This window comes from Embleya sp. NPDC059237, from assembly GCF_042754105.1.
GTDB lineage: Bacteria > Actinomycetota > Actinomycetes > Streptomycetales > Streptomycetaceae > Embleya.
On the sequence record NZ_JBHZAE010000002.1, the window covers coordinates 230686 to 288356 of the forward strand.

Below are 57671 nucleotides of genomic sequence, written 5' to 3' on the forward strand. Positions count from 1 at the left end.
TCGCCCTCGCCGAGGACGTGGGAATCGACGGCGGTGCGGCCTCGGCGGAAGAGGCGGCCGTGCACACCGTCCCGGACGACCCGGACGAGGCGTAGCCCGCCCGCAAGGCGCATGCCCGTCCGTGCGGGTTTCAGGCGCGCCGACGATGGCGGAGGCTGTGGACGACGTGGGTCAGGTGGCGGCAAGCATGCCTGCGTGCAGGAGCGGCCTCCACGGCCGCGCGCCCGACGCCCCCCGAGATCCCGGGCCGGGGCGGCGGGAGGTTCCGATCCCCGCAACGGAGGATCAGCCATGCACCCCACCCTCGACATCCACACCACCATCGACACCGATCGCACCATCGTGGCCGTGGCGGGCGAACTCGGCCTCAACCTCCTCCTCAAACTGCGTGAACGCGCAGGCACCGAAGGCGAAACGCTGGAACTGCACGGCGTCAGTGAGCGGGTGCAATTCGTGCTCGACCTCACCGGCACGCGCAACCTGTTCGCCCTGCGACCGAATACCAGAGCGGCGTGATACGAGGCGTATCGCGCACTGAAACGTCGCGCGGTAGTCGGTGCTGCCGCCGATGCCGTGTGCGGTCTTCGTCGGGACGAGTTCGGGATGAGGCTGCCGACACACGAGGGCTCAGGGGCGAGCGGGGTGTGATCGTGCTGCTCGCGCGGCGGACGGGCTATCCGTGCCGGTGGAGGTCCCCGTTCGGAGCGGTTGCCCGTACGAAGGCGGCGATGTCCGGGATGGCCGGGGTGTAGCCGTTGGAGGTGTCCACCGTGAGCGTGGGAACGTCGAGCGAGATGGGTACGAAGGACTCCAGGGAGTACTCTCCGGCCGCGATCGCGTCGAGCAGGTCCCGGTCGCCGTGCGCGGCTCGGTGTGCGTTCTCCTCGACGCGCCGGACGATGCGATCGTGCGCGATCGCGGCAGGCGTGACGCAGCGGATGACGCGGATGTGGGCGACGTTGGTCAACGGCTCCAGGTTCGGGCGCCAGAGTCGGTCCTGGAAGGCGGCCTCGGCGACGGTCGTCACTCCGGCTCGGAGGAGCACCTTCAGTACGCCGAAGAACGCGTCCAGCGTCGGGCGGTTGAGCGGATCGTCGCCGCCGCTCCGGTGGCCGGGGGTGGACATGACCAGGCCCTGCTTGATCTCGTCTCGGATGATCGCGGGGCACCCGAGTTCCTGGGCGAGGGCGTGGGCCAAGGTGGTCTTGCCGGTGCCGGGGCCGCCGCTCACGACGGCCAGGCTCGGTGAGGTCATCGCGTTCTCGCAAGTCGGCATCGTGGGCCGCCCATTCGTATCGGTTGTCGATCAGCAGGCGGACAGGGGTTCTCGGTGAGCCCGAAGGTGATGAACGCAGCCGAACTCGCGTCCAAGAACATTACCGACGGAGTCGAGCTCGGTTCGGTCGGATGAGAATGAGAATGAGGATGAGGATGAGGATGACGTAAACGGCGCCGGTGAAGGCCACGGCATGGTCGACCGGTTCCAGGCGGATCTCGTTCTCGGCCTGTTGCCACGGCAGCGTGCCCGTGTCGATCCGCCCGGCGGCGACGGTCCTGGTCGTCGTGACCGCGACGACGACTCCGTCGGCGTTGGAGAGTCCCGACCCGGGCGTACCCGAAAGCGTCGGGCCGGTAGCCGGCGATCTGCCGGTGTCGGGTTCGTTCGGCGCCGTTCGTGACCGACCCGAGATCACCGCCCTCACCGCACTCCCCGTCCCGACGACCGCCCCCCGGCCGCGACGGTGACAGGCACACCAGTGGCCACGGGTCGAGATGGGGAAACCGGCCGCGTCGGCGCTTGTGCGTCTGTGGCGGCAACGACCCGGTGGCGCCTTTCGTACGCGAGAGAGACGGTGGAAACGGGGCGGAAAGACAGGAGACCCCGGTGAGCACGAGCCAAGGAACTCGTCGCGCCGGCCGGCGCGGTGAGCACGGAATGCGACGGTTTGCGTCGCGGCACACGCGGACGCGGCCGCGTTTCAGGGCGCCACGGTGCCGGAAACGGGCGACGCCTCGAAAGCCGTGGTTCGTTCGGAGCGCCGACGCGAAGCGGCGAAAGCCGCACGCCGATGGACATGGCCGACGCCGACGCCCGGGGCACACGCCTGTGTCGGCGCCCGAAAGGATGATCAGCGATGACCAATCACACAAGCACGCGACATCACAACCCACCATCCACCGCCGCAAGCGGATGGACGGTGTTCGCAGCGGTCATGATGATCGTCGGCGGGGTGTTGGCGGTATTCCAGGGGATCGCCGCCATCGCGAAAGACGACGTCATCCTCAGGACCCACAACTACACGTTCGGCTTCAGCGTCGCGGGTTGGGGCTGGATCCACCTGATCCTCGGGATCGTGGTCGCTCTCGCAGGCCTCGCGTTGTTCGCCAATGCGCTCTGGGCGCGCATGCTGGGCGTGCTGCTGGCGGGGCTGAGCATGCTCGCCAACTTCACCTGGCTGCCGCACTATCCGCTGTGGTCGACGATTCTCATCGCCATCGACATCGCCGTCATCTGGGCACTGTGCACGGGACCGGCCAGGGATCGGTATTGAGCGTTCGTGGCGACGCCGAGGCGGCAGGAGACCGCGGTCCGACACCGGTCATCTGCCGTCTCCATCACACGAATCCCGTGACGAGCGTCTTCGGCACGATCGGAAGACACCGTCACCCGGTCGGATGCGGTTCGGCCGCCGCACGCCGACTCTTCCGTGGGCATCGGTCGGGCGGAGCAAGCCGGGAGGCACATCATGGGCCGGTACGCAACGGCCGCGTCACGGCGAGCGCACGTCGATGGAGGCGGGGCCGCACGCCTTTTGGCGCGTCTGGCATTGCTCGCCGTCGTCGGCGTGGTGGTCGTCCTCGTGGTCGCACTGCGCGAGGCCGGGTTCCTGATCGTGGGCGCGGCGTTTCTCGGCCTGGTGGCCTGCGCCGTCGGTCTGTGGTGGTTCCTCGCGCACCGGGGCGCGCTCCGACTGGTCGGCGCACTGGTCGCGGTGTGCGCGCCGGTGGCCGTCCTCGTGCTCTTCGCCTTCAACAACCTGTGGTTCGACGCTCTGATCCTGGGCGCGTGTTGGGCCGCTACCCTGGCGTGCGCTCGGGCGGCCCTGCGCAAGTCGGACCCGGATCGTGTGCAACAGGCCACGGCCGCGCTCCGGCCCGCGAGGCCGTTCCTGATCATGAACCCGAAGTCCGGGGGAGGCAAGGTCGACCGCTTCGGCCTCGTCGAACGGGCCAAGGAACTCGGCGCGCGGGTCGTTCTCCTGGACCCCTCCGCTCCCGCGGACGTCGCCGAACTGGCCCGGGAAGCCGTCGTCGACGGCGCGGATTTGCTGGGCGTGGCCGGTGGTGACGGCACCCAGGCGCTGGTGGCAGCGGTCGCCGCCGAACACGACCTGCCCTTCCTCGTCGTCGCGGCCGGAACTCGCAACCACTTCGCGATGGACCTCGGGCTCGACCGCGCCGACCCGAGCCGGTGCCTGGACGCGCTCACCGATGGCGAGGAGTTGCGCGTCGACCTGGGCGACGTCGCGGGTCGTGCCTTCGTCAACACGGTGTCCTTCGGTGCGTACGCCGACGTCGTGCAGCGCCCCGAGTATCGCGACGACAAGACCGCGACGGCGCTCGGCCTCCTGCCGGACCTGTTGGTCGGTGATGGTGGCGTACGGCTCGACGCGCGCGTCGACGACACCGTCCTGACCGCGCAACAGGCCCTGCTGATCAGCAACAATCGGTACAACTCCCCCAGTGAGATGGCCGGCACCGGCCGACGCCCGCGCCTGGACGATGGCGAACTCGGCGTGCTGGGCATCCACGTCCGGGGCGCGGTCCGGGCCGCCGACCTGGTCGTACGCGGTGATCGCTCCGAGGCGTTGACCGTGACGAGCGCCCGCCGCGTCGAGGTCACCTCCGAGGCCGCCGAGATCCCCGTCGCGGTCGACGGCGAGGCACTCCGAATGTGTACACCGGTCGTGTGCACTCTGCGTCCGGCCGCGCTGCGCGTTCTCGTCCCGCGCGATCGGCCGGGCGTTCCCCGACCCAGCCGCCCCGTGGACTGGCGTCGCGTACTCGCCTTGGCCCTCGCTCGCGACACGGCCTCGGGAGGCAATCGGGCACCGCACCGCCCCCAGGCTCCGCCGCGCACGGGTCCGGTCGACGAAGGCCCCGCCCGGCGGACACGGCCCGTGAACGACGATACGTCGTTGCGGTGTCACTCTCGGCTGTGCACCCCGAGTTCCCCTATGCTCGCTTCGCCACGTATAACCCTTGATCACCGGAGGGCGGGACGGCGGAGAACAACCGCGAGCGGCTCATCAGGACGCTGACGTTTTGGTTGCGTCCGGCTTTCCTGCTGCGAGTCGTCAACCGGTTCCAAAGGATCGCGGGTTTCGATCGCTCCATGGCTCTGGCCTCCAGCGCACTGACCGCGCTGATCCCGCTCACGGTAATGAGCGGCACGTTCTTCGGCAGTGACGCCGCGGATCGCATCATCAATCGTTACGGGCTCACCGACGGCGGCGCCGATGCCGTCCGATCGCTGTTCTCCACCGAGACCACGACGACCGGCGTCGGCATCTTCGGAACAATGTTTCTGGCAATCTCGGCGCTGAGCTTCTCCCGAACCATGCAGCGGTTGTTCGAACAGACCTGGGAATTGAAGCCGCTCGGAGTTCGCAACACACGCAACGATTTGTGGTGGATCTGCATGCTCAGCTTCTACACCGCAGTCATCGGGTGGCTCTACGTGGTCCTGGGCGAGGCGCCCCTGGGACTGGCAGCCGCCGTCTGCGAGGTGCCGCTGACCACGGCGTTCCTCGTCTGGAGCGGCTGGATCATCTCCGCGAAGCGGCTCGCCCCGGCAACCCTGCTTCCGTTCGCCGTCGCCGCGGCCGTGCTGACCGCGGCCTACTCGGTGCTCGCCACCGTCTACCTGCCGCGCCTGTTCGATTCCTACGCTTCCCGCCACGGCGCGGCCGGCGCGGTCTTCGGGATGGCCACGCTCCTCTTCGGTGCCATGCTCATCCTCGTCGTCTCGGCCGCGCTCGGACGGGAGGTACGAGACGAACTCGTCCGCATTCGCCAGGGCCGGCGCCCGTCCCCGGACGATGTCCGGCACCAGTGGGACGACATTGTCGAGCAGACACGATCACGTTGGCGTGCCATCCGCGGACATCACCCCACCGAGCACTCCCCGTGACGATCGCGCGAACCGCTCACACTCGTGTCGAGGGCGAGGTTTGCCCGCACACCGCAGCAGCGGCACCGGCGGCGACCGAGTGGTGATGGGGGCGCCCCACCGCAGGCGCGACGGTCATCGATCCCCCGCCGGCGAGGCGCCCCGGTCCACGTAGTCGGTCGAGCACCCCCGCGAAGAGTCGGGCGTGGCGGCCTCGTCCTCGGCGTTGCGACGGAACAGTTCCGCAGCGGCACGGTGCCCACCGCCCGGGTGGACACGGCCGGGCCGCGGGTTGCCGCGCGGGTTGCCGCACGCCCTCGCGAGAGCGAATACCTACTGTCCAAAATACCCCCGGGGGTACTCGTGGTACGCTCGAAATATACCCCCGGGGGTAAATCTCAGCCGAAAGGAGCAACCGCGTGTTCTTCATCGACACCATCGAGACCGAGGGCCTGGGCAACCGCAGCTACCTGGCGGGCGGTGCGCGCAGTGCGGTGGTGGTGGACCCGCCACGCGACGTCGACCGGGTCCTGGCGGCGGCTGCGGCGCGGGGCGTGCGGGTCTCGCACGTGGCGGAGACCCACGTCCACAACGACTACGTGAGCGGCGGCCTGGACCTCACGCGGCTGACCGGCGCCGTCTACCTCGTGCCCACCGACGCCCGGGTCGCGTTCGCCCGCACTCCCGTCGCCGACGGCGACACCGTCGAAGTCGACGACGGCGTCACCTTGCGGGCGATGGCCACCCCCGGCCACACCCCCCACCACACGTCCTACATCCTCGAGGAGCGGGGTGCGGTGGCGGCGGTGTTCACGGGCGGGTCGCTGCTGATCGGCTCGGTGGGCCGCCCCGACCTGGTCGAGCCTCGACTGACCGAGGCGCTGGCGCGCGCCCAGCACGCTTCCGCCCACCGGCTCGCGGCCCAACTCCCCGACGAGACGCCGGTCCTGCCCACGCACGGCTTCGGCAGTTTCTGCTCCTCCTCCCAATCCGAGGGCGACGCCACCACCATCGGCAAGGAAAAGAGCGGCAACGACGCCCTGGTCAAGGACGTCGACTCCTTCGTCGCCGAATTGCTCGTCGGTCTGGAGGACGTGCCCGCCTACTACACCCACATGGGCCCGGCCAACGCCGAGGGCCCTGCGCCGGTGGACCTGACCTCGCCGCCGGTGGCCGATCCCTCCGACATCGCCGCACGTCTGGCAGCCGGGGAATGGGTGGTGGATCTGCGCAACCGGATCACGTTCGCCGAGGGCCACCTCGCGGGATCCTTCAACTTCGAGGCCGAGGGGAAGATCGCCACCTACCTCGCCTGGATGATCCCCTGGGGCAAGCCCGTCACCCTCCTCGCCGAATCCCCCGCACAGCTCGCTGCCGCCCAGCGCGAACTGGTCCGCGTCGGCATCGACCGCCCGGCCGCCGCCGCCACCGGTGGCCCCCGCGACTGGATACCCGACGGGGCGAGTCCGCGTTCCTTCCCCCGCGCCACCTTCGCCGACCTCGCCGCCCACGACACCCGCCCCGACGTCGTACTCGACGTGCGCCGCGACTCCGAACGCGCCAAGGGCTGGATCACGGGTTCCGCGCACATCCCCATCCACCAGCTCCACCGGCGCCTGAACGAGGTCCCACCCGGCACGGTGTGGGTGCACTGCGCCGGCGGGATGCGCGCGGCCATCGCGGCCTCCCTCCTGGACGCCGCCGGACGCGACGTCGTCGCCGTCGACGACACCTTCGACGCCGCCACGGAAGCCGGCCTCCCCCTCACCACCGGCACCGGTCGCTGAACCGCCCACAGCCCCACCCCCGAAACCGGAAGGACGACGGAATGTTCCTCTTCCGTCGCGGCATGGCCCGCGTCACTCCCACCAAGGCCCACGAGCGCATCACGTCCGGTGACGCCGTGCTCTTGGACGTACGCGAGCGGGCCGAATGGAACGCCGGGCACGCCCCCGGCGCCGTCCACGTCGCGCTCTCCCGCCTCCTCACCGGCCAGGACCTGCCCCCGGCCGCGAAGGGCCGCCCGTTGGTGGTGATCTGCCGCTCGGGTCACCGCTCCCGGCAGGCCGCCAGGCTCCTCGCCGGGCGCGGGGCCGACGCCGTCGACGTCAAGGGCGGCATGAACGCCTGGGCATCGGCCGCACTGCCGGTCGTGGACGAGCACGGAAGCAGCGGCCGGATAGCGTGAGTGCCCTCCTCCTCGCCCTCGCCGCCGGGGCCGTCGTCGGCCTGGCCCTCGGCGCGCTCGGAGGCGGCGGCAGCGTCCTGGCCGTCCCCGCCCTGATCTACCTCCTCGGCTTCACCCCGGCCGCGGCCACCACCGCCTCGCTGATCATCGTCACCGCCACCTCCGCGACCGCCCTCTACACCCACGCGACCTGCGGCAACGTCCGCTGGAAGACCGGCACCCTGTTCGCGGCCGCCGGCATCGGGCCCGCCATCGCCGCCGGCCTCCTGGCCGCCCGCCTGCCCGAAGCCGCCCTGACCGCGGCCTTCGCCGCGATAGCCGCCCTCGCCGCCGCGGCCATGCTCAAACCCCCCGCCACCGACCCGCCGTCGCAACCCGTCCGCCCCGCCAGGGCGGCCGGCGCCGGGGCCGGACTCGGCACGGTCACCGGCTTCCTCGGCGTCGGCGGCGGCTTCCTCGCCGTCCCCGCACTCGTCTCCGTCCTGGGACTGCGCATGCGGGCCGCCGTGGGCACCAGCCTCCTGGTCATCACCGTCAACTCCCTCGCCGCGCTCACCGCCCGCGTCGGCACCCCCACATCCCTGCACTGGGCGGTCATCGCTCCCTTCACCGGCGCCGCGATCCTCGGAGCCTGGGACGGTAAGCGCCTCGCCGGGAAAGTCTCCGGCCCCGCTCTCCAGCGCGTCTTCGCCGTCGTGCTCCTGGCCGTCGCCGCCCTCATGCTCGCCGACGCCCTCCACTGACACCCCGCCACGACCACACCGCAAGCACCCCTGGGGCATCGCGCTGCCCATATCCAGGCACCATCCGAAAAGAAGGACGGATCCCGCATCATGACCAACCCCCGCACCCTGGACACCGACCAGGCCGGCAGCCCGCCTGCACGAACTCATCGTCCTTGACGTCCGCACCCTCGGCGAATACGCCGGCGGCCACCTCCCCGGTGCCCTCAACATCCGCCTCGACCACCTGGACCGGGCCCTCCCGGACATCCGCGACGCCGCCCGGCGCGGCGACATCCTCATCGTCTGCGCCTCCGGCGCCCGCTCCGAGCACGCCTGCCACACTCTCGCCGCCCACGGCATCACCGCCGCCACCCTCGTCGGCGGCACCGGACCCTGGGCCGAAAGCGGCAACGCCCTGCACCACCCCGAAGGCACGCGCCGCACCACGTGGAGCATGGAACGACAGGTCCGCTTCACCGCCGGCGCCGTCGTCCTGACCGGCCTCGCGCTCGGCCGCCTGCGACCCACCTTCCGCCTCGCCTCCGCCGGTATCGCCGGCGGCCTGGTCTTCTCCGCCCTCACCGACACATGCGGCATGGCCGCCATCCTCGCCAAACTCCCCCACAACCGCCCCCACCAGGGCGACCTCGACCGCACCCTCACCGCCCTCGCGATCACCGGCGCTCCGAACACTGATACCCCCTGGGGTACCATGAGGGAGAGCACACAAGGCCAGGAGGCACACCGGTGAAAGTCGATGACGACGCAGTCAACGCAGTCCTCAACCGCCTGCGGCGCGCCCAGGGGCAACTCGCCGGCGTCATCGCCATGATCGAAGCCGGCCGCGACTGCAAGGACGTCGTCACCCAACTCGCCGCCGTCTCCAAGGCCCTGGACCGCGCGGGCTTCAAAATCGTCGCCGGCGGCATGCGCCAGTGCATGAACAACGCCGACGAAAACCAGGCCCCCATGACCGAGGAAGAACTCGAAAAGCTCTTCCTCGCCCTCGCCTGACAACCATCACCGCCACAAAAACGGCCCGGCCCCGCATCAGCGGACCGGGTCGTCGGCACGTCCCAGGGGGATCCGGCCGGCGCCGCCGCAGCCATCCCGGCCGTCTCCGCCTCCCCCCAAGGTGATCACCGGCCGCGTGCGTGTCGGGCGGGTATCCGCACGGCCAGGTCCGCGAGGCCGTGCGAGCCGATCGGCTCGACGACCACCGGTACGGTCTGTCGGCCTGCCTTGGCACACTGCCGCCATGGAACACGCGCTCTGGGACGCGCTGTCGCGTCCGAACCATGCCGGGATCCCGTATATCGCCCTCCTCGTAGGCGACGAAGGCGAACCCGACAACACACGCGTCCGCATCGGCGCCCCCGAAGCGGGTCCGTCCGTCACGCTCACGCGCCTCAACGACTTCGTCGTCGCCGAGATCCGCGCCGGCGACGGCGTCCCGCTCACCGCGGACCAGGAAAGGCTGCTCACCGCAGCGGAGTGGCACCACGGATGGAGCTCGGTCGTGCCGGTCCGGGAACCTGTCCGGTCGCTGTCCTGGCGGTGGTACAGCAACGCCCAGGTGCGCGGCGCGCGCGGACGTGCGGTCGTAGAAGCCCTCCGCGACGTCCTCCGCCTGCCTCCGGACGACGTGGTGATCCGCGGCGCGGACGACGACGGCCCGACCGAGCTCTACTCCGTGAAGAACTTCGGCGACCGTCCGAGCGCCGTCGGCAGCGCGCCGGTGTGCACCGAGTGGGACGACCTACAGCGCCGCCTCGACTGGGTACTGACCACGCTCGCCGTCGACTCGGCGGTCGTCATGGCCGGCCCGGACGGCGAGGTCGTGCAGTTCATGACCGCCCCGCACGGGGGTTCCCTCTACACCAGCGTCATGGACCCCGAACTCGACGCCGCCGAGCTGCCCGACGCGTCGAACCCGGGCTCCGAACGAGCCCGGCGCATGTTCGCGAGCGGCTGGCGGCCGCAAGAGTGCGCGCCCGGAATCGCGGAATGGACCCTCGGCGTACCGATCGTGCACTGGGGCGCCGGCACCGTCCCCGCCCAAGCCGTCGCCGCCGCACGCGCCCTGGGCATCCCCTCCCCGACCGCCCTGACCGTCCGCGCGTTCCGCAACGGCCCCCACACCGATCCCGCGTACGTACCCACCGAACTGGGCCTACGCGAAGACGTGTCACAACCGGGTTGAAGAACGAGTACTCGGCACCGGTCGGCTCGAAGTCGGCTGCAGCGCCTCGGCCACTCGGCGAACGCCACGGGGTCGGTGACGTCGGTGAACAGGTCGACGTCATCCGAGTGCGGCACGCAACGAGCGTGGTCAGGCGCCGGCTTCCCTGTGGGCGACGGCGAAGACGCGGCGGAATGTGAAGACCGTGCCGTATGGTCGGGCGGGGTATGCCTCGCCGAGGCGGGCGCGGTAGGAGGCGAGGAACTCGCCGGCGGCTTCGGGGTCGTCCGCCAGCGCGTTCAGCACCGGACGCATGCCCGTTCCGTTGATCCAGCCCTGGAACGGATCCTCGCCCTGCAGAACGTGGGCGTAGCTGGTCTCCCAAGCGTTGACGGTGAAACCCAGCGGGGCGAGGTGGTCCACGTACTCGGCGGGGTCGTAGACCTCGAACGTGTGCCGCACCACCGCGCCGAGGCGGTCGCGCCAGCGCCGGCTCGTGCACAGTTCGCGGAACACGGCGTGGCTGGGTGAGGCCGCGTTGTCCGGGACTTGAAAGGCGAACACGCCCCCCGGAGACAGTGTCCGTGTCCAGCCGGCGAAGTGGTCGGGTTGGTTCGGTACCCATTGGATCGCGGCGTTCGAGATGACGAGGTCGAAGCGCTCGGCCGGGGACCAGGTGTCGATGTCGGCATGGGCGAAGTCGATGTGTCCGCCACCCGCGGTCTCCCCGGCGTGTGCCGCCGCCTCGTCCAGCCCTGCGACGGAGTTGTCGAGTCCGGTGATGTGTGCGTCGGGCCAACGCTCTGCCAGCACGGCCGTCAGTTCGCCGCTCCCGCAGCCGAGATCGACGATGCGCGCGGGGCCGGTGGGCAACTCCGGGATGTGGGCGAGCAGGTCGTGGAACGGGCGGGTTCGTGGGCCGGAGCGACGCAGGTGCCGCTGCGGGTCCCAGGTGGTGGTGGCGTGCATGGTGCCTCCGGATCGGGGCCGGGCCCCGTGAACTCCGCTCGGGTCGCGGAGAGTTCGGCGACCCGCCGGTCTCTGCGGCGAGGAGTACGGGACCACGTGGTCGTGTGGCCGGGTCCAAAGCATGACGACTCGGACGAGGCAAGCAGAGCCGGGCCGAGCCAACCCGAGCCGAGCCGAGCCGGACGATCAAGCCTCGTCGGTTTGTTCTGACTTGAGGGCATTCAAGGCGGAATCATACACCGATAGTCAGCATGATGTCGCTCATACAGGATTATCACGATTCGATCCACACGTTCCGCTACTGTGTAGTTGCTCGGCGTGGCGGCACGACCGGACGCGACGCGTCCGCGCTCGGTCCCCAGCCCCTTCGGCACCTCGAGAACGAGGCGCGTCTCGGCCGTGCATCCCTCATGCCCGAATCACGAGTGCAACCCCTGCCGGCAGCACGGTCCCACGACTGCTCGGCCGTCGTACCTGAGGAGCCAAATGACCACCAGTACCGAGCCGTTCGACGGGCCGTCGGTCGGGCGGTATCGCAGCGACACCGTCGTGTTCCCCGCACACGGATACGACGAACGTGTCGATACGGACCTTCGTGTGCTGGTCGACTGGCTGCAGGACGACGTCAGCCGGCCCCACCCGGATCTCAAACGCCCCGGCCCGCTGTGCCCGTTCGTGCCGGCCGCTCTGAACGCCGGCACCCTGCGCTTCGAGTTCCGCTACCAAGTCACCGGGGATGATCCGGGCGAACTTCGCGACGTGCTCGCGGATCGGCTGCGACGCTTCCCCCCGCCTGCCGCCGGCGCGCACAAGACGTCGCTCGAATGTCTCATCATGGCCCTGCCCGATCTCGCCGAGGAGAACTGGACCGCGCTGGACGAGGCACACACCGACCTCAAGGATCTGGCCGTGGATCACGGCCTGATGATCGGCCAGTTTCACCCCGACTGCGACGAACGTTCGGTGCGCAACCACGTGTTGCGTGCGTCCCGGTCCCCCGTCCCGTTGCTCGCCGCACGGCACATGGCGCCCCACGACATCCTCTTTCTGCACGACTGCCCGCGCTGGTTCGACGCCTACCACAAGCAGTTCTCGGCGCAGTTCGTGGACGGACGAGTGAACGATCCTCTGATGCTCGGCCTCTTCGCGGCCGCCAAGCGCCGGTACCGACAGCGAGAGGCATCCTGATGCGCACCGACGATGTCGAGAGTGCGGTGGCCGTGCGGGCCCTGCTGTACGGCCACTTGGTCTCGCGAGCCCTGTGCAGTGTCACCGGGCTGGGCATTCCCGACCTGATGACGTCCGGCCCGCGGCCGGTCGCCGAACTCGCGGAGCTCACCGGTGCCCATGAGCCGAGCCTGCGGCAGGTGATGATCGCGCTGACCGCGTTCGACGTTTTCGAGGAACTCCCGGACGGCCGCTTCGCACTCGCCCGCCTCGGTGCGGCCCTGAGTACCGGCGCGCCCGGAAGCGCCCGGGCGAGCGCCTTGATGGCAGACAAGGTGACCGGCAGCGCCTGGCACGGAATCCCGCACACCGTACGCACCGGAATCCCCGCCTTCGAGAGCCGGTTCGGTGCCGAGTTCTTCGACTACCTGGAGAAGCAGCCCGGTCTGCGCGAACTGTTCGACCGTTCCCAAAGTGCCGACCTCGATCTGGAGATCGACGCCATCGAGCGCGCCCACGACTTCTCCGAGACGGGAATCCTGGTCGACGTCGGGGGCGGGAACGGCGAACTCATGGCCCGTCTGCTGAGCGTCCACCCGCAACTGCGCGGCGTGCTCGTCGACCGTCCGGCCGCCGTGGCCGACGCCCGGACGCGGCTGGACCAGGCGGGCCTGGCCGAACGCACCGACGTCCGGGCAGGCGACTTCTTCGCCGCCGTCCCCTCGGGCGGCGATGTGTACTTGCTGCGGGAAATCCTGCACGACTGGGACGACAATCGGTGCGTCACGCTGCTGCGCGCGTGTCGTCGGGCCATGTCCTCGCACAGCCGCCTCGTCCTGATCGAACTCGCCACGGACGGCGCCGCCACGGATGCGGACGCGAAGATGGCCGCGCTCATGTCGCTGTACATGTTGTCCGTACTCCCGGGAAGGGAACGCACCACGGACGAGTTCGAAGCGCTCCTCGCGGCTGCCGAACTGCGCCTCGACGCCGTCCACCACCTGACGGGCCGAAAAGTCCTCATCGAGGCGTCTCCGGAACGCTCCACCGCCGTCGGCCCGCCGGTCGACCGGAAGGTGGTGATCCGGAAGGACCTCGCGGAGCAGCCGTCATGCACTCGTTGACCCGGATGCGGTCCACGGCGGCGGACCCGACGGCGGTGCCCGGGAGCAGGCGCATCGCGGTCGTCGGCGCGGGAATCGCCGGCCTGGTGGCGGCCTACGAACTGGAGGCACTGGGACACCGCGTGACGGTCCTGGAGGGCAGCGAGCGGATCGGCGGTCGCATCTACACGCACAGGTTCGGTGCAGAGGCGGACGCTCCGCACGTCGAGCTCGGCGCAATGCGCATCCCGTCCACCCACGAACTGACCATGCGCTATGTGGACAAGCTCGGTTTGCGGCCCGCGCTGCGCCCGTTCCGCACCATGTTGAGCGACGAGCACAACTACCTGATCACCGGGCGTGGGTTCGTGCAGGTGAAGCATGCTTCGGGAGCGCTCCTGGCGGATCTGCGCCGCGACGTGCCCACGATGTCCTGCACGCCGGCCGCCATGCTGTTCGGGGCCTGGCTGGCGGCGGTCATCCGGGCGATCGGTCCGGCCAGGCTGCGCGAGAACCTGGCGTGCGAACTGACCACGCTCCTCGGGCTCGCCGACCGTCTGGACCTGTCACCCCACATCCACGGTGCGCAAGCCGACCGGATCGACCTCGGGGCCGTCTTCCGGGCTCACCCCGAGCTGCGCACGGGATGCAGCCCATGGCTGCACGGATTCCTCGACGACCTCCTGCTGGAGACCGGCCCCGGGCTGATGTACCTGGCCGGCGGCATGAGCCGACTCACCGACCGGCTCGTCGACCGCATCCGAGGGCCCGTCCTGCTCGGACGCGAAGTGGTCGGTCTGCACGCCGGCGAGGACCACGTCCGCCTCGGGTTGCGACACGGCCGGCTCGACCTGATGCAACGGTATCCGGCGGCACTGTGCACACTGCCTTTCTCCGTACTGCGCGACATACCTCTGACCGGCCTCGACCGCGACAAGCGGAACGTGATCGACAGCGTCACCTACGAATCGGCGACGAAGATCGGGCTGCACTGCCGGAAGGCGTTCTGGGAACGGAGCGGAATCCGCGGCGGAGCATCGGCCACAGGCGGGCGCACCCGGCAGACGTACTACCCACCCCAGGAGGGCGATCCGGCCAAGGGAGCGGCCCTGCTGGCCTCTTACGCGATCGCCGAGGACGGCAACCTTCTCGGCGCCTTCCCTCCCGAGGCACGGCACGCCGCCGTCATCGACGAACTTGCCCTCCTGCACCCGGAATTGAAGGAATCCGATGCCGTGCTCGGCGCAGCCGGCATCGCTTGGGGCACCCACCGGTGGAGCAGGGGGTGTACCTCGCATCACTGGGGTTGGGGCGATGACGCCGACCGCCGCGCCCGGGAGAGGCGGCGGGCCGCGCGTCCCCAGGGGCGGCTGTTCTTCGCGGGAGAGCACTGCTCGTCCACTCCGGCCTGGATCAACGGTGCCATCGAGTCCGCGCTCGGCGCGGTGACCGCCATCGACGCAGCGCTGCGGGAGTCCCCCTGAGCATCTTCGACGTACCTCGCCTGCATTTCGCCGGCACCGCGGTCACCCGCCTTCCCACCGGACCGCGCAGCGGGCTGTACGACCTCTCCCGCAACCGCGCCGTGACCTCCCAGGGGGTGCCGTTCCCGCTGGACCGTCCGCCCCGGGAGTACCACGACCATCTCGACGGACTCGGCCGGCGCTACGAACCGGACGGCCGGATCACCGCGGACGGGCGGTTCGGCACGGTCAAGGGGTGGAACTTCGGCGCCAATGGCCACTTTTGGGTGGACGCCCGGGTCAGCGGCTGGGAACACGCGCCGGGTGACGTGGACACCTCCGACCCGGTGGTGGGCCGACACGTCGACATGTGGGGCCACTACAACGACTACCTGGCGACCACGTTCAACCGCGCCCGCGTCTTCGACGTCGATCCGGCATCCGACTGGACCACGACGGTGATGGTCGGCCGGTTCGGCTTCGGCAGGCAGGGCCGCTCACACGAGGTCGGCTACATGGCCATGGGCGCGGTGACCGGCTTCCAACCCCCGCGCTGGCAGAACTCGCAGCACATCCTCGACGTCGGCGACCACCCGCTGGCCGATCGGTTCCGACGCTCGGTGATCCACCAGTTCGCCGTCGACGGCGCCCTCGGCCTGAACTGGTTTCCGGAGGCGGACGGCTCCGAGGCCGCACGGCTGCTCCGGACGCGCATCACGGACGAGGGCGCGGCGGGTCTCGTCGTACGGTTCGCGCTCACCAACATGGCCACCCCGACGGTCCACGACGCGCCGGACGTGTGGCAGGTGCGCGGCACCATCGCACCGTGGCATCGCGAGGAGGAACGGACCTGCCCGGCCGGGCGGTTCCTCAGTGCCCGCCGTCCCCGCCGGAGCGGCGCACCGCCCCTGCTCCACAACGTCGCGGTGCGAGTGGGCGCGGAATACACCACCTTCGACCTCGTCACGGCCATTCCCGTCACCGCCCGGAGTACCCGCCGGGGGCCCGGCCCCCTCCACGAACTCGGTCCGCGCCTCGATGTCGGGGACCTGCAGCTGCGCACGCGCGACTCGGGGCGACTGGTGGCCACCGTGCCGCGCGACGCCTATCTCGCGGATACCGACCGCACCGGCGGTCTCGTCACGGTTCCCACGCACCACGATCCGAGCGCCTGCCCGGCGGGAGATGCCGGCCCCGACGAGCCGCTGGTCCTCGTGGGCGCGCCGCGCGGACGCGAGCCCTCGGTGCTGCTGACCGAGGAGGAGATCGTGGTGCGGATCGACGATTCCGCCCTTTTCGTCGAACCGCCGGATGTGGATTCCCGCGACGACGGTGTCGCCGAGGTGGACGTCCGCACCTACCATCTCGGGCGCCCGGCGCCGGCGAGGGTGCACGTGACCCAGTTCTTCAACCCACGCGCGCTGCCCGGCGATCCCTGGGCCGGCAGCTGCGAACGCCGGTGCGGCGACGTGCGGATCGTGGACGTCCGTCCCGGCGGAACACGGGCCGACGACGACAAGTGGGACGAGTCCTGCACGCTGGAGACCGATGGCGAAGGACGCGGACGGCTCGCCCTGCGGTGGGCGTCGGCGGGCAGCACGCGGTTGCTTGTGCTGCCGACCGGGGACGAGCCGCCCTGCGATCCCGCCGAGCCCGGGTCCGCCGCCCGCGCGTACGACAACGACGATCGCCTGGGGTACTGGCCGGCCGTGTGTGCCGTGGACGTTCGTGTGCTTCCCGACACGCGGCACCTCGACGACATTCCTCGGGACCAGGTAACGCCCCAGGTGCTCTACCGCGAGGTGTTCGCACCCTACGAACACCTGTACTCGTTCATGGGCGACGAGGTCTTCAGCCTGTCCGACGCATGCCGAGTGGCCTCGCACGCACGGCTCATCTGGCTGATGTGCGACCCCCGCCACAGGGACAAGACGTTCTACATGCCCCCCACCCGCGACATGACCGGACCGCAGACGCGGCTCCTGCTGGCCCACCTGCGGCAGGAGGAAGCGAGCCGGCGGCCACCGCCTCGACTGGTTCCCCGCCGGGCACGCAGCGGTGCCATCACCACGCGTGCCCGACTCGGCGAGGCGCTCCGAGAGGCCGCCGCGGTCGAACTCGCCGTCATGATGCAGTACTTGTATGCCGCCTGGTCCATCCCCCTGCACGGCGCGGGTCGGGAGCTGGTACGGCGCGGGGAATGGACCGAGGAGCAACTCCGCCTCGCGTGTGGGGAGGGCTCGGAGACCCTCGACAACGGCGTGCGAGGTGGTTTGATGAACGTGGCCCGGGAGGAGATGATGCACTTCCTGGTGATCAACAACATCATCACCGCCATGGGCATGGCCTTCCACCTGCCGCGGATCGACTTCGGGACCGTCAACAGCCGGCTGCGCCTACCCCTGGACCTGTGCCTGGAAGGGTTTGGGCTGGGCAGCGTACAGCGGTTCATCGCCCTGGAACGGCCGCACGGCTCCGGGCGGGACCTCGCGGAGGACCGGCTGCCGCGCCGCGACGAAGGACCGTCCTACGCCTACGAGTCGCTCAGCGATCTGTACGAGGCGATCCGCGAGGGCATCAAGACCGTGCCGGACCTCTTCCTCGTCGAACGAGGACGCGGCGGCGGGGAACACCACCTGTTCATGCGCGCGTCGGTCAACGCGGCCCACCCCGACTACCAGTTGGAGGTGGACGATGTCGCGAGCGCGCTGTTCGCCCTCGACTTCGTCACCGAACACGGCGAGGGCAACGTCCTCGACAGCGTCCAACACGACGAGGAGTCACATTTCGCGACCTTCACCCGGATCTCGGACCTGCTCATGGCAGAGCACCAAAAACACGGCCACCCGCGCGACGGCGGCCGACGGCGACCACCCTGGAGCCCCGCCTACCCGGTGCTCCGCAACCCCTCGCTGCACGCCGGGAACCCGGCCCGACAGCAGGTGACCGCCCCGGAGGCGCGCGCCGCACTGATGGTGTTCAACCGCTGCTACTTCCTGATGAACCAGCTCATGGTTCAGCACTTCAGCGGCACGCCGGACGCCGGCCTGCGCCGCTCGCCGCTCATGAACGCGGCGATCGACGTCATGGCGGGGATGATGAGGCCACTCGCCGAGCACCTGGTGACGCTTCCATCCGGCCAACCGGGGCGTACCGCAGGCCCTTCGTTCGAACTGGAGGCACGACCGGAGTTCATCGCCAGGCCGGATGTGGCGCTGCGGTCGATCAGCCGCACATTCGCTCATCTCGCCGACGCGGCGGCCCGGTTGCCCGGCCTCCCGGCACGGGTTCCGGAACTGATGTGCTTCTACGCCGACTACTTCCATGCGCCTGACCCGGTCGGCCCGTGAGACCCACCACTCGGCGCCGGCCGGGTCGGCAGGCGCGGGAGGCTCAACGGCGAACCGCGCGCAGATACCAGGCTGGGCCGCTGACCCTGCCCTTGTTGTCGACGGGTGCCCGATCCCTGTCGATCGTTGCACCCAACTGCCTGAACCGGTCGATCTGTTCATCGGTGAGCGAGTCCCGGACAAGACCCGTAGAAAGGGTCGTGGAACGGATCTCCCGGACGTCCCACAAGACGCCGACGGTAGTGCGCAAATTCGATTCGCTCACTCCCATGGGATGCCGGGCGGCGGCGGACGAACCCTCTGCCCAGCACACCAGATGCAGTTGTGCCTCCGGCTCGGTGACCCGGTGCAGTTCCGCGATGTACCGGTGTCGGTCTTCATCGCCGAGGCAGTGATACAGCGCGCTGTCCAGCACGGTGGCGAAACGCCGCCCGTCCAGTCCGGTGAGGCTGGTGGCGTCCGCTTGCACGAAGTCGACCCGGACCCCGGCGGCGGCGGCGCGTTCGCGCGCACTCTCGAGTGCGGTGGCCGAACAGTCGATCCCCGTCACCCGAAGGCCGCGACCCGCGAGCATGATCGCGTTGTCCCCCAACCCGCAGCCGGCATCCAAAACCTCGTCGCGGAACGCGACTTCTCGAACCAACTCGAGGACCATCGGCTGCGGTTCGCCCAGGTCCCAAGGGATGACGGGGAAGGCCACCTCCCCACCCGCCGCGAGCGGCTCACCCCGGTAGACGGCGTCGAAATCGATCGTGTCCTTGTCAAGGACTGGAGTCGGCTCTTCTGGCACCGCGATCCCCTTTCGTTGATTTACCACTCACCGGCCGCGCGGCATCCGCGATCGGTTCCGAACCGGGGCTGCTCGACTCAGGACGACCCGAACCGCAGCAGGACGATCGGCGGGCGCATCCGACGCACCAGCGGCAACCGGCCCGCGCGCGGCACGACATGCCGAAAGACGAAACCGCGCCCCGGTGGCATCGGCAGGTCACGGACCTCGCTGATGCCGGGGTGCGCCGTGCGCAACTTCTCGTGCTCGCCCGAGTCCATCGCCCAGTACATGGGCGGCTTCAAGCGGCTGCCCGGAGCACGCTGTCCGGACCTGGCGCGATCCCGGACCCAACGAGGCACGGCATCGAAGACCATGCTCCCTCCGGGGAAGCGCTCCGCACAGGCCGCCAGCAACTCCCGTACCTCGGCAGGCCGCAGGTACATCAGCAACCCCTGCGCCGTGATCATCACCTCGGAGGAGCCGGCTGCTTCCTCCAGCCACCGAGGCTCCCGGACGTCGCAGACCACGGTGCGCTGCCGCTCCGCGGACGGCAGGAACTTGCCGCGCAGGGCCGTCGGCTCCGCGAGGTCGACAGTGATCCAGCGCACATGGCCGTTGTCCACCCGCCAGAACTGCGTTTCCAAACCCTCGCCGAGCGCGACCACAGTGCCGTTCGGATGCCGGTCCAGGAAATCCCGCACGGCCGCGTCGTAGCAACGAGCGCGCAACGCCACAGTCTGTGCAAGCCAGGGCGAGGCCACCCCGAACCGCTCCTGCCAGGGATAGTCGATCGAGCGCACGAGCTCGACCGCGAGCGGATCCGCCAGGACGGCGTCCGGGCGCCGGGCTTCGGTGGCACGGTGATAGAGGGCCCAAAGGGCGGTCTCCGGAATCTCCGTCAGCTGTGCGGTGAAGCTATCCGTCATGCCGATTCCACCCTCGTCTGCGTCACAGCCTGTACGGCAACTATCACACACAGTACCAAGGCGGTAATCCCCCGTGACACACGATCGCCGACCCGGTGCTCCGCGGGGCGCGCCTGACCGAAGTCGGCGTACAGGTGCCGGGTTTACCGCGGGGGCGGGCCCGGGTGGTGGCCCGGGCCCGCTCGGTGGCGGTGATCAGGATTTGGCCGGGGACCCGCCGTTGGACGACGCGTCGGCCGGTCCGAATCGAAGACCGTCCCGGCCGACGCGGGCCACGGACCACCGCTTTCGTCATGGCGAACGGACATCGCCGAGGCGACCTCGTGGCGGCGGTGCGGCGGGTGCCGAATCCGACCCGGGAACGGAGGTCCGGGGCGCCTGGGGTGCGCCGGCGCGGAGCAGATTGCCTGTTCTTTGGAGATCGTAAAATCTGTCGTGTCTGGAGTAGACATCACGTGGTGGCGTGGCTATGGTTTCTCTCGTAGCCCAGAGAGACCGAAGGGCCCGGAGGGAACGAACTGCCGGGCAGTCGTACAGGTTTTCGTAGTACGCAGGACGGTTCGGCGGTGGAGTTCCGAAGCCACGGTTTGAAGGACAGGGCGACGGGACTGACGGCCGGGCCGGGTGGCTCGCAGTATCAGGGGCCACCGCAGGCAGTGCAGTGGTCAACGCAGTGGCAGTACCGGTAAGTGCAAGTCGCAGCATCCGGCAGTGGAGGTTGAGCAGTACCTCGGTGAAGGCGTCGGCTGCGGGCGCGCGCACCGGGAGGTTCGGCAGTGGGGTTCCAAGCCGAAGCAGGACGCAGGACGGGCGACGGGGCCGGCTGTCGAACGGTGGCGCTGCGAGAGGCCACCGGAGGTTCGCATCACCGGTAGTACGCAGTAGAGCAGGTCAAGCAGTCGATATTCGAGGGAAGAACGGAGGAGCCGACACCATCGGGATCGCCCGGGCGCAAGTCTTGGGCCCGGGTACCGCAGGACATCGATAGTGAGGTGGTCTCCGGTCGAGCAACCGCGATCCCCGCGCCCCCGACGGCAGTTCGGTCGGGCCCGCGGAAACATGAAGCCGGCGCAGCATCACGGCCGGCAGGTGGTGTAGCAGTTCCTTCGGGGCCCTGGTGCCGTACGGCACCGGGGCCCCTCTATGCGTTCCGGGCGCTCCCCGGGATCGGACGACGGGTCCGCCGCCCCGTCGCCGACGTCGCGCGGCAGGCCCCCGGGCGGCAGGCGTACACGTCGAGCGCAGCGGCCGAAGCGGCCCTTGGCCTGCCGGGCCCGGAGGGAACGACGAGGCGCGTCGACGGGATACGGGAGCGGCAGTTTCCACATCCGACGATGCCGGAAAATCTGTCGTGCATGGAGTAGACATCAGAGGAGCCGATGGCTATGTTTTCTGTCGTAACCAAGCGAATCAGTGAGGCGCGACGGAGACGAACCGGCGCGCGTTGTTGAGGGTTCGACAGCAGAGTCCCGGGGCCGTTCGTTGTTGGGCAGGGGTTCCGGAGACTGGTTGTCGGGCCGAGGAGAAACCGAAGGCGGCCCACGGGGTCGCCACGCAGGACAGGCAGTACAGGCTGCACAACGCAGGACAGGAGAGGAAGGAGCGAACGCCATCCGGATCGCCCGCTCGGCACGGTGAGACTTCGGCCGAGTGGGATCCGTGGAGACGCCGATACGAAAGGTCGTCCGCGGTCACGCAATTGCGATCCCCGCACCCCCACCCGTTGGGAAGCGTGCGGAACGGATAGGCCGGCACCTCGGTGTCGGTGGATGGTGTGGATTTCTTTCGGGGCCCTGGTGCCGTACGGCACCAGGGCCCCTCGACGCGTTCCCCGAACAGCTCCCACGGATGTGAACTCCAGAGAGGCGCCGATGGCACCCGAATCCGGCTCGACCCCGACCGGCACCGACAGGCTCGACGACGACGACTACCCCGCCTACACCATGGGCCGCGCGGCCGAACTGATCGGCGCCTCGCAGGGCTTCCTGCGCGCGATCGGCGACTACGGTCTGATCACCCCGCTGCGCTCCGAGGGCGGCCACCGCCGCTACTCCCGCTATCAACTGCGCATCGCCCAACGCGCCCGCGAACTCGTCGACCAGGGCACCGCCATCGACGCCGCCTGCCGCATCGTCATCCTCGAGGACCAACTCGAGGAGGCCCTGCGCCTGAACGCCGAACTGCGCGACGCCAACGAGAACCGGCCACGCGAGAGCCCCTGACCCCCCGAGAACGCCCGGCGCGGATCGACGCCGCCACCGAAACCGCCGGGCTCGATTCCCCCCGGGGACCCACCGGAGTCCTCGTCACGAGCGGCACCCCACCCGGATCGCGGCGGAGCCCGCGACCGGGACCCCCACCGGGGCCGAGGGCCCATTCGACGACAGGAGGCAGGCGATGGAACGAGACCCGGGGGACATGGCCGCCCTGGCGAAGCGGCTGGCCGCGGCGGCGGAGCAGCTTCTCCTGGTCGTCAAGGGCATGGACGACCTCGGCTGGTCGACCGACTCGTACAGCAGATCGCACCTGCGCGACATCGCGGACTGCCTCGCCGGCACCGCCACGCGCATCACCGCCCTCCACGGCCCTTCCGGAACCCGCGACAACGCGACCGGACACGCACACTGACGAACCCGACGACACCCGCCGCGGCGCGAGGGTGTTCGGCGTGGCCCCCTCTCGGACGGCCGGCGTCGCCGGGGTGGTGGATGGCGCTCGGCCGGCTGCGGGGGCCCGAGTCGGCTATGGGCGTCGGATGAGCAGGGCGGTGTCGACGACCTCGGCGACGAGGGTGGCGCCGCGGCTGTTCGGAACGTCCGGGTAGTCGACGCTGAACTGTGCCCGGGTGAGGCTGTCGCCGAGGCATGCGATGCGTGTCGTCACGGCGTTTTTGGGTCGGGTGCGCCGGTGTGTTCGCCCGGGTGGGTGTCGGTTCGGGAGTGGTGCTCGGTACCGAGGCCGGCGGTGATGGTCAGAATGGACGTCGGCTCTGCCATGTCGACGACGTGCCAGGCGCCGGCCGGGTTGATGGTGGCCTCACCCGGCCGCAGCCGCACGCGCTCGCGTACCCCGTCCATGTCGCGGATGACCGTCGCCGATCCGCTCAGGCAGACGACCAGTTCGTCGCCGGCGGGGTGGCACTCCCAGTGGTCGCCGGGGCCGTCGCCGTCGAAGATCATCACCATCCGGCCTTCGGCGCCGTCCGCCGCGACCGCGGCGCCGTATGCCCGAAGCACCTCCGGCTTCCAGGCGAAGCCCTCGATGGGCTTGGCGCTCGATCCCAGCCCGAGGTGCACGGGGGTGGTCCGCAGGTCGACGGCGTCGTGTTCGTCGTTGAGGAGTCTCATGCCGACGATCGTGCCGCGCCGGCGATCGGGTGGTCTTGAACGAAAGGGAACAGCGGCCCGGGCGGTCGGCGGCTATCCGGTCGCGAGGAGGACTTCGCCGCGACGCCAGGCTGTGGGTGATCGGCCCGTGAACTCGTTCCAGTCCCGGACGAGATGGGCCTGGTCGGCGTAGCCGGACACGGTCGCCACGTCGGCCCATGGGAGCGGGGCTCGCGCCGTCGCCAGTTCGTGCGCGTGCTCGAAGCGCAGGACTCGGGCGAAGGTCTTCGGCGACAGCCCCAGTTCGTCGCGAAACCGGTCGGTGAGGTAGCGGCGGCTCCAGCCGAGGTCCGCGGCGACCGCCCCGACCTGGACGCGGCCCCGGGTGGCGACGAGCCGGCGCCACGCCTCGGCCACCTCGGGGCGCGCTCGGTGTGCCCGGTTGCCGCCGGCGCCGCGTTCGACGGCTCGAAGGAGCAGTTCGTCCAGCGCGGTGAACCGCGTCGCCCATGTCGTCGCCGTTCGCAGCCGCTCGACCAACTCGATGCCGAGCGAGCCGAGAAGTTCGTCGAGGGGGACGAGGTGGTGGGCGAGTCCGGCGGCGGGCATGCCGTAGACGGCCCGGGCGCCGAGCGGTGTCAGCGCGATCTGTACACCCTGCTGCCGTCCGTCGTGATGGATCGCGACGGAGCGGCTGCGCAGACCGCAGGCCACGCTGTCGTATCGGATGATCGGCGACCCGTCGTCGACGCCCGTCGCCACTTCCAGGGGGTCCGACAGGCTGATCACCGTGGTGAGCACGCGTCCCGGCGGGCCGCAGTGCACTCCCTCCGGGAACCCGCGGAGGTCGAAACCGACGTACGAGTCGACGTACGGCCGCAGGGCGGCCGTCGGTCGTGCCCCGGTCCCGGCGGTCGTACGATCCTCCACATTCGTCAGTGTACGAGCGGGCGGGCCCGGCAAGATCACCACCCGAATCGCGGAATCGACCGACCGGCCGCCCCGCGGCCTTCGACCACGGATCAGTCGGCCAAGCCGAGTACGCGAGCCGCGTTGTCCTTGAGATGAGCGGGCGTACTTCCTCCTTGATGTCGAGCTTCCCGAAGTCGGCGAGCCGGCGTTCCGGGGTGATGACCGGGTAGTCGGAGCCGAACATGACCTTGTTGCGGAGGAGGGTGTTGGCGGCGCGGACGAGCTGGGGCGGGAAGTACTTCGGGGACCGGCCGGACAGGTCGATGTGCACGTTGGCCCTGTGGGTGGCGATGGAGATGGCTTCGTCCTGCCAGGGGACCGACGGGTGGGCCATCACGATGGTGAGGTCGGGGAAGTCCGCGGCGACATCGTCGAGGAGCATGGGGTTCGAGTACCGCGGTTTGATGCCCCGACCACCGGGGAGTCCGGCGCCGATGCCGGTCTGGCCGGTTGCGCGCCACCGATACCGCCCGATACGAACGCCTGACGACCACCGAGCACCGACGTCGAGGACGGCAACGCATGAGCCGCCCTGCCCGGTACCGGAGCAAGGTCGTCCGTCGCCCGGAAGGCAGCACTTGACCCCGTCCCCGCCGACCTCGCCGCCCGAAACCGGGCCGCGGATGGGCAGGCGCGTGCACGTGGGTGATCGGGCCGGCCCCCGGGCTCCGCCCGGTCAGTCCCCGCGCAGGGTCGCGCGGCCGACGCGGCGCAGCCGGGCGGCGCGGTGGCGTCGGCCGTTCTCGGCGCGGTCCAGGGAGAGCGTGGCGCGCCGCCCGCGCAGGGTGAGCGTCATCAGGTGGTTGCCGAACCACGGCCCGCCCAGCTTCGTCCACTCGACCGGCAGCGGCGTCAGCCGCGCGTGGGCGGCCAGGGCGCGCCCGATGCGGGTCGCCGTACGTCCCCACCCGAACCGGAAGCCGATCCGGATCGCCGGCGGGACCGAGTTGTGCACGGGCGAGCAGGTCAACTGGTAGACCCGGGCCGCGCCACCGGCGGCGTCGCCCGCCCGCGGCCCCTCCCCCGAGCCGAGCCAGTGCGCCTCCGCCGCGTACACATGGTGCACGTCCCCCGACAACACGCACACCGTGGCCGGCGCCGGCCCGCCCGCCCGAGGCCCGTGCAGCGCGATCCGCCCGATCAGCGCGGACAGCGCATCGAACGATTCGCGAAACGCCGCCCAGTGCTCCAGGTCGCCCGCCCGCCGCAACCACTCGCTCCAGCGTGCGAGGCGGGGCCCGCGAGCGCCCGCGCACAGCGCCTCGTTCCACGACTCCAGGTCGTGGATGCCCGACGGCAGCAGCCACGGCAGCGACGTGCCGATCAGCAGGTGGTCGTACCCGCCCTCGTCCGCCTGCTCGGTGATCCAGGCCAACTCGTCCGCGCCGATCATCGCCCGTCGGTCGGTGGTCAGCACCCGGCCGGCGCGCGAGTCGATCATCAGCAGCCGGGTCCGGCCGAAGTCGCGCCGGAAGCTCCACCGCGTGCTCGTCTTGCCCTCGGCCTCCGCGTCGGCGCGCAGCGCGAACTCGTGCAGCAGCGGCCCCACATCCTCGCCCGGCGCCGCCGCGCGGACCGCCGCGAGCACCTCGTTGCGCGCCAGCGCGGCCGGATCGAGGTTGCCGACGTGCTGGTAGATCCAGTACGACGCGAGCGCGCCCGCGATCCGCTCGGACCACCAGTCGGTCGCGGCCATGTCGGCGCGCCACGCGTGCGAGGTGTTCCAGTCGTCGATCACGTCGTGGTCGTCGAAGATCATCGCGCTGGGCACGGTCGACAGCAGCCAACGGATCTGCGGATCGGACCACGACTCGTGATAGAGCAGCGTGTACTCCTCGAAGTCGGCGATCTGGCCGCCCGGGGGTTCGTCCAGGTCGCGCCGCCGGGCCAGCCGGTTCTGCATCGCGCGCGAGGTCTCGTCCGCGTACACCTGATCGCCGAGCAGCAGCAGCGCGTCCGGCAGCGGTTCGTCGGGCGAGCGCATCAGCCGGCGGGCGAGGGTGTCCAGCGCGTCCGGATCGAGCCGGCGCTCCTCGCCCGCCTCGGTGCTGGGCGGGCTCGACCAGCGACAGGACCCGAACACGAGGTTCAGGTCGCGCTCCTCGTCGTCGGCCGAGGGGGTGCGCAGCACGCTCGGCGGATAATTCGAGCGCTCGTCCGGCCAGCACGTCCGCTCGTCCAGCAACACCCGGTATTCCCGCGATCGCCCCGGCGTCAGTCCCTCGACCACCACCAGCACGTAGTGGTGGCCGAACACCGTCCACGTGGCCGCACTGGCCACGCCGTCCTCGCACGCCACGGTCACCACACAGGGTGAGTCGGTCTCCACCCACACCGTGGCACTCGTGCGATCCACGTGCCGCAACACGGGCCCGAGCAACAACTCGGCCATCGTCCCCGGCCTCCCACCTCGCCGACACCCTCGATCCCCAGTGCCTGCCCGCCCCGCCCGACCGCAATACCCCCACGCCCCACCAACCCTTCGGGCCGGTACGCGCCGAGCACCCCCGCGGCCCGGGCGGGCGTCGCCGCCGGACCGCCGGGCTACCGCCAAAGTTGAGGGCCGGTTCCACCCTGCGTTCGACGATCGGGGAGGTGGCCGGGTCTAGCTTCGGCTCAGGGACCCGGAACGGATCCGACTCGGACCTCGGGTCCCCGACCGTCCGACTCTTGCGAGAACGGGGAATTCTCATGGCGAAAAAGCGCATCGTGTGGGCGTCGGTGGCCGTTGCGGCCGGACTGCTGGTCATGGGCGGCGGGACGCCGGCTCAGGCCGCCGCACAGTCGGTCGTGTACGAGCCGAGCACCGTCACCTGGTACGGCAAGAACTGCAAGGCCTGGATCAACACCCAAAAGACCAACGGTGCGTGGTACGCGCAGGGGCTGGTGCACTCGTGGAACGGCGGCAAGTGCACCATGATCCTTCAGCGCAAGCACGACGGTGTCTGGTCGGACGCGTCCAACCCCTGGAGCGTCACGAACGGACAGACCAACACCGGCTGGCACTGGGACGACAAGGGCTACAAGGCGGCGGTGTGTGTCATCGACTGGAACATCGCGACCAACTCCAATTACCACTGCGGCTACGCCGGCGCCGTGTGATGTCGGGCGGCGTCGGGGCCTACGGGACGAGGTCGTAGGTGTACTTGGCGGTGAAGTCGAGGGTCAGGCGCGGGGTGCCGCCCGGGGCGTTCGGGCCCAGGGGGGTGACGATCGGATCGTCGATGCGGTGGCCGAGGAGGTCGGCGGAGGCTGTCATGGGTGGGGCGTAGGAGCGGCCGTGGTGGTGCATCCAGCCTTCCCAGAGCCGGTCCACGTTGCAGTGGTGCAGGTAGAAGATCGGGTCGTTCGGGGACGAAGCCGGGCCCATGTCGCCGCCCACCCAGCGGTGTACCTGGTTGTGCAGTCCGGTTCCGATGAATCCTTCGAGCCGGTTGCGGAATCCCTTCGACCCGGCGTCCCAGGGGGCGAAGTCGTAGGTGGCGAGGTCGGGATCGCCGCCGAGCATGGGCAGCGTGTTGAAGGCGGCGCCCACGTCGAGGGCAGTCGGGAGGGTGGTCGACGAGGCGGTGCCCTGCGGGGGAAGCTTTCCCAGGCCCCGGCGCAGGCCCCGGTTCGCCTGGACGAGTCGAAGGGAGCTGTCGGTTTCCACGCGGACCCGGAAACTCTTCGGGTCGGCGGCCTTGAAGACGAACGGCCCCGTGGAGATCGGACTGCCCGGACCGCCCATCCACTTCTCCGTCCAGATCGGTTGGCTCGCCGGGCCGGGCAGGGAGCCGTCGATGGACCAGTCCCAGTACGGAAGGGCGAAGCCGGGGTCGTTCAGGACCCGCTGCAGGTTGGCCTCCAGGTAGGCCAGCATGACGCGGTGCCACGGCAGGAACACCGGCCCGCGATGGGCGCCGTTGCGGACCATCCAGTCCCCGGTCGGCGGCACGGGGGTGGTCATGGCCCGGTGGTGCCAGATCACGAAGAGGTCGTATGTACGGACCGGCGCGGCGGGGCCGGGGATCCCGAACGCGGTCGTCTGCAGCGTCGTGTTCTCCTGTTTGAGGAGGTTGACGCCGCGGATGTACGCGTCGCGGGCGGACAGATCGGTGATGACGTTTCTGCGTACGATCGCCATCTCAGCCACCTCCGGGGTGATCCGGCCCGTGGCCGTGCTCGTGGTGGTGGTGCTCATGGTCCTGCCCCTCGTGCCCCTCGTGCCCCTCGTGCCCCTCGGGCGCGCCTCCGCCGCCGGGCGGGAATTCGTCCGGGAAGTACTGGATGAGGGCCTTCACCGTGTCGACGGCGGACAGGAATTGGTACGCCGGCAGCGCGTGGCAGTGCACCTCCCCGTTGTTCGACACCATCAGGTGGGCGGTGACCGGCCGGTCGTCCACGGTGATCTCGTAACTGGTCCTGACCACGATCCGGTGGCCCTCGAATTCGTCCTCGCGAACGCTCTCCATCGAGCCCGGCATCAAGTCCGGCACGGGCAGATCCGCGATGTACTGTGCGAGGACGGCCGGTTCGGCGGTTGCTTCGATGTCCTGATGAGTCATCAGATCTTCTCCCAAAGCACACAAAACACGCTGTCGCCTCATGTCCAGGAGACGCTCATCCGCCACCCGCTGCAACTCCTGCCGGCCGGGGCGGGCCGGGCCGGCGCCGTCGCCCGCCGCGGGCCGCGGCCGGGGTGTCCCGGCGGCTGGACACGGGCCCGGTGCGACGGGGGGTTCGAGCCGGCGATTCCGGGTGTCCGACGCGGTGTCGGCCGGTCGTTTCGTCATCGGGTGTCGTCTTGGCACGGGAAAGCCCCATGCGGCTCGGGGGTGATCTACGCTGCCGCCGACGGGTGCTCGGGAGCGGCACTGGGTGCGGCCGACGGGCAAGTGTGGACGACATTCGGGGGTACGGCGTGGTGGCGTGGAAGAGGGCGCGGGGCGGCGTGGTCGGGTTGGCGGTGATGGCGATGGTGGCCACCGTGTTCACCGGATCCGCGCGGGCTTCGGCGGACGAGGCGGACCGATCCGGGGGTCGGCATCAGGAGACGCGGCGGGCGATCGAGGCCGCCGTACGGGCCGGGGTTCCCGGGGTCACCGCCCAGGCGCGCGACGGCCGAGGAGTCTGGCGGGCGGCATCGGGAGTGGGCGACCTGAGGACGGGTGCGCCGCGCGGCCGGGACGATCGGTTCCGGGTCGGCAACGTCACCGACACATTCGTGGCGACCGTGCTGCTCCAGCTGGAGGCGGAGGGGCGGCTGGGCCTCGACGACACCGTCGAGCGCCATCTGCCCGGCGTCGTCCGGGGCAACGGCAACGACGGACGGGCGATCACCGTACGGCAGTTGCTCAACCACACCAGCGGGCTGTTCGATTACGCCCTCGACCCGGAGTACGGAGCCACCTATCTCGCGGGCGACGGCTTCCTGCGGCACCGGTACGACACGCTGACCCCCGAGATGCGCGTACGCGTGGCGCTCTCCCACCAGGCGCCGTTCGGGCCCGGTGTCCGGCACTCGTTCTCCAACACCAACGACGTCCTGGCCGCGCTGATCGTCGAGCGCGTCGCCGGCAGGCGGTACGAGGACGAGGTGCACGATCGCATCATCGAACCCCTCGGGCTCGGGGCGACGTCCAACCCGGGCAACCGGGTCCGCCTGCCCCGGCCGAGCAGCCGCGGCTACGCCAAGCTCTTCGCGGCGCAGCCGGATCGCATCGACGACGTCACCGAGACGAACGGATCCCAGACCTGGGGCAACGGCGACATGATCTCCGACGCGGACGATCTGAACCGGTTCTACGCGGCCCTGATCCGCGGAAGGTTGTTGCCGCCACGGCAGTTGGCGGAGCTGAAGACGACCGTCGACAACCCCGATTTTCCGGGCGCGTCCTACGGCCTCGGCATCGAGCGGTTCACGCTGGGCTGCGGCGTCACGCTGTGGTACCACGACGGCGGCGCGCCGGGGTCGATCACCATGGTCGCGCTGACCGAGGACGGCCGGCATCAGCTCGCGTTCAACTACAACGGCAGTTGGGCGGCGGAGACCATCCTGCCCATCGTGAACGGCGAGTTCTGCCCGACGCCCGCGGACACGCCGTCGGACACGCCTTCCGGCACACGCTGAGGCGAGCATCGGGACGGGTGGCGCGACGCGGCGACGCCCGTCCCGCGCCGCTCCCGCCCGTACCTCCGATGGCGCGGTGATGGCGCCAACCGTGGCGACAGGTCGACCGGATCGCGCCGGGCGCGGCGGTCCGGGCGGTGCCGTCGGCCGTGCCGACCACCGCGCCTCCACCTGGGCAAAGGGCTCGCGCCCCGGTATCGGGCCAGGTAGGCGCCGTGCGGCGCAATCGCTGTGCCATGATGGGGCCCATGGAACTACGGGAGTATGTCGAGGCGCTGCGCGACGAGCTGGTCGCAGCCTCCGCGGCCGGAGATGCCGAGACCCGCGCGGTGGCCGAGCGGCTCGTCGCCCCGCTGGAGTCGGCCGTCCGGCTCACGTTGCTCAAGGTTCTGTCGGCGGCGGCCGACGAGATCACCCGGGACCTGGCACCCGGCTCGGTGGACCTGCGCCTGCGCGGGATGGATCCCAGCTTCGTGGTGACCCCGCCCTCGGGCGATGACGGCCCCGCCCGGGACGCCCCGGAGGAGACCGACGACCCGGTGAGCGACTGGTCGACCGGCGAGTTCGGTGGCACCAGGGGTGGCGCCACGGCCCGGATCAACTTCCGGCCGCCGCAGGAGATGAAGGACGAGATCGAGAAGGCGGCGAGCCGACAGGGCGTCTCGGTCAACACGTGGATGGTCCGCGCCTCCGCCGCGGCGCTGTCCAACAGCAAGCGGTCCCATCGCGGCAAGCAGCAGTTCAACGGCTGGGTGCAGTAGCCGCCCCGTGCGCGGCGGGCCGCCCGGTGCGGTGGCCGGCCGTACGGTCGCCGGCCGGTCGCGCCGGGCCACGCCGGCCGTCGTGCCCGGGCACGACGGCCCGAGCCCGGCCGTACGGTCCGCCCGTCAGGCCCGGTGGATCGTGATGTCCCCGTAGGAGGTGTGCGCCCGCACCTCGATCCCCTCCCCGAGCGACTTGGCGACCTCCTCCAGGGTGTTGTTCACGCGTCCGTATCCGGTGTTCAGGTCCAGCTTCGCCGGGCTGTCCCCACCGATGCCGATCTCCAGGTCGCCGGACCCGGTCTTGAGCACGAGCGAGCCGCGGGTCACCTCCGTGACCCGGATGTTGCCGTTGGCGGTCTTGGCCTCGGTCGTACCCCCCGAGGCGTGGCCGATGGTGATGTCACCGTTGGAGGTGCGCGCGCGCACGTCGCCGGTCACCCGGCCGATCTCGATGTCGCCGTTGGAGTTCTTGGCGTCGATCGCGCCGTCGACCTCCGTCAGTCGGATCCGCCCGGTGGCGGTGGCGACCTCGGCGTCACCGTCGACCCGGCCCACGCCGATGTGACCCGCCGTGCGCAGGTTCAACCGGCCGACGTGCTCGAGGCGAATGTCCGCGGTGGACGTCTTGTATGTGCAATCCCCGAGGCGTCCGGAGCCGCGCAGGTCCGCCATCGCCGCCTCGCCACGCACACGCGAGCCCGTGGGCAGCACGATCGACACGTCCACCGAGCGGGACTTCCGAGAGAAGTCCACCACCACGGGCACCCCGTGCTTGGGCCCCTTGATCAGCAGTACGCCGTTGTTGTATTCGACGCGGATCTGGTCGGCCGCCTTGACGTCCGAGGCGTCCTTCTCGTCGGTCGGCCGTACCTCGACGACGGTGTCGGTGCGATCCTCGGCGGTGATCTCCACGTCACCGACACCGAGTTCGAGCTCGACGGAGATCGGCTTGGGGGTCTCGAAAACAGGCATGGTTTTCCTTCCTCGTCATTTCCGGCGGGTGTCGCGGGTGTCCCCCGTGGTGGGACGGCCAGGGTGTCGGCCCGGTCGGCTCAGCGCGCCCAGGCGGTGTAGCGCTGCCGGGCCCGTTTGCCGCGCCGGTCCGCGGCGCCGGGTATGTGCTCGTGCCGCACCGCGGCGGAGAGGACCTGCTCCAACCAGTCCTGCACCGAATGCCCTTCGCGGCCGGCGGCCTGCTCGACGGACTCCTTCAGGTGCCGGGAAACGCGCACGTCGACGCGTGCCGTGGCACCGTCCGCACCGGCCTCGGGCGCACTCTCCGGCGCACGTGGCAGCACGGCGAAGTACGGTTCGCCCTCGCGGAGCCGAAGCTCGACCGCGCCCGGGGCGAAGTCGCGATTGATCTCGTCCGCGGCGGCGGCCAGTGCGTCGAACAACATGCGTCGGATCACGGGCTCGAGCAGTCGTGCCTCCGGCACGACCGCGTCCCCACTGTCGGTCCGGGCGAGCGCGGCAAACTCGCGCCCGAACCTGTCTACGAACGGGCTCACATCCATGACGTCATCATGGCGCAACTATTGCGCCAACACAAGTCGCTGTGACCCGGATGGCGCCATCGGCGCCACGCCGGCTGGGCCCGGACGGGCATCCGGGCAGGTCACGGGGCCTGGGCGACACCCGTACGTCATCGCGAGCCGAACGCCTCGCCCGGGTCACGGTATCCGGATCGACACCTCGCCGAGTCGGTCGTAGTGCCCGGATGGCGCCCACCCGGTCACGAGCCGGCCCCCACGCCGCGCTTGACCCGATCCAATACATCCCGCAGATCCGCCAGCAGCATGTCCTCCTCGGCCCTGAGGTAGAAGTGCCCGCCGGGAAAGACCCGGATCCGAAATCCGGCGTTCGTCGTATCCGCCCAGCGGCGCATCAGTTCCGGGCTCACCTCGGAATCGTGGTCGCCCGTGTAGCCGTACACCGGACAGTCGAGCGGAGGCCGGTCGCCGGCGGGATAGTCGTCCACCATCCGGTAGTCCGCGCGGACGGCGGGGAGCAGGATCTCCCGCAGGTCGGGATCCGCGAACACCGGGGCACGGCTCTCGTCGAAGCGCACCACGTCCGCGATGATCTCCTCGTCCGTGCCGAAGTGGCGCCGCAGGCCTTCCAGCGCGTGCGACGGACGTCTGCCCGACACGCACAACGCGGCCGGTGGGCACCCGCGCTTGTGCAGGCGCAGTGCCACTTCGTGCGCCACCGAGGCCCCCATGCTGTGGCCGAACAACACCAGCCGATACCGCGTCAATCCGACGAGGGCATCGACGATGTCGTCGGCGAGGGCCTCCAACCCGGACGGGAACGGATCGCCGATCCGGTCCTCGCGGCCCGGATACCGGATGGCGAGCAGGCCGACATCCGAAGGCAGCCCCCGTGCCCAGGTGCGGTACGCGTTGGACCAGCCGCCGGCGTGGGGGAAGCAGACGAGCTTGGTTCCGCACCCGTCGTCGTCACGAAAGCGGCGGAGCCACCGCTCTTCCACCGGACTCGTCATTGTCGGGATTCCTCTCAGAGGGCCTTGCCATCCTTCGTCCGCCTGCGCAGAGCCGGCCGGCTCGACCGGGTGAGGTCTCCCCACATGTCCGACAGGCCGATGATGGTGCGCGCCGCGAACAGTGTGCGGATGGACACCTCGAGGTTCAGCTCCGCCCGGATCAGGCCGACCAGCCGGATCGCCCGCAGCGAGTTCCCACCGAGGTCGAAGAAGTCCTGGTCGATACCCACGCGGTCCAGTTCGAGCACATCGGCGAACAGCGCGGCCAGGACCCGCTCGGTCCGGTTGCGCGGGCCCCGGTGGGAGCCGCCGTCGAACTCGGGCTTCGGCAGGGACGCCCGGTCCACCCGACCGCCCGCGGTCAGCGGCAGGCGTTCGAGGAGCACGAAGGCCGACGGCACCACGGACTCCGCCAGCCGCTCGGCGGCGAACCGGCGCAGTTCCTCGCCCGACGGGCCCGAAGAGCCGGCCTCCGAGGTGTCCGAGGAGCCCGAAGTGCCGGAGAGCACTGCGGAGTTCGTGGCACCCTCTCCTGCACCGCCGACCGGGACCACATAGGCCACCAGACGCGGCTGCCCCGACTCGTCCGCCCGGCCGACCACCACCGCCTGTGCCACGCCGGGGTGTTCGGACAGCACCTCCTCGGCCTCGGCCGGCTCGACCCGGACATCGCGCACGTCGAACCGGGCATCGGCCGCGCCGACGTACTCCAGCCCGCCGTCGCTTCCCCACCGCACCAGGTCCCCGGTCCGGTACATCCGACCGCCGGCCGGGCCGAACGGGCAGGGCACGAAGCGCTCCGCGGTCTGCCCGGGACGCCCGGGACGGCCGCGCGTCACACCGGGGCCGGCCACGTACAGCTCACCGGTCACCCCGACGGGGACCGGCGCCAGGCCCGGGCCCAGGACGTACACGGCGGTGTTGTCCATCGGGCCGCCGATCGAGCCCGCGTGGTGTGCCGCCCCGTCGTCGACCGAGCGGTCGCACGCGGCGAGTACGGTCGCCTCCGTCGGACCGTGGCCATGCACGATCGTCAGATCGGGGCAGGCCTCGCGTACCCGGCGCAGCGCGGCCGAGGACACCCGGTCGCCGCCGGTCCACACCTCGCGCAACCCGGCCAGGCGTTCGGGGTGTTGTGCCGCGATCGCCGAGAAGAGGCCGGCGGACAACCACGCCGCCGTGATCGACGTCGACGCGGCTAGCACGTCCACCGCCGACTCCGCCGGCCCGGCCACCAGCACGCGGCCGCCGTTCAGCAGCGGCACCCACAGTTCCAGGGCGAGCGCGTCGGCAGTGATCGGCGAGTGCCACAACACGGTGCCTCGGCCGCCCTCGTGCCACCGGCGGTCCAGGGCCAGGCGCTCCATGTTTCGGTGCGTCACCGCGACACCGGCAGCCTTGCCGTCCGGTCCGGAACCGTACATCACGGCCAACAGGTTGTCCGGTTGCGACGGGACGGGCGTCTTCGGCGCGTCGTCGCCGGTGTCGACGGCGGTCTCCGGGCGCACGTCGTCGAACAGGATCACCGCGACGTCCCGGGCGACGGCTGCCCCCTCGGCCGTCGCCGCGTCGGTGAGCAGCACCCGCACCGAGGAGTCGCGCACCACCGGCACGATGCGCTCCGCCCGGGACGTGGGGTCGATCGGGAGGTACGCTCCGCCCGCCTTCACCACCGCGAGCAGCGCGACGGCCAGGTCCACCGACCGGGGCAGCGCCACCGCCACGACCGTCTCCGGACCGACGCCCCGCCCGCGCAGCGTCTCGGCCAGGCGGCCGGATCGTGCGTGCAACTCGCGGTACGTGAGCGCCGATTCGCCGAACTGCACCGCGACGTCGTCGGGGGCCTGCGCCACCCGGCCGGCGAACAGCTCCGGAACCGTCGACCCCGGCAGCGGCACGGTCGTGTCGTTCGGCGCGGTCAGCACCCGGTCGCGGGTGTCGCCGCCGAGCACGTCCAGCGCGCCGACGCGCAGCTGTGGATCGGCCGTCACCGCGTGGATGTATTCGATCAACTCGGCGCCGATGAAGCGCAGTTCGGCGCCGGTGTACAGGCCGGCGGGGGCGTCGAGGCGCACGAACAGGTCGCTGTCGGCGCTGCCGTCGGTGTAGACGCCGATGGACAGCTCGTCGAAGACCCCGTTCGTTCCGCCGAGGTAGCGCGCCGAGTGGTCGGCGAAGTGCAGTTGCTCCGCGAATTCGACGATGTTCAAGACCGCGCCGAAACTGCCGCGTCCGCTCAGGACGGTGCCGCTCGCACGCTGGATCTCCGAGTAGTGGCAGGCGGTTTGCCCGAAGATCTCGTAGGTCTCGTCCACGACCGCGTCGGCGATGTCGGCGAAAGTCGCGCCCAGCGGCACCTTCACCCGCATCGGCACCACGTTCACCGCCAGGCCGGGTGTGCGGCTCGCGTCGCCGGTCCGGTTGGCCACGGCCAGCGAGAGCAGGAACTCCGGTCGGTCGCACCGGTGTCGGAAGTACACCGCCGAGGCCGCGGTCAGCAGCGACGACATCCACACGCCCATGGACTCGGCGGCGGCGATCCACCCGTCGGCCTCGGCACGCGGCACGGTCAGCGTTCGACTGACCATGCCGATGGAGTCGGCCAACTGCGCCCAGCGGTCCACCCGGCTCATCGGCTCGGCGAGCGCGGCGCGCGCCGCGTCGGACAGCGGCACGCGCGGCACCTGCGCGGGCGCCGGCGCCTCGGTGAGGTAGTCGCGCCAGAACCCGGTGTCCTCGGCGAACTTCGGGGACTCCTGGTATCGCGCGGCGTCGGCGGCGAACGACTCGACATCCCACGGGTGTTCCGGCTCCGGTACGGCCGTGCCCCGGGCCAGCGCGGTGTACACCTCGGCGAGGCGCCGCGAGAGCAGGCCGCCCGCGCCGTACCCGTCCGAGACGAGGTGGTGGTAGGCGATCACCACGAGGGAGCGGGCGGGCCCGAGCCGGACCACGCCGAGCCGGAGCAGCAGATCGCGCTCCAGGTCGAACGGCTGCTTCATCATGTCGGCCAGCGCCTCGCGCGCGGCCTGCTCGGGATCCGGCTCGGCGCCGACGTCCAGGAAGAACGGCTGCCAGTCGGTCGATTCCCGGGGCACCAGGAGCAGATTGCCCTCGCCGTCGTCGACGAAATCGATCCGCAGCACTTCCGCTTCCGCCAGCACGTGCCGGAATGCGGATTCCATGACCGCCGTGTCGATTTCACCGTCCACGTCCCACATGCTCAGCGCATGGTTGAGCATGTCCGGAGACATTTTCTGGGCCAGCCACAATCCTTTATGCGCCGACGACGCACCGAACGAACGCACAGGGATCATCCCCTCGGCAAACAGGCCAGGAACCTGAATGAATTCGCAGATCACCTCCACCTTCACGGAGGTGTGATCGGCCGGTCAAGACAACGGGTGCCGGAACGGGCCGGGCCGCGTCGAATCCGCGGTGTCCCGCCGGCGGGACACCCACGGCGGGCGAAATCCCGTCCGTGACAGGGGGGTACGCCGGACCCGCGCTCGCTTCGCGGCGTGGCGTCGCCACGCCGCGCGTACCCTTTCACGGTGGCGACGCTACGCCGCGCGCCCGCCCATCGACGACAGGATGTGCGCCGCGACCTGTCGTGGCGACGGGTGCCGCAGCGCCAGGTTGGCCCTGAGTTTGAGGCCGGTCGTCGCGGCGAGGCGTTTGCTCAGTTCCACCGAGAGCAGCGAGTCGAAGCCGAGCTCCCTGAACTCCCGGTCCGGGTCGACCGTCGTACCCGAGGCGTGCCCGAGCACCACGGCGACCCTGGTCAGGACGTGGTCCAGGACGAATGCCGCCGCTTCGTCGGCGGACAGAGTGGGCAGCACGTCCGCGAGCGCGACGGCCTGCTCCTCGTCCGAGGGGGCCTCGGTCGCGGGCAGCTCCGCCGTCGGCGCGGTGTGCGCGGAGTTGAGCCAGTAGCGCTGCCGCTGGAAGGCGTACGTGGGCAGGTCGACCCGGCGGCGCGCGCCGAACAGGGCGTCCCAGTCCACCGTGCCGCCGCGGGTGTGGAGGTGGGCCAGCGAGCCGAGCACAGCCTCCGCCTCGCCCCGGTCTCGGCGGGACGAGGACAGGACCACCGCGTCGTCCACGTCCTCGACGATCTCCTGGACGGGGACGGTCAATACGGGGTGCGGGCTCATCTCGATGAAGGTCCGGAATCCGTCGTCGACCGATCGCCGGATCGAGGATTCGAAGCGAACCTTCTCCCGAAGATTGGTGTACCAGTATTCGCCGTTCAGTTTCGCGGTGTCGATCGTCTCGCCGTACAGCGTCGAGTAGAAGGGCAGTGTCGAGGTTATCGGTTCCAGATCGGCGAGGGGTGCGATCACCTGTTCGCGGACTCGGGTCACCTGGTGGGAATGCGAGGCGTAGTCGACCGATATCCGCCGCGCCTGGGCACCTTCCGCCTTCATCTTCTCGACGAATTCGTCGAGCGCGTCCGGTTCCCCGGAAACCACCACCGAGCGGGGTCCGTTGACTACGGCGATGCTCACCCGGTCCTGCCACGGGGACAGCCGGGCCGCGACGAGATCCGCGGATTCCGCCACCGAGGCCATCCCGCCGTGACCGATCAGGTCCACCAGGGCCTTGCTGCGCAGTGCCACCACCTTGGCGGCGTCGCGCAACGACAGCGCGCCGCACACGTGGGCGGCGGCGATCTCACCCTGACTGTGCCCGACCACCGCGGCCGGCTCCACGCCCCAGGACCGCCACAGCGCGGCCATGGACACCATCACCGAGAACAGCGTCGGCTGGACCACGTCCACCCGGTCCAGCGTCGGCGCCCCGGGCGCGCCGCGCACCACGTCGAGCAGCGACCAGTCGGTCCACTCGGCCAGCGCCGCCCCACACTCGTCGAGGGTGCGCGCGAACACCGGGAAGGCGTCGTAGAGTTGCCGGCCCATGCCGACCCACTGGGATCCCTGCCCGGGGAACATGAAGACGACCCCGCCGAGGTTCCCGGCGACACCGCGCACCACCTCGGCCGACTCGGTACCGTCGCGCAACGCCGCGAGCGCGGCGAGCAGTTCGTCCCGGTCGTGGCCCAGGACGACCGCACGATGGTCGAACCGCGACCGGCTCGACACCAGCGACCAGCCGAGATCGGCGACGTCCGCGTCCGGGTCGGCGGCGACGAACTCGTGCAGTCGGCCCGCCTGTCGCTCCACGGCCGCGGCGCTCTTGCCCGACAACACCCACGGCACCAACCCGCCGACGACGCCCGCGGCCGGGCCGGGCCGCTCGTCCTCCGGCTCCGGTACCTCCTCCAGGATCACGTGCGCGTTGGTCCCGCTTACGCCGAACGACGACACCGCGGCCCGCCGGGGACCGCCCGCCCGGGGCCATTCGCGCCCCTCCGCCAGCAGTTCGATCGCGCCGGAGGACCAGTCGACGTGCCGTGAGGGGGTGTCCACGTGCAGCGTCCTGGGCAGGTAGCCGTGCCGCAGGGCCATCACCATCTTGATCACCCCGGCCACCCCGGCGGCGGCCTGCGCGTGCCCGATGTTGGACTTCATCGAGCCGAGGCGCAGCGGCCGGCCCTCGGCCCGGTCCCGCCCGTACGTCGCGAACAGCGCGCCCGCCTCGATCGGGTCCCCCAGCACGGTGCCCGTGCCGTGTGCCTCGACCGCGTCCACGTCGGCGGCCTCCACCCCGGCGTTGGCCAGCGCCTGCCGGATCACCCGCTCCTGGGCCCGGCCGTTGGGCGCGGTCAGCCCGTTGCTGGCCCCGTCCTGGTTGACCGCGGAGCCGCGCACGACGGCGAGCACCGGGTGGCCGTTGCGGCGGGCGTCGGACAACCGCTCCAGGAGCAGGACACCCGCGCCCTCCGCCCAGCCGGTCCCGTCGGCGGTGTCCGCGAACGACTTGCACCGGCCGTCTGCCGACAGGCCGCGCTGCCGGGAGAACTCCACGAAGATCGCGGGCGTGGCCATCACCGACACCCCGCCCGCCAGCGCCAGCGAGCACTCCCCCGAGCGCAACGACTGGATGGCCAGGTGCAGGGCCACCAGCGACGACGAGCACGCCGTGTCCACGGACACCGCCGCCCCGGTCAGCCCCAGTTCGTACGCCACCCGGCCGGACGCCACGCTCAGCGCGCTTCCGTGCAGCAGGTAGCCCTCCAGCTCGCCCGCGCTGCCCTCCAGGAAGCGCAGTCCGTACTCGGACGAGGCCACCCCGGTGAATACGCCGATGTCGCTGCCGCGCACGTCGGCGGGCACGATGCCGGCCCGCTCCAGGACCTCCCACGAGGTCTGTAGCAGCAGGCGCTGCTGCGGGTCGATCGCCAACGCCTCGCGCGGGCTGATCCCGAAGAACTCCGGATCGAAGTCGGCGGCGTCGGCGAGGAATCCGCCGTGCCGTACGTAGGAGCTGCCGAGCGTGTCGGGGTCCTCGTCGTACAGGTCCCGCCAGCCCCGGTCCGCCGGGAACTCGTCGATCGCGTCGACCCCGTCGCGGACCATGTCCCACAGCTGCTCGGGTGAGGACACCCCTCCGGGGTAGCGGCAGGCCATCGCCACCACGGCGATCGGTTCGACCCTGGCGGCCTTGAGCGCGTCGTTTTCCTGGCGCAGCCGGTCGCGCTCCTCCAGGAGGGTGCGGAGCGCCTGGGCGACCCGGTCCCCGCCGGCCGCCGGCCGTTCCGCGGCGTTGTTCGCGGAGGTGTTCATGGTCACTTGCCCTTCTCGGCCAGAGCCAGGTCGACGAGTGCTTCCAGGTCCAGCGCCGCCAGTTCGTCCGTGTCGGCGTCCGCGTCGGGCGATCCGGCGTCGGGTTGCGACGGCGCGGCGGCGCACGCCAGGATCTGCTCCAGCAGGCCCGCGTCGCGCAGTCGGTCGATCGGGATGCCGCGCAGCACCTCGCGGATCCGCGCGTCGTCGTCCCCGTCCGCACTCGTGCGCTCCGCGGGGCGCAGCAGGTCGAAGACGTGCTGCCCCAGCTCGCGGGGGGTCGGGTAGCTGAAGACGAGGGTGGATGCCAGGCGCAGCCCGGTCGAGGAGGCCAGGCGGTTGCACAGTTCGACCGAGGTGAGCGAGTCGAAGCCGAGGTGGGTGAACGCCTGGTCGGCGTCGACGGTCGTGCCGGCGGGGTGTCCGAGGACGACGGCGACCTGGTCGCGGACCCAGTCGAGCACGGTCGCCTCCCCCTCGCTCTCGGACAGCCCGGCCAGGCGGGCGGGCAGGCCGAGGGAGCCGGCGGCGGTGCTCGCGCGGGTGCGGGCGGGGCGGCCGGCGGTGACGAGGTCGCGCAGGAGCAGCGGGAGGTCGTCGGCGGCCCGGCTGCGCAGCGCGGTGAGGTCCAGTCGGGCCGGGATCAGGACGGGCTTGTCGATCGTGCACGCGGCGTCGAACAGGCCCAGTGCCTCGGCGCCGGGCATCTCGGCGATGCCGAGGCGGCGGATGCGCCGCAGGTCGACCTCGTCCAGGTTCTCGGTCATCCCGCTGCGCTGTTCCCACCAGCCCCAGCACAGGGACGTGCCGACCCGGCCGGACGCCCTGCGCTGCGCCGCGAGGCCGTCCAGGAAGCCGTTCGCGGCGGCGTAGTTGGCCTGGCCGCCGGTGCCGAGCGTGCCGGCGAGCGCGGAGAAGAGCACGAACGCGGACAGGGTGTGTTCGCGCGTCAGTTCGTGCAGGTTGATCGCACCGCCGGCCTTGGCCCGCAGGGCGCGGTCCAGGCTCTGTGCGGTCTGCGCTTCGAGAGTGCCGTCGGCGAGTACGCCCGCCGCGTGCACGACGGCGGTCAGCGGGTATCCGGGCGGCATCTCGGCGAGCAGGTCCGCTACGGCGGCCCGGTCCGCAACGTCGCAGGCCGTGACCCGGACGAGGGCGCCGGCCGCCTCCAAGTCCGCGACGAGTTCGGCGGCGCCGTCGGCAGCCGGGCCCCGCCGGCTCGCCAAGACCAGGCTGCGTACGCCGTGTTCGGCGACGAGGTGGCGTGCCACGAGCGAGCCGACGCCGCCGGTGGCGCCGGTGACCAGGACGGTTCCGCCGCCGAAGCCGCTGCCCATGTCGAAGATGATCTTGCCGATGTGTCGGCCCTGGCTCATCTCACGAAACGCCCCGCGCGCGTCGCGGATGTTGCGTACGGCGATCGGGTTCAGCTGCACGCGCCCGTCGGCGAACAGTTCCATGACCGCGCGGAACACCTCGTGGATGACCTCGGGGCCGGCCTCGTAGAGGTCGAACGCCGCGTAGTCGACGCCCGGTTGCCCGGCCGCCACGTGGTGCGGATCGCGGATGTCGGTCTTGCCCATCTCGACGAAGCTGCCGCCCTCGGGCAGCAGGCGCAGCGAGGCGTCGACGAAGTCGTGTGCCAGGGAGTTGAGCACGACGTCCACGCCGCGACCTCCGGAGGAGGCCAGGAAGGTGTCGGCGAACTCCAGGTTCCGCGACGAGGCCAGGTGCGCGTCGTCGAGCCCGAGGGCGCGCAGGGTGGGCCACTTGGCCGGACTCGCGGTGCCGTAGATCTCGGCGCCGACGTGCTTGGCCAGTTGTACGGCGGCCATCCCGACGCCGCCGGCCGCGGCGTGGATCAGGATCCGTTGGCCCTTTTCGAGATTGGTCACGTGGAACAGGGCGTAGTAGGCGGTGAGATAGGCGCCCGGTACGGATGCCGCCTCGGTGTAGGTCCACCCGTCGGGGATGGGCATGAGCAGGCGGTGGTCCGCCACCGCGATGCGGCCGAAGGCGCCGGAGAAGATGCCCATCACCCGGTCGCCCGGGGCGAGTTCGGTGACGTCGTCGGCCACCTCCAGGACGGTTCCGGCGCCCTCGCCGCCGATTCCGGCGTCCAGTGCGGTGCGCTCGACCAGTCCCAGGGCGATCGTGACGTCGCGGAAGTTGAGGCCGGCGGCCTGCACGGCGATCCGGACCTGACCGCTCGTCAGCGGCGCCTCCACCTCGGGGCAGGGAATCCAGGTCAGGTTCTCCAACGTGCCCTTGGTGGGGATGCCCAGCCGAAACGCGCCGACCGCGGGCGGCTCGATCCGGTTGTCCGCGGGGGCGGCGGCGGTCAGGCGCGGCACCAGGTAGGCGTCGCCGCGCAGGGCCAGTTGCTCCTCGTCGAGGGTGAGCGCTTCGGGGATGCGGGGCCATGCGGCGGCCACGTCCTCGACGTCCACCAGTCGGAACCTGCCCGGGTGTTCGGTCTGGGCGGACCGGATCAGGCCCCAGACGGACGCGCCGGGCAGGCTGTCCACCCGCTCCCCGCCGCCGGTGTCCACGGCCAGCCGGGTGAGCACGACCAGCGTGGATTCGGTGAGCGTGTCCTCGGCGAGGAACCGTTGCACGCACTCCAGGACGCGGGTGTCCGTGTCGGCGACGGAGGCGAACAGGTCGGTCTCGGACGCGGCGACGTCGTCCGGGCACAGCACGATGTGTCGCGGCGCCTCCCCCGCGAGGAGTTCGTCGAGGCTCGCGTGGAACACGACGCCCTCGTCCGCCGGTTCGCCGAGTCGGGTGGGCGAGCCGAGCACGGCCCACCGCCCGGGGGGTGTCGCCGGCTCGACCGCGCGAACCGGGCGCCAGGCGAGTTCGTACAACGACCGCTCGCCGCGCGCCGCGCGCAGGTGTTCGGCGCTCGCCGGTCGGAACGTCAGCGCCCCGACGTGCGCGACCGGGCGGCCCCGCTCGTCGGCGATCGCCACCGACACGGCCCGGTCGCCGGCCGCCGGGTCGGCGGCCGGCGAGAGGCGGATCCGCACGGTCGAACCGCACTGCGCGAACCGCTCCACCCCGGACCACGAGAAGGGCATCCAGCCCTGGTCGGCGCCGATCTCGACGACCCCGCCGGCGACCACCGCGTGCAGCGCGGCATCCAACAGCGCCGGATGCAGGGCGAACCCGGCGGCCGAACCGTCGTCATCCGTCGGCAGCGTGGCCGTGGCGAACAGGTCGTCGCCGAGCCGCCACACCTCGCGCAGCCCGCGAAACACCGGCCCGTAGTCGAAGCCCGCGTCCGCGAAGGAGTCGTACAGGGCACCGATGTCGACCTGTTCCGCCCCGGCCGGCGGCCACGCGGCCGGCGCGGACGCGTGCTCGGCTCGCGCGCCGCCCGGTGCCAGGCTCCCCGTCGCGTGCCGGGTCCACCCGCCGGCGGCGCGGTCCTCGTCGTCGTCGGGGCCGGAGTACACGTCCAGCGTGCGGCGTCCGCTCTCGTCCGCCGCACCGACCACGACCCGGATTCGCACCTCGCCCGTGTCGGGGACGATCAGGGGTACCTCCAGGGAGAGTTCCCCGATCGTGGTGCATCCGACGAAGTCGCCCACCCACAGGGCCAGATCCAGGTACGCGGTCGCCGGTACCACGACCGCGCCGAACACCGCATGGTCGGCGAGCCATTCGTGGGTGCGCAGCGACCATCGGTCGGTGAACACCACCTCGTCGGTACCGGGGTGCTCCACCACCGCGCCGAGCAGTGGGTGTTCGGCGGCCGAGAGACCGGCGGAGGCCACGTCCGCGGTGCCGGTCCCGGCCCGGAAGTCCAGCCAGTAGCGCCGCCGTTGGAACGCGTACGTCGGCAGGTCCACCGGCCGCCGTGCGGCGCCGAGCAGGGCCGCCCAGTCCACGGCGCCGCCGCGGACGTGCAGTTGGGCCAGCGAGCCGATCAGGGTGGACACCGGCCCGCGGTTGCGCCGCGACGCCGACAGGGCCACCGCGTCGGTCACGCCGACGGCGGCGAACGCCTCCTTGGCGATGCTCGTGAGGGCCGAACCCGGGCCCATTTCGTAGAAGACGCTCGTGCCGGCCGCCCGGGCGTTCTCCACGGCGGTGAAGAAACGAACGGGTTCGCGGACGTGCCGTACCCAGTGCGCGACGGACGTCAGTTCCTCCACCGTGCTCTCGCGGCCCGTCCTGGTGGAGACGATCGGGATCGCCAGGCGTCCCGCCGGGAGTTCGCCGATCGACGCGGCGAACTCGTCCAGGATCGGATCCATCAGCGGCGAGTGGAACGCGTGGTCGACGTCGAGCAGTTTGGCCGAACCGCCCTCGGCGACCAGCCGGTCCCGCAGTTCGACGACCTGCTCGCGGGCGCCGGAGACCACCACCGACTCCGGGCCGTTGACGGCCGCGATGCCGAGGTGGTCGTATCCGTCGAGCAGCGCGTCCACGGCGTCCTCCGAGGCGCGTACCGCCAGCATGGCGCCGCGCTCGGTGACCGTCTGCATGAGCCGGCCGCGCGCGGCCACGAGCCTGGTCGCGCCGTCCAGGTCCAGAACGCCGGACACGTGCGCGGCGGCGATCTCGCCGACGGAGTGGCCGATCAGATGGTTCGGCTCCCCGCAGAACCCGGTCAGCAGCCGGTACAGCGCGACCTGGAGCGCGAACAGCGCGGGTTGCGCCACGTCGGTGCGCTGCGCTCGGGCCTCCTCGGGCGCCTCGGCGAGCAGCAGGGCCTTCAGCGCGAAGGGAAGGTGGGTGTCGAAGCGCGCGCAGACCTCGTCGAGGCTGCGTGCGAAGACCGGGAATGTGTCGTACAACTCCCGGGCCACACCGGCCCATGGAGAGCCCTGCCCCGGGAACATGAAGACCGTACCGCCGAGTTCACCGACTACGCTACGCACCAATCGCGCGGAATCGGCGCCCTCGCCCAGCGCCGTCAGACCGCTCAGCAACTCGTCCCGGTCCCGGCCCAGCACCACCGCGCGGTGCTCGAACCGTGACCGGCTCGCCACCAACGACCGGGCGATGTCCATGACATGCGCGTCCGGTTCGGCGTCCGCGAACTCGCGCAACCGCTCCGCCTGGGCCCGCAGCGCCGCCTCGGAGCGTGCGGACACCACCCACGGGATCACCTCGACGGGGTGATCCGCGCTCTCCGGCGCCCCCTCCTCGGACGCGACCTCCTCGGGCGCCTCCTCCAGGATCACGTGCGCATTGGTGCCGCTGGCCCCGAAGGCGGACACGGCCGCCCGCCGGGGTCGTCCGGGGGCGCTCGGCCAGGGCCTCGCCTCGGTGAGCAGTTCCACCGCCCCGGCCGACCAGTCCACGTGCGTCGACGGCCGATCCACGTGCAGTGTCCTGGGCATGAGCCCGTGCCGCATCGCCATGATCATCTTGATCATGCCGCCGACGCCCGCCGCCGCCTGCGTGTGGCTGATGTTCGACTTCAACGAGCCCAGCCACAACGGGTTCTCGGGGTCGCGGTCGCGGCCGTAGGTGGCCAGCAGTGCCTGTGCCTCGATCGGATCGCCCAGCGTGGTGCCGGTCCCGTGCGCCTCCATCACGTCCACGTCGCCCGCCTGCACCCGGGCGTTCGCCAACGCGGCTCGGATCACCCGCTGCTGGGCGGGACCGTTCGGCGCGGTCAGCCCGTTGGATGCACCGTCCTGGTTGATCGCCGAGCCCCGGATCACCGCCAGGATCCGCCGCCCGTTGCGTCGCGCGTCGGACAGCCGCTCCAACACCAGCACCCCGACGCCCTCGGCGAATCCGGTGCCGTCGGCGGCGTCCGCGAACGCCTTGCATCGGCCGTCCACGGCCAGTCCGCGCTGGCGCGCCATCTCCCGGAACACCTGTGTGGTCCCCATCACGGTGACGCCCCCGGCCAGGGCCAGCCCGCACTCGCCCTGCCGCAGCGACTGCACCGCCTGGTGCACCGCCACCAGGGACGACGAGCACGCGGTGTCGGTGGATATCGCCGGACCCTCCAGGCCCAGCGCGTACGCCACCCGCCCGGACGCCACGCTCAGCAGCGAACCGGTCTGCCCGTAGCCGGAGATGACCTCGGGGGTGGAGAAGTGGTTGCCGTAGCCGAAGTAGGCCAGACCGGCGAACACGCCGGTGGCGCTGCCGCGCAGGGTGTGCGGGTCGATGCCGGCCCGTTCCAGCGACTCCCACGCGGACTCCAGCAACAACCGGTGCTGCGGGTCGGCGGCCAACGCCTCGCGCGGGTTGATCCCGAAAAACTCCGCGTCGAAGTCGCCCGCGTCGTACAGGAATCCGCCCGCGCGCGTGTTGCAGGTGTTCGGCCGGTCCGGATCCGGGTCGTAGAGCCGGTCCAGGTCCCAGTGGCGGTCGTCGGGAAAGTCCGACACCGCGTCCCGACCCTCCCGCACCAGGTCCCACAACGTCTCGGGCGAGTTCACCCCGCCCGGGTAGCGGCAGGCGATGCCCACGACGGCGACGGGCTCGGCGGCGGCCTCCGTCAGCTCGTTCAGACGCCGACGGGTGTCGAGCAGTTCGATCGACGTCCGCTTGAGGTAGTCGAGCACATCGGCGTTGTTGTCGTTTGTCATCGCTCTCCCCTAGCCGAGCTCTTTGTCCAGCAGCGAAAGCAGTTCGCCGGCCGATGCCGCACTGATCCGGTCGGCGATCCCGACCGGCGCTCCGTCGCCGGCCAGGGCCCGTGCGCGGCCCTGCAGTTCGCCGAGCAGCGTGGTGATGGTGGCCTTGTCCGCCGCGGCGAGGTCGCGGAACGTGTCCTCCAGCCGGGCGCCCAATCCCTCGATTTCCTGGGTCAGGCGATCGGTCGGGGACAGCGGGTCGGCGACGGAGTCGGGGTTGATGCCCGCGTACAGGAATCCCGCGAGGGCGGCCGGGTTCGGGTAGTCGAACGCGAGCGTGGCGGACAACTTCAGCCCGGTCACCGCCGTCAGCCTGTTCCGCAACTCCAGCGCCATGAGCGAGTCGACCCCGAGGTCCTTGAACGCCGAGGCGGGGCCGACCCGCGCGGTGTCGGCGAGGCCGAGCACACTCGCGGTCTGCGTGCGCACGGCGTCGAGCAGCAGCGCCTGCGCGTCGGCCGCGGGCAGCGAGGCGATCCGCTGCGCGAGTGCGATGTCGGCGGTCTCCGCAGCGACAGGGCTCGAACCACCGGGACCGGCGGGCGCCGCGACCAGCGCGCGCAGGAGCGGCGACAACACCTGCCCGGCACTCGGCGCGCCCGGCGCCGGCAGGCCCAGCCGCACCGGCACCAGCACCGGCTCGTCCCGTGCGATCGCGGCGTCGAACAGCGCCAGTCCCTCGTGTGTGGCCATCGGCCGCACCCCCTGTCGGCGCAGGCGCGCGATGTCCGACTCGCCGATGTCCGCTCCCGCCTCGGTGCGTTGCGCCCAGTAGCCCCAGCACAGCGACCCGGCCGCGAGCCCCTGGGCCCGACGGGCCTCGGCCAGGCCGTTCAGGAACGCGTTCGCCGCCGCGTAGTTGGCCTGCCCCGCCGTACCGAGCACGCCCGCGATCGAGGAGAACAAGACGAACGCGGACAGGTCCAGGTGCCTGGTGAGTTCATGCAGATACCAGGCGCCGCGCACCTTCGGTGCGAGGACCGTGTCCACCCGCTCCTCGGTCAGTGTCTCGACGACCCCGTCGGCAAGCACGGCCGCGCAGTGGATCACCGCCGTCAACGGGTGCTCCGCCGGCACGCCGGCGATCAGCGCCGCGACGGATTCGCGGCTCGTGACGTCGCAGGCGACGATCTCGACCTCGGCTCCCGCCTCGATCAACTCCTGCCGCAGTGCGGCAGCGGCCGGAGCCGTCGGCCCGCGCCTGCCGGCCAGCAACAACCGGCGCACCCCGTGCCGCTGCACGAGGTGCCGGGCCAATGTCGCGCCCAGGCCGCCGACCCCGCCCGTGATCAGCACCGTCCCGGAGCCCAGGCCGCGGGCCCGGTGCTCGGTGGAAAGGGCCGGCACGTGGGCCAGTTGCGGGGTGGTCACCACGCCCGCCCGGATCCTGAGCTGGGCTTCCCCGGTCTCGGCCACCGTCGGCACGCGCGCCCACGAGTCGGGGCGGTCGTCCGTGTCCACGAGTGTGAAGCGGCCCGGGTTCTCGGTCTGCGCGGTGCGTACGAATCCCCAGATCGCGGCCGCGACGGGGTCGGTGTGGTCGGCCGGGCCGTCGGCGAGCGCATCCCGCGTCACGATGACCAACCGCGAGTCGGCGAACCGGTCCTCGGCGAGCCAGCGTTGGGTCCACCGCAGCACTCGGTGCAGGTTGCGCTCGACCAGGGCAGGGGTGTTGCCGACGCCCGCGTCGGTACGCTCGATGGTGGTCACCACGATCGGGGGAATCGGTCCTTCGGAGGCGGCGAGTTCGTCGAGGTCGGCGACGAGGGACCCGCGCGCCCCAAGGGACGCGGTGAGTTCGTCGGGCGGCCCCGCCACGGCGAACCGGCCCGCGGCCGGCCCGGACGGGGCCGTGAGCGGGACCCAGTCCACCCGGAACAGCGAGTCGCTTCGGTCGAAGCCCAGTTCGGTCAGTTCCGCGACGTCGACGGGTCGCAGCGTCAGCGACTCGACACCGCCGACGGGGGCTCCGTGGCGGTCCGCGACGGCCACGGACCGGGCGCCCTCGCCGGTGGGTGCCAGCCGTACGCGCAGCACGGTGGGCGCGGCGGAGGTCAGCCGGATGCCCGTCCAGCGATGCGGCAGCCGGCCCTCGTCGCCGTCTCCCGGGCCGATCGGCAGCAGCGCGGCATGCAGCAGCGCCGGGTGGATCCGGAACCGGCCCCGGTCCGCACCGTCGGCTGCGGGCAACTCGACTTCGGCGAAGAGGACTTCACCACTGCGCCAGACCCGCTTCAGGCCGCGGTACAGCGGCCCGTGGTCGAACCCGAGCGCGGCCGATCCGGCGTACGCGTCCTCGACGGGCACCTCGACCGCGCCCGGCGGCGGCCACGCCGCGAGGTCGGGCTCGCGCCGGCCGGCTCCGGTGTCGCCTCCGACGGACCCGACGGCGTTGCGTGTCCACTCGGGCTCGCCCGGGCCCTTGGAGTGCACGGCGAGCATGCGCTTGCCGTCGATCACCACGCGGATCTCCCGCTCGGCCGTGCGGGACAACACCAGCGGTGTCTCCAGGGTGAGTTCGTCGACGACGTCGCAACCCACCTTGTGCGCCGCCCACGCCGCCAATTCGACCAGCGCCGTTCCCGGCACCAGTACCGCGCCGTGCACCACGTGGTCGGCCAGCCACGGCCGGCGACGCACGGACAACCGCCCGCTGCCCACCAGTCCGCCGCGTTCGCCGTCGTCGGGCAGGTCGATCACGGCGTCGAGCAGGGGGTGGTCCGAGCTGCTCGCGGAGGCACCCTCCACGGGCAGGTCCAGCCAGTAGCGCTCCCGTTGGAAGGCGTACGTGGGCAACTCGACCGCAGGCCCGTCGCCGCCCGGGAACACCGCCTCCCACGACACCGGAACGCCCGCCACGAACGCCTCGGCCATCGACCGGTACAACCGGGCCGGGCCTCCGTCGCCGCGGCGCAGCGAGCCCACCACCACCCCGCCGGCGCCGGGGGTGTTGTCGAGCATGTCGCGGATGTTGATCGTGAGCAGCGGGTGCGGACTCATCTCGATGAACGCGCCGTGCTCGGTGTCGAGGAGGCTGCGCATGGCGGCCTCGAACTGCACCGGCTCGCGCATGTTGCGGAACCAGTAGGCGCCGTCCAGTCCCGCCGTGTCGAGCGGCCCACCCGTGACCGTCGAGTGGAAGGCCACCGGCGAGGACACGGAGGTGACCCGGCCCAGGAGGTCCCGTAGCGGCCCCTCGAACCGGTCCACCAGGGGCGAGTGCCCGGGTACGCTCGCCGGGATCCACCGGGCGCGGGCGCCCTCGGCCTCGCAGAGCGCGACCACCTCCCGGACCGCCGCGGCCTCGCCCGCGATGGTGGTCGAGTAGGGGCCGTTGATGCCGGCGATCACCACTCCGGGGCCGACCCGCTCCAGCATTTCCCGGACCCGCTGTTCGGGCAGCACGATCCCGGCCATGCCGCCGTCCTGGTCGGCGGTGGCCAGCAGTTGCGAGCGCAAGGCCACGATCCTGGCCGCCTCCCGGAGGGTCAGCGCGCCGGCCGCGCAGGCGGCGGCGATCTCGCCCTGGGAGTGCCCGATCACCGCGTCGGGAATCACCCCGAAGGAACGCCACACCCGCGCCAGCGACACCATCACCGCGAACAACACGGGTTGCACGACCTCGATGCGCTCCAGGTCCGCGCCTTCCGGCTCGCCGCGCACGGTGTCGATCAGCGACCAGGGCACCCACGGCGCGAGGGCCTGGGCACACTCGTTCATCCGCTCGGCGAAGACCGGGGAGGTGTCGAGGAGTTCCCGGCCCATGCCGACCCACTGGGAGCCCTGGCCGGGGAAGACGAACACCGTCTTGCCGAGGGGCTCGACGGTGCCGGAGACCACGCCGGGCGGATTCCTGGTCGTACCGACGTCGGTGCCCAGGCGGGCGAGAAGTTCGTCGCGGTCGGCGCCGATCACCACCCGGCGGTGCTCGAACAACGACCGTGTCGTCACCAGCGCACGGCCCGCGGCCGCGAGCGGCAGGTCGGGGTCGGCGGCCAGGCGGTCCCGCAACCGCAGCGTCTGCTCCCGCAGTGCCTCGGCCGAGCGTGCCGACACCACCCACGGCACCGCCCCGGGACGCGGTTCCTGAACCGGCGCGGTCGCCGGCTCCGCCGCCTCGGGTGCCTCGGACTCCTCGGGTGCCTCTTCGAGCACGACGTGCGCGTTCGTACCGCTGATCCCGAAGGACGACACGCCGGCGCGCCGGGGCCGTCCGGGCGTGGCGGGCCATTCCCGAGCCTCGGTCAACAGTTCCACCGCGCCGGACGACCAGTCGACGTGCGGGGTCGGCCGGTCCACGTGCAGCGTCTTCGGCAACACCCCGTGGCGCATTGCCATGATCATCTTGATCATGCCGCCGACGCCCGCCGCGGCCTGCGTGTGGCCGATGTTCGACTTGAGCGAGCCGAGCCACAGCGGGCCGGCGGCGCCGCGGCCCTGTCCGTAGGTGGCGAGCAGCGCCTCCGCCTCGATGGGGTCGCCCAACCGGGTGCCGGTTCCGTGCGCCTCCACCGCGTCCACGTCGGCGGGCGAGAGCCCGGCGTCGGCCACGGCGGCGCGGATGACCCGTCGCTGCGCCAGTTCGTTCGGCGCGGTCAGCCCGTTGGAGGCCCCGTCCTGATTGATCGCCGAGCCCCGGATCACCGCCAGGACGCGCCGGCCGTTGCGCCGCGCGTCCGCCAGCCGCTCCAGGACGAGCACGCCCGCACCCTCGCCCCAGCCGGTGCCGTCGGCCGTCTCGGCGAAGGACTTGCACCGCCCGTCGGCGGCCAGGCCGCGCTGCCGGGCTGCCTCCACCAACATCCCGGGGCTCGGCAGCGCCGACACCCCGCCGGCAAGTGCCAACGTGCACTCCCCCGCGCGCAGGGACCGCACGGCCTGGTGCACGGCGACGAGCGACGCCGAGCACGCGGTGTCGATCGAGATCGCCGGCCCCTCCAGGCCCAGTACGTACGCCACCCGGCCCGAGGCCACACTGGTGTACGTCCCGGTCATCGAGTGGCCCTCCACCTCGGCGGCGGCCCCGCCGCCCATCCGCGGGCCGTAGTCGACCGCGTAGATCCCGGTGAACACCCCGGTCGCCGAACCGCGCAGGCGCACCGGGTCGATCCCGGCCCGCTCCAGCGCCTCCCATGACGTCTCCAGGATCACCCGCTGCTGCGGATCCATCGCCGGCGCCTCGCGGGGGCTGATCCCGAAGAACGCCGCGTCGAACTCGGCGAGATCGGGGAGGAATCCGCCCGAGCGGGTGTACGTCCTGCCCTGCGCCGCCGGGTCCGGGTCGTACAGCGCCTCCAGGTCCCAGCCGCGGTCCGTCGGGAAGTCGCCCACCGCGTCGACCCCGCCGGAGACCACGTCCCACAACCCTTCGGGGGAGTTCGCCCCTCCCGGGAAACGACACCCCATGCCCACCACCGCGACCGGCTCGCGAGCGGACTCCTCCAACGCGCGCACCCGCTCACGCAACTCCTGCGCGTCGCCGACGGCACGGCGCAGGTAGGACCGGAGCTTGTCGACTTCCTCCACGGGAACTCCCCCAACGGTTACTCGGACGAACGGGTGGCGCTACACGTATCCGCGGTCGATCAATGCGTACAATTCGTCGTCGCTGCGGCTCTCCGAAGGTGTCTCCGGCACCGGGGTCGGGGCCGCCGCCGAGGTCGGCGTCGGCAGCGATTCCGGTGCCGTTTCCGGGACTTCGGGGGCCGTCGGTCCGAGCAGGGTAAAGATGTGCCGGGCGAGCGCCTGTGGGGTCGGGTAGGTGAACGCGACGGTGGCGGGCAGTCGTACACCGGCCGCCGTCGTGAGCCGGTTGCGCAGCCGTACCGCCATCGAGGACTCGAAGCCCAGGGCCTTGAAGGTCTCGGTCGACCTCGCGGCGAGTTCGGCGCCGGTGACGGGCGCGTCGGGCGTGCTCAGCAGCGCGGCCGTCTCGGCGCACACGAGTTTGCGCACTGCGGATTCCGAATCGAGCTCCCCTGTACGGGGGTTCGCATGCGCCGGGGTGGTGTCGGCGGGTGGTGTCAGCCAGTACCGCCGCCGCTGGAACGGGTAGGTCGGCAAAGCGATCCGGCGCGGCCGGGCCGCGGCGAAGCAGGCCGTCCAGTCCACCGGCACGCCGCGCACGTACAGTTCGGCCGACGCCGCCAGGACCCGGCCCATGCCCCCGTCGTCCCGGTGCAGGGTGCCCGACAACACCGGCGAGGCGGCCAGCGCGTCGGCGGTCTCGGCCATCGCCACCGCGAGTACCGGATGCGGGCTGACCTCCACGAACACGCTGCCGCGCACGCGCATCAGGTCTTCGATCACCTCGCCGAATCGCACCTTCGAGCGCAGGTTGTCGTACCAGTACGCGCCGTCCAGCCCGCGGGTGTCGAGCGGGCCGCCGGTGACCGTGGAGTGGAACGCCGCGGCCGACGCCCTGGGCGTGATGCCCTCGGCGGCGGCGAGCACGCGGTCCCGGATACGTTCGACCTGGTGCGAGTGCGACGCGTATTCGATCCTGACCCGGCGTACCCGGACACCGTCGCCGGCCGCCATCGCGGCGAACTCCGCCAGTGCCTCCAGGTCGCCGGAGATCACCACCGAGCCCGGCCCGTTGACCGCGCCCACGCACAACCGCCCGGCCCACGGCCGCAACCGCTCCTCGACCCAGTCCAGGGGCGCGAACACCGCGTTCAGTCCGCCCAGTCCGGCCAGTTCGGTCAGTGCCGTGCTGCGCAGCGCGACCACGCGGGCCGCGTCGTCGAGGGAGAGCGCGCCCGACGCGCAGGCCGCGGCGATCTCCCCCTGGGAGTGCCCCACCACCACGTCGGGGACCACGCCCAGCGAGCGCCAGACCCGGGCCAGGGACACCATCATCGCGAACAGCGCGGGCTGCACCACGTCGTCGCCGCGCTCCAACAGCGCCGCCGAGTCCATCCCCGTGACCACGTCCGGCAACGACCAGTCCAGCCACGGTTCCAGGGCCCGCGCGCACTCGTCGATCGAGCGGGCGAAAACCTCCGACTCCGCGTACAACCGCCTGCCCATACCCGCCCACTGCGACCCCTGGCCGGGGAAGACGAAGACGATCGGGCCGGGCGGGTTCACCGCGACCCCGCGCAGCACACGGGCCGAATCGCCGCCCCTCGCAAGGAGATCGAGCCCGGTCAGGGCCTCCTCGCGGCCGGCGCCCAGGACCACCGCCCGGTGGGCGAAGGACGCTCGGGTGGAGACCAGCGAGTGGCCCACGTCGGCCGCCGACGGTGTCGCGTCCGCGCTCAGCCGGTCCCGCAGCCGTGCCGCCTGCTCGCGCAGGGCGGGCTCGGTGCGCGCCGACAGCACCCAGGGCATCGTCCCCGCGTCGACGACCCCGGGGCGATCCTGCTCCTCCGGTGCCTGTTCGAGGATCACGTGCGCGTTCGTCCCGCCCAGGCCGAACGCCGACACCCCCGCTCGTCGCGGCCGGTCGGCCGGGCTCGGCCAGGGCCGGGCGGCGTCCGGGACGTCGAAGTGCTCGTGGAAGTTCGTGATGGCGGGGTTGGGCGTCCGGAAGTTCGGGTGTGGCACCAATCGCGCACGGTCCAGGCACAGTGCGGCCTTGACGAAACCGACGATGCCGGCGGCCGGTTCCAGGTGCCCGACGTTGGCCTTGGCCGAGCCGATCACCAGGGGGCGATCCCGCCCGGTCGCCCGGAACACCTCGCGCAGCCCGGCCGCCTCGGCCGGATCGCCGACGCGCGTCCCGGTGCCGTGCGCCTCGACGTAGTCGACGGTGTCGAACGGCACGCCGGACCGCTCCAGCGCGGTGCGGATCGCCGCCGCCTGCCCGGCCGGGCTGGGATCGGGCATCCGGCTGGTCGCACCGCCGCTGCCCACCCCCCAGCCGCGCACCACCGCGTAGATGTGATCGCCGTCGGCCACGGCCAGGTCGAGCCGCTTGAGCAGGACGAAGGCCCCGCCCTCGCCCCGGACGAAGCCACCGGCGCGTTCGTCGAAGGGGAAGCAGCGGCCCTCGGGCGACAACGCGCCCAGGTTCGCCAGGCCCAGGCCCGCCTCCGGGTCGGCGATCAGGTGTACACCGCCCGCGAGCGCCAGATCGACCGCGCCGGCGCGGATCCGGTCGCACGCGAGGGCCAACGACACGAGGGAGGAGGACTGGCCCGAGTCCGCGCACAGGCTCATCCCGCGCACGTCGAACAGGGTCGAGATCCGGTTCGCGATCCACGCGCCGCCGGTCCCGAGCGCGGCGTAGTGGTCGTCCCGGTCCCCGCCGGACAGCTTGCGCAGCACCTCGTAGCCGGAGGGCGCGCTGCCGACCACGACGTCGATCTCCCGGCCGGCCAGCGCGGCCGCCGGCATCCGGGCGTCCTCGACGGCCTCCCAGGCCAGTTCCAGGCCGAGCCGCTGCACGGGGTCCATCGCGGTGGCCTCCGCCGCGTCCGTGCCGAAGAACTCCGCGTCGAACCCGTCGATGGCATCGAGGAAGGAACCCGCGTTCACCGTGGCGGCGTCCGGGTGGGTCGAGCGCCGCACGTCGGCGGCCCGCCGCTCTGGGAAGGTCCCGATGGTGGACCCGCCGTCGACCAGCAGGCGCCAGAACTCCTCCGGACCGCGCACCCCGGGGAAGCGGCACGACATCCCGACGACGGCAATATCGGTGGCTGCGCCACTCATACGAATTCCTTCCGATTCCCTCGCCGGCCGGCGCCCGCGGGCCGCCCCGCCTTCACCGCCGTTTGCCGTCACCGCCGTCACCGCCGGGTGGTCAGCAGCTTCAGCAGCTCGTCCGGCGCGTTCATGAAGTCGTGGTGGCCGCCTTCGACGACCCGGATCTCGACCGAATCCGCGTACCGACGCCATCCCTCCAGTTGGTCCGGCGTCACATCGGGGTCGTCGCGCCAGTGCAGGACGACGATGGGACAGCCCAGCCGAACCGGTTCGACCCTGCGGTAGGCGCGCGCGGCTGCGAGGTCGTCGAGCAGCACGCTCATCCCCACCTCGACCATGTCCGGGCGCGGCTCGATGCCCCGCCCGCGCACCACCGACACCAATTCGGCGCGCAGTTCGGCCTCGGTCATGGTGAGCATGCGATCGCTCGCGGCGTCGTGCGGCGCGGGTTGGCCGGACACGAACAGGCAGTCCGGCCCCGGCAGATCCAGTTCGGCGAGCCGGACCACGGTCTCGAACGCGGGCAGCGCGCCCGCGCAGTGCCCGAAGAATGCGAACGGCCGGTCCAGGCGCGCCGCCAGCGGTTCCACCAGGGCGGCGGCCAGATCCTCGTAGGTGCCGTAGTGCGGTTCGGCCAGCCGGCTCTCCCGGCCGGGGAACTGCACGGGGCAGACCTCGACGTCGTCGATCGTGGCCGGCCAGGCGCTGAACGCGGAGGCGCCGGAGCCGGAGTAGGGGAAGCAGAACAGCCGGGCCGGGTGGTCGCCGGCCGGTGGCCGGACGAACCACGGCGACGAGGCGGGGGCGCTGCCGGATGTCATGGCGTCGTTCGTTTCTGGGCGACGATGGGGAGGTGGGTCATCCCGGCGATGAAGTACGACCGCAGGTGTTGCGGCTCGCCGTCGAGTTCGATCGAGCCGAAGCGGCCGAGCAGTTCCTCGAAGAAGATGCGCAGCGTCTGCCGGGCCAGCGGGCCGCCGATGCAGTAGTGCGGCCCGAACCCGAACGCGACATGGCGGTTCTCGCGCCGGGTGACGTCGAATTGGTGCGGGTCGGTGAACTGCGACTCGTCCCGGTTGGCCGAGCCGATCCACGCGACGACCGCGCCGCGGGCGGGGATCGTACCGCCGCCGATCTCGGTGTCGTCGACCGCGTAGCGCATGAAGTTGCACGCGGCCGAGGTCCAGCGCAGTCCCTCCTCGACCAGGGACGGCACGAGCGAGGGGTCGGCCTGGACCTTGGCGAACTGCTCGGGCCGCTCGATCAGCGCGTGCACCGTGCCCGAAACGGTGTGCGGCGTGGTCACGTTGGCGCCGAGCAGGATGCTGTAGCCGTCGAGCGCGATCTCCTCGTCGGTCAGCGGCGCGTCGCCCGCTCGCACGGTCATGAGGTGGTCGAGCAGGCTGCCGTCCTCGCCTCCGGCGGCCCGCCGCCGTTTGACCCATTCGGTGACATAGGTGACGAGTTCGTGGTGGGAGATGGCCAGCGTCGCGGCCTCGCTGCCGTGCTTGAAGTGCGGGTCCGAGGGCGCGGTGACCATCGCGGTCAGCTGTACCAGCTCGTCCCAGTCCCGCTCGGGGATCCCGAGCAGCGGTCCCGCGACGATCATCGGAAGCCGGTGCGCCTTTTCGGCGAGGTCGAACGTGCCGCCGTCGAGGGCCGGTTCGAGAAAGCGCACGATCGCCTCCCGGATCCGGTCCTGCCACGAGGCCACCGCGCGCGCGGTGAGCCGCGCGCCGATCGCCCGGCGCACCTGGGTGTGCCGCGGCGGGTCGGTGGAGGTCATCAGCTTGCCCGCCGCGACGTCGTCCTCCCCGAGATGGGTGACCACCGTGCCGCGCTCGGAGGTGAACCTGCGGTGGTCGCCGAGTACGGCGCAGACGTCGTCGTAGCGGGTCACCGACCAGAACTCGCGGCCATCCGGCAGGACTTGGTGGTGCAGTGGGGCCTCGGCGCGCATCACGTCCCAGATCGGGTGCGGATCGCCCGAGGTGTACAGGTCCAGGTCGAACAGGTCG

General features: G+C 71.4%; 38 protein-coding genes and 3 pseudogenes (2 of these 41 only partly in view). 20 read left to right on the top strand and 21 right to left on the bottom strand.

Going from position 1 to position 57671, the window contains the following annotated elements:
• Both ACFXKZ_RS08035 and ACFXKZ_RS08040 read left to right on the top strand, forming a co-directional pair.
• Positions 1–95: the 3' end of a DUF5709 domain-containing protein gene (locus tag ACFXKZ_RS08035; protein ID WP_379997682.1), read on the top strand. 367 nt of this gene lie to the left of the window's left edge; the window shows 95 of its 462 coding nt (coding positions 368–462); its start codon lies beyond the left edge, outside the window; its stop codon occupies positions 93–95.
• Positions 96–291: 196 nt separating this feature from the next.
• On the top strand, positions 292–516 hold the full coding sequence (locus ACFXKZ_RS08040; protein WP_379997684.1) for a hypothetical protein: 225 nt from the start codon (positions 292–294) through the stop codon (positions 514–516).
• Positions 517–673: 157 nt separating this feature from the next.
• Here the strand turns inward: ACFXKZ_RS08040 and ACFXKZ_RS08045 are convergent, their stop codons facing one another.
• Complete coding sequence (locus ACFXKZ_RS08045; protein ID WP_379997686.1) at positions 674–1255, bottom strand: AAA family ATPase; 582 nt, start codon at positions 1253–1255, stop codon at positions 674–676.
• Positions 1256–2135: 880 nt separating this feature from the next.
• Between ACFXKZ_RS08045 and ACFXKZ_RS08050 the strand changes: the two genes are divergently transcribed.
• From ACFXKZ_RS08050 to ACFXKZ_RS08090, 9 genes and pseudogenes are all read left to right on the top strand, one after another.
• Positions 2136–2552, top strand: a complete 417-nt coding sequence (locus ACFXKZ_RS08050) for a hypothetical protein (protein WP_379997688.1) — start codon at positions 2136–2138, stop codon at positions 2550–2552.
• A gap of 195 nt (positions 2553–2747) precedes the next feature.
• Complete coding sequence (locus ACFXKZ_RS08055; protein ID WP_379997690.1) at positions 2748–4322, top strand: diacylglycerol/lipid kinase family protein; 1575 nt, start codon at positions 2748–2750, stop codon at positions 4320–4322.
• 74 nt (positions 4323–4396) lie between these two features.
• Complete coding sequence (locus ACFXKZ_RS08060; RefSeq protein ID WP_379997692.1) at positions 4397–5194, top strand: hypothetical protein; 798 nt, start codon at positions 4397–4399, stop codon at positions 5192–5194.
• 398 nt (positions 5195–5592) lie between these two features.
• Entirely contained in the window at positions 5593–6960 is a 1368-nt protein-coding gene (locus ACFXKZ_RS08065) for a rhodanese-like domain-containing protein (protein ID WP_379997694.1), read from the top strand.
• Positions 6961–7001: 41 nt separating this feature from the next.
• Positions 7002–7361: a rhodanese-like domain-containing protein gene (locus ACFXKZ_RS08070; protein WP_379997696.1), complete on the top strand. Its 360-nt coding sequence runs from the start codon at positions 7002–7004 to the stop codon at positions 7359–7361.
• The gene (locus ACFXKZ_RS08075) at positions 7358–8104 is read left to right on the top strand and encodes a sulfite exporter TauE/SafE family protein (protein ID WP_379997698.1); all 747 of its coding nucleotides are present in this window, start codon (positions 7358–7360) and stop codon (positions 8102–8104) included. The genes ACFXKZ_RS08070 and ACFXKZ_RS08075 overlap by 4 nt, the downstream gene beginning before the upstream one ends.
• Positions 8105–8194: 90 nt before the next feature.
• A pseudogene (locus ACFXKZ_RS08080) lies at positions 8195–8756 on the top strand (rhodanese-like domain-containing protein); the annotation flags it as partial.
• Positions 8757–8833: 77 nt separating this feature from the next.
• Positions 8834–9100, top strand: coding sequence for a metal-sensitive transcriptional regulator (locus tag ACFXKZ_RS08085; RefSeq protein ID WP_379997700.1), 267 nt, complete (start codon positions 8834–8836; stop codon positions 9098–9100).
• Positions 9101–9344: 244 nt separating this feature from the next.
• The gene (locus ACFXKZ_RS08090) at positions 9345–10289 is read left to right on the top strand and encodes a hypothetical protein (protein ID WP_379997702.1); all 945 of its coding nucleotides are present in this window, start codon (positions 9345–9347) and stop codon (positions 10287–10289) included.
• Positions 10290–10418: 129 nt separating this feature from the next.
• On the opposite strand, the gene ACFXKZ_RS08095 is transcribed toward ACFXKZ_RS08090, so the two are convergent.
• Positions 10419–11237, bottom strand: a complete 819-nt coding sequence (locus ACFXKZ_RS08095; protein ID WP_379997704.1) for a methyltransferase domain-containing protein — start codon at positions 11235–11237, stop codon at positions 10419–10421.
• Positions 11238–11723: 486 nt separating this feature from the next.
• On the opposite strand from ACFXKZ_RS08095, the gene ACFXKZ_RS08100 reads away from it, so the two are divergent.
• The 4 genes from ACFXKZ_RS08100 to ACFXKZ_RS08115 all read left to right on the top strand — a co-directional run bounded on the left by ACFXKZ_RS08100 (position 11724) and on the right by ACFXKZ_RS08115 (position 18320).
• Positions 11724–12425 (top strand): DUF6875 domain-containing protein, encoded by a 702-nt coding sequence (locus tag ACFXKZ_RS08100; protein WP_379997706.1) that lies wholly within the window; start codon positions 11724–11726, stop codon positions 12423–12425.
• Positions 12425–13528, top strand: a complete 1104-nt coding sequence (locus ACFXKZ_RS08105) for a methyltransferase (protein WP_379997708.1) — start codon at positions 12425–12427, stop codon at positions 13526–13528. The genes ACFXKZ_RS08100 and ACFXKZ_RS08105 overlap by 1 nt, the downstream gene beginning before the upstream one ends.
• Complete coding sequence (locus ACFXKZ_RS08110; protein ID WP_379997710.1) at positions 13516–14991, top strand: flavin monoamine oxidase family protein; 1476 nt, start codon at positions 13516–13518, stop codon at positions 14989–14991. Before ACFXKZ_RS08105 ends, ACFXKZ_RS08110 begins: the two co-directional genes overlap by 13 nt.
• 101 nt (positions 14992–15092) lie before the next feature.
• Positions 15093–18320, top strand: coding sequence for a ferritin-like domain-containing protein (locus tag ACFXKZ_RS08115; RefSeq protein ID WP_379997712.1), 3228 nt, complete (start codon positions 15093–15095; stop codon positions 18318–18320).
• Between the two features lie 43 nt (positions 18321–18363).
• Here the strand turns inward: ACFXKZ_RS08115 and ACFXKZ_RS08120 are convergent, their stop codons facing one another.
• Together ACFXKZ_RS08120 and ACFXKZ_RS08125 are read right to left on the bottom strand one after the other, a co-directional pair.
• On the bottom strand, positions 18364–19110 hold the full coding sequence (locus ACFXKZ_RS08120; RefSeq protein ID WP_379997714.1) for a class I SAM-dependent methyltransferase: 747 nt from the start codon (positions 19108–19110) through the stop codon (positions 18364–18366).
• 77 nt (positions 19111–19187) lie between these two features.
• A complete protein-coding gene (locus ACFXKZ_RS08125; protein ID WP_379997716.1) occupies positions 19188–20018 on the bottom strand; it encodes a class I SAM-dependent methyltransferase in 831 nt (276 codons plus the stop codon).
• A gap of 1871 nt (positions 20019–21889) precedes the next feature.
• Between ACFXKZ_RS08125 and ACFXKZ_RS08130 the strand changes: the two genes are divergently transcribed.
• A complete protein-coding gene (locus tag ACFXKZ_RS08130) occupies positions 21890–22240 on the top strand; it encodes a MerR family transcriptional regulator (protein ID WP_379997718.1) in 351 nt (116 codons plus the stop codon).
• Positions 22241–22415: 175 nt separating this feature from the next.
• Positions 22416–22646, top strand: coding sequence for a hypothetical protein (locus ACFXKZ_RS08135; RefSeq protein ID WP_379997720.1), 231 nt, complete (start codon positions 22416–22418; stop codon positions 22644–22646).
• A 171-nt stretch (positions 22647–22817) separates the two neighbouring features.
• On the opposite strand, the pseudogene ACFXKZ_RS08140 reads toward ACFXKZ_RS08135, so the two are convergent.
• The 5 genes and pseudogenes from ACFXKZ_RS08140 to ACFXKZ_RS08160 all read right to left on the bottom strand — a co-directional run.
• Positions 22818–22901 (bottom strand): annotated as a pseudogene (locus ACFXKZ_RS08140) (SGNH/GDSL hydrolase family protein); the annotation flags it as partial.
• Entirely contained in the window at positions 22898–23365 is a 468-nt protein-coding gene (locus ACFXKZ_RS08145) for a cupin domain-containing protein (protein ID WP_379997722.1), read from the bottom strand. The gene ACFXKZ_RS08145 and the pseudogene ACFXKZ_RS08140, both read right to left, overlap by 4 nt.
• 72 nt (positions 23366–23437) lie before the next feature.
• The gene (locus ACFXKZ_RS08150) at positions 23438–24274 is read right to left on the bottom strand and encodes a helix-turn-helix domain-containing protein (protein WP_379997724.1); all 837 of its coding nucleotides are present in this window, start codon (positions 24272–24274) and stop codon (positions 23438–23440) included.
• Between the two features lie 92 nt (positions 24275–24366).
• A pseudogene (locus ACFXKZ_RS08155) lies at positions 24367–24767 on the bottom strand (amidohydrolase family protein); the annotation flags it as partial.
• A 225-nt stretch (positions 24768–24992) separates the two neighbouring features.
• Positions 24993–26708 (bottom strand): alkaline phosphatase D family protein, encoded by a 1716-nt coding sequence (locus ACFXKZ_RS08160; RefSeq protein ID WP_379997726.1) that lies wholly within the window; start codon positions 26706–26708, stop codon positions 24993–24995.
• A gap of 299 nt (positions 26709–27007) precedes the next feature.
• On the opposite strand from ACFXKZ_RS08160, the gene ACFXKZ_RS08165 reads away from it, so the two are divergent.
• Complete coding sequence (locus ACFXKZ_RS08165) at positions 27008–27418, top strand: hypothetical protein (RefSeq protein ID WP_379997728.1); 411 nt, start codon at positions 27008–27010, stop codon at positions 27416–27418.
• A gap of 19 nt (positions 27419–27437) precedes the next feature.
• On the opposite strand, the gene ACFXKZ_RS08170 is transcribed toward ACFXKZ_RS08165, so the two are convergent.
• Together ACFXKZ_RS08170 and ACFXKZ_RS08175 are read right to left on the bottom strand one after the other, a co-directional pair.
• Entirely contained in the window at positions 27438–28499 is a 1062-nt protein-coding gene (locus tag ACFXKZ_RS08170) for a tyrosinase family protein (protein WP_379997730.1), read from the bottom strand.
• Entirely contained in the window at positions 28444–28863 is a 420-nt protein-coding gene (locus tag ACFXKZ_RS08175; protein WP_379997732.1) for a hypothetical protein, read from the bottom strand. The genes ACFXKZ_RS08170 and ACFXKZ_RS08175 overlap by 56 nt, the downstream gene beginning before the upstream one ends.
• Before the next feature lie 359 nt (positions 28864–29222).
• Between ACFXKZ_RS08175 and ACFXKZ_RS08180 the strand changes: the two genes are divergently transcribed.
• Together ACFXKZ_RS08180 and ACFXKZ_RS08185 are read left to right on the top strand one after the other, a co-directional pair.
• Positions 29223–30428 carry a serine hydrolase domain-containing protein gene (locus ACFXKZ_RS08180; RefSeq protein ID WP_379997734.1) on the top strand — a complete coding sequence of 402 codons (1206 nt, stop codon included), beginning with the start codon at positions 29223–29225 and terminating at the stop codon, positions 30426–30428.
• Positions 30429–30676: 248 nt separating this feature from the next.
• Positions 30677–31189, top strand: coding sequence for a hypothetical protein (locus tag ACFXKZ_RS08185; RefSeq protein WP_379997736.1), 513 nt, complete (start codon positions 30677–30679; stop codon positions 31187–31189).
• 126 nt (positions 31190–31315) lie between these two features.
• Here ACFXKZ_RS08185 and ACFXKZ_RS08190 read toward each other — a convergent pair whose 3' ends face one another.
• The 10 genes from ACFXKZ_RS08190 to ACFXKZ_RS08235 all read right to left on the bottom strand — a co-directional run.
• Positions 31316–32164 (bottom strand): DUF4097 domain-containing protein, encoded by an 849-nt coding sequence (locus ACFXKZ_RS08190; protein WP_379997738.1) that lies wholly within the window; start codon positions 32162–32164, stop codon positions 31316–31318.
• Positions 32165–32244: 80 nt separating this feature from the next.
• Positions 32245–32709, bottom strand: coding sequence for a hypothetical protein (locus tag ACFXKZ_RS08195; protein ID WP_379997740.1), 465 nt, complete (start codon positions 32707–32709; stop codon positions 32245–32247).
• A gap of 218 nt (positions 32710–32927) precedes the next feature.
• Positions 32928–33698 carry a thioesterase II family protein gene (locus tag ACFXKZ_RS08200; protein ID WP_379997742.1) on the bottom strand — a complete coding sequence of 257 codons (771 nt, stop codon included), beginning with the start codon at positions 33696–33698 and terminating at the stop codon, positions 32928–32930.
• A gap of 14 nt (positions 33699–33712) precedes the next feature.
• Complete coding sequence (locus tag ACFXKZ_RS08205; protein WP_379997744.1) at positions 33713–37015, bottom strand: amino acid adenylation domain-containing protein; 3303 nt, start codon at positions 37013–37015, stop codon at positions 33713–33715.
• A 246-nt stretch (positions 37016–37261) separates the two neighbouring features.
• Positions 37262–40387, bottom strand: coding sequence for a type I polyketide synthase (locus ACFXKZ_RS08210; protein WP_379997746.1), 3126 nt, complete (start codon positions 40385–40387; stop codon positions 37262–37264).
• 2 nt (positions 40388–40389) lie between these two features.
• A complete protein-coding gene (locus ACFXKZ_RS08215; RefSeq protein ID WP_379997748.1) occupies positions 40390–46953 on the bottom strand; it encodes a type I polyketide synthase in 6564 nt (2187 codons plus the stop codon).
• A gap of 9 nt (positions 46954–46962) precedes the next feature.
• The gene (locus ACFXKZ_RS08220; protein WP_379997750.1) at positions 46963–52527 is read right to left on the bottom strand and encodes an SDR family NAD(P)-dependent oxidoreductase; all 5565 of its coding nucleotides are present in this window, start codon (positions 52525–52527) and stop codon (positions 46963–46965) included.
• A gap of 39 nt (positions 52528–52566) precedes the next feature.
• Positions 52567–55659 carry a type I polyketide synthase gene (locus ACFXKZ_RS08225; RefSeq protein WP_379997752.1) on the bottom strand — a complete coding sequence of 1031 codons (3093 nt, stop codon included), beginning with the start codon at positions 55657–55659 and terminating at the stop codon, positions 52567–52569.
• Between the two features lie 77 nt (positions 55660–55736).
• On the bottom strand, positions 55737–56474 hold the full coding sequence (locus tag ACFXKZ_RS08230; RefSeq protein ID WP_379997754.1) for a thioesterase II family protein: 738 nt from the start codon (positions 56472–56474) through the stop codon (positions 55737–55739).
• On the bottom strand, positions 56471–57671 hold the 3' portion of the coding sequence (locus ACFXKZ_RS08235) for a cytochrome P450 (protein ID WP_379997756.1). It continues 47 nt past the right edge of the window; 1201 of the gene's 1248 nt are visible here — the last part of the coding sequence; the start codon falls outside the window, past its right edge — the gene reads right to left on this strand; the stop codon is at positions 56471–56473. The genes ACFXKZ_RS08230 and ACFXKZ_RS08235 overlap by 4 nt, the downstream gene beginning before the upstream one ends.

Coding starts and splice junctions, on each gene's coding strand:
- ACFXKZ_RS08040 (WP_379997684.1), top strand. CDS start 292: ATGCACCCCACCCTCGACATCCACACCACCATCGACACCGATCGCACC.
- ACFXKZ_RS08045 (WP_379997686.1), bottom strand. CDS start 1,255: ATGACCTCACCGAGCCTGGCCGTCGTGAGCGGCGGCCCCGGCACCGGC.
- ACFXKZ_RS08050 (WP_379997688.1), top strand. CDS start 2,136: ATGACCAATCACACAAGCACGCGACATCACAACCCACCATCCACCGCC.
- ACFXKZ_RS08055 (WP_379997690.1), top strand. CDS start 2,748: ATGGGCCGGTACGCAACGGCCGCGTCACGGCGAGCGCACGTCGATGGA.
- ACFXKZ_RS08060 (WP_379997692.1), top strand. CDS start 4,397: ATGGCTCTGGCCTCCAGCGCACTGACCGCGCTGATCCCGCTCACGGTA.
- ACFXKZ_RS08070 (WP_379997696.1), top strand. CDS start 7,002: ATGTTCCTCTTCCGTCGCGGCATGGCCCGCGTCACTCCCACCAAGGCC.
- ACFXKZ_RS08090 (WP_379997702.1), top strand. CDS start 9,345: ATGGAACACGCGCTCTGGGACGCGCTGTCGCGTCCGAACCATGCCGGG.
- ACFXKZ_RS08095 (WP_379997704.1), bottom strand. CDS start 11,237: ATGCACGCCACCACCACCTGGGACCCGCAGCGGCACCTGCGTCGCTCC.
- ACFXKZ_RS08100 (WP_379997706.1), top strand. CDS start 11,724: ATGACCACCAGTACCGAGCCGTTCGACGGGCCGTCGGTCGGGCGGTAT.
- ACFXKZ_RS08105 (WP_379997708.1), top strand. CDS start 12,425: ATGCGCACCGACGATGTCGAGAGTGCGGTGGCCGTGCGGGCCCTGCTG.
- ACFXKZ_RS08110 (WP_379997710.1), top strand. CDS start 13,516: ATGCACTCGTTGACCCGGATGCGGTCCACGGCGGCGGACCCGACGGCG.
- ACFXKZ_RS08125 (WP_379997716.1), bottom strand. CDS start 20,018: ATGACGGATAGCTTCACCGCACAGCTGACGGAGATTCCGGAGACCGCC.
- ACFXKZ_RS08130 (WP_379997718.1), top strand. CDS start 21,890: ATGGCACCCGAATCCGGCTCGACCCCGACCGGCACCGACAGGCTCGAC.
- ACFXKZ_RS08135 (WP_379997720.1), top strand. CDS start 22,416: ATGGAACGAGACCCGGGGGACATGGCCGCCCTGGCGAAGCGGCTGGCC.
- ACFXKZ_RS08145 (WP_379997722.1), bottom strand. CDS start 23,365: ATGAGACTCCTCAACGACGAACACGACGCCGTCGACCTGCGGACCACC.
- ACFXKZ_RS08160 (WP_379997726.1), bottom strand. CDS start 26,708: ATGGCCGAGTTGTTGCTCGGGCCCGTGTTGCGGCACGTGGATCGCACG.
- ACFXKZ_RS08165 (WP_379997728.1), top strand. CDS start 27,008: ATGGCGAAAAAGCGCATCGTGTGGGCGTCGGTGGCCGTTGCGGCCGGA.
- ACFXKZ_RS08170 (WP_379997730.1), bottom strand. CDS start 28,499: ATGAGCACCACCACCACGAGCACGGCCACGGGCCGGATCACCCCGGAG.
- ACFXKZ_RS08175 (WP_379997732.1), bottom strand. CDS start 28,863: ATGACTCATCAGGACATCGAAGCAACCGCCGAACCGGCCGTCCTCGCA.
- ACFXKZ_RS08185 (WP_379997736.1), top strand. CDS start 30,677: ATGGAACTACGGGAGTATGTCGAGGCGCTGCGCGACGAGCTGGTCGCA.
- ACFXKZ_RS08190 (WP_379997738.1), bottom strand. CDS start 32,164: ATGCCTGTTTTCGAGACCCCCAAGCCGATCTCCGTCGAGCTCGAACTC.
- ACFXKZ_RS08195 (WP_379997740.1), bottom strand. CDS start 32,709: ATGGATGTGAGCCCGTTCGTAGACAGGTTCGGGCGCGAGTTTGCCGCG.
- ACFXKZ_RS08200 (WP_379997742.1), bottom strand. CDS start 33,698: ATGACGAGTCCGGTGGAAGAGCGGTGGCTCCGCCGCTTTCGTGACGAC.
- ACFXKZ_RS08205 (WP_379997744.1), bottom strand. CDS start 37,015: ATGATCCCTGTGCGTTCGTTCGGTGCGTCGTCGGCGCATAAAGGATTG.
- ACFXKZ_RS08210 (WP_379997746.1), bottom strand. CDS start 40,387: ATGAACACCTCCGCGAACAACGCCGCGGAACGGCCGGCGGCCGGCGGG.
- ACFXKZ_RS08215 (WP_379997748.1), bottom strand. CDS start 46,953: ATGACAAACGACAACAACGCCGATGTGCTCGACTACCTCAAGCGGACG.
- ACFXKZ_RS08225 (WP_379997752.1), bottom strand. CDS start 55,659: ATGAGTGGCGCAGCCACCGATATTGCCGTCGTCGGGATGTCGTGCCGC.
- ACFXKZ_RS08230 (WP_379997754.1), bottom strand. CDS start 56,474: ATGACATCCGGCAGCGCCCCCGCCTCGTCGCCGTGGTTCGTCCGGCCA.